A 50,921-nucleotide genomic window follows, 5' to 3' on the forward strand; every position below is an offset into this window, starting at 1 on the left:
TGCGCTCGGCGTTCCAAAATGGAAGGCATATGAGTGGGGTAATACCCGAAAGGGTTATTGGAGGATCGCACAAAGTCCAATACTACACAAAACCCTTGGCAATTCCTTCTGGAATCGCCAAGGGCTTCTAAGTCTTATCGTTAGGTATGAAAGTCTTCGTCAATCATCTTGATTGAACCGCCGTATACCGATCGGTACGTACGGTGGTGTGAGAGGTCGGGGATTAATCATCCCCTCCTACTCGATTTGGTACATCAAACTGCCACAAATCCTTCCCTACAAAAACGATCTTTTCACTTTTTCCCAGAACGAGTTATCCTTCAATTTCACCGTTTTGATGATTTTGTCACTCAGTTTCGCTTCGACTTTTTCCACGTGCTGAATGCTTAACGCTTCGTTGTCCATGCCCATGGCAGGGTAGTCGTTTCCGTCCTGGACGATCTTCAGAACCAAGCGGCGCTGTCCGCTTACGATGAAGGAAGATCCGAGTGTACGGTAGCGGTTATTATTGAGGGAAGCCATTTCGCTCACCTGGATGCAAGGGAGCATCGGATCGACGACGGCACCGTTGACTGATTTATTATAGGCGGTACTTCCCGTCGGGGTGGCGAAGATCATGCCGTCGCCCCGGAACGTTTCGAAATGTTTGTCGTCGATGAAGACGTCCATGACGAATGTCTTGATGATGCCGGAGCGGATGCTGAATTCATTCAGGCAGTGAAAGGACGTCTGATTGTCGACGGTCACTTCGATGGTCGGATATTTACGTACTTCGATCTGCTCTGTTGTCATGGCTTCAATCATCTTGGATGTGTCATCGATATGGAAGTCACAGTACATACTCAATGTGCCTCCAGTCGAGATCCCTGCATACAGGCAATCCTGTCTGAAACCGGTTTGACGGACGGCCTGAAGGAATGTTCCGTCGCCGCCGATACTGACGATGATATTGGCGGTTTTAGGAGATTCGACAATATTGAAATGATAGCGGGTCGCAAGTTCATATAAATGATCGAGCTTCGCCTGCATGCCTTCTTCGTGTAAAGCATAGAAATAGATATTTCGTCGGTTATTCATCGTATGTACCTCCCTGAAATATAAAATTAAGATAATTTTTCCCATTTCCATGAAATTTTGCTAGAATCTAACTTAGTGAATATTCTATCATGTTTCCACATGAGAATGATATTTATATCCTTACATAAGATAGGGTAAACGAGGGAGGAATATACAGATGAATGCAAAAAGATGGACAGCATTAGGAATCGCTGGCGCATTATTCTTTGTTTCAGTAATCGTCAACTTTGCGACCTCTGCTGTGACAAGTGATGTGAATAAGGCATTTGAAGACATGTTCGGAGGGACGGACACCCCATTCTCCGAAGAAATCATTGATGAAGGGAACGCAAACAAGCGGATCGCGGTCCTGGAAGTGGAAGGTGTCATCCAGGATACGGGTGGCGCAAGTTCCTTTTTTGAAAGCCCGGGCTATAACCACGAGCTCTTTATGGATAAGCTTGATGCCGTTGAAAAAGACAAATCTGTCAAAGGGATCATCCTGAAAGTGAACTCCCCAGGCGGCGGCGTTGTGGAAAGTGCCCAAATCCATTCGAAGCTTGTAGAGATTATGGAAAAAACAAAGAAACCGATTTATGTATCGATGGGCGGTACGGCAGCATCCGGCGGCTACTACATATCGGCTCCTGCTACAAAGATTTTCGCCAGCAAAGAAACGCTGACAGGTTCTCTTGGCGTTATCATGCATAGCATCAACTACTCGGAACTGGCTGATAAATACGGCGTCGATTTCGTCACGATCAAAAGTGGACCGTACAAAGACATTATGAGTCCATCCCGTAAAATGACCGATGAAGAACGGAAGATCATTCAATCGATGATCGATAATTCGTATGAAGGTTTCGTGGAGGTCATCGCCAAAGGCCGTAATATGTCTGAAGCGGAAGTGAAGAAGATCGCCGACGGACGTGTGTACGATGGAATCCAGGCGAAGGAAGTCAATCTGATTGATGAATTCGGCTATGTGGAAGATACGATTGCAGCGATGAAGAAGGATTATAAATTGAAAGGTGCACAAGTATTTGAATACACGGCGGGTGATCCTTTCTCCGAATTCTTCAGTATGGGTGCAAAGAAAATGATGGGTCAGGATATGGAAGCGGCGGCACTGATGAAGCTTCTGTCAAACCCAAGTTCTCCACGATTGATGTATCTCTATTCTGAATAAGGAAGGTGAATGAAGTGAGTGATCGCTATGAACATAATGAAACACGGGAGCATATCGAAGTCCAATCTTCTTCTCCTGACTTCACAAGGTCCAACCCGCATGACGGCTATTACCTGGCGGGATTCTGGATACGCTTCTGGGCTTATCTTGTCGATTTGATCGTCATCGGAAGCATCACGAGACTGATTGTGAACCCGATCTTTAAACTATTGGACATTTCTTTATCCGACGGTTCAATGTTTGCCCCGATCTCGATTCTGACAAGCATCGTTTTCTACGGGTATTTCATCTTAATGACGAAATACTTCAGCCAGACCATCGGCAAAATGGTATTCGGCATCCGGGTCATCGAGCTGAAAGGCACGAAGCCATCATGGGGAACCATCCTCTTCAGGGAGCTGATCGGCCGGTTCATCTCCACGACCGTCTTTATTTTATACGTGGTCGTGACCTTTACCCATAAGAAGCAGGGGATCCATGATTTGTTTGCGGATACGACTGTGGTTCAGGAAAAGAAGAAGCTGGAATTTACTCCGGCTGTGTAAAATGAGAGGCAAACCTGCTGGTGGGGCGGGTTTGTTTTTTTTGTTTTGTATAGGTTTACCATTTTACGGTAAAATACGCAATTACTCGGTTGAATGGCGTAATAAATGAAATTATGACGCAATCACCTGGCGAAATGACTTAATTAATCAAAAAACGACGCAATCACCACCCAAAATGACGCGAATCCCCATCAGGCCCCACTCCCCAAGAGCCTCTTTTCACCACGATTTCCATCAGCCCAAGTTTAATTCTCCCAATAAAGGCCATAATAACAGGTTGAAGGGTGTGAATTTATGAGCTGGTGGATCTGGACGTTAATCATTATCGCGGCACTTATTATTTTTCTATTATTCATTCTTATTATCACGAAGCTGACGATCACGATTTCCTTGTACCATGGAAATGACAATGATCATTTCAAGGTGAAGCTGAGGGCGTGGTTCGGTTTGATCAAATATACGATCGACATACCGCTCGTGAAGCTTGATGACGATGGTCCGAATGTCGTCGTCGAACAGGAAACGAAGAAAGGGAGCGAAAGCAATCCTTCCAAGAAAAAGGCCGATAAAAAGAAAATCACGCCTCACGATTTCATTGCCAGTTTAAATGATACGAAGGAAATTGTCCTTCACGTACAATCCATGCACAGGATCATCCGGGGGTTTCTTAAAAAAGTTAAAGTGGATCAGGTCCAGTGGAAGACACTATTTGGCAGCGGGGATGCGGCATCGACAGGAACATTGACCGGAGCGATATGGGGATTAAAAGGCAGTATCATCGGTATATTGAGCAGGTATATGAGGCTTCAATCCATGCCTGCCATCGAGGTGACCCCGACATTTAAGCACGCGGTGATTCAAACGCAATTTTCATGTATTATCCAGTTTCGCATAGGGAATGCTATCCTAGTAGGTTTCAAGATACTTCGGTACTGGAGAGGCGGTATGGGTAAGTTCAAGACAAAGCCCCTTTCCACCATTTCTGGAGAAAAACAATCAGTCTAATTAGGAGGTCTTCACATGTCAGAACATCCGATTGAAGGTCTGATGACCACGGCAATGGAAAATTTAAAAGAAATGATCGATGTGAATACGATTATCGGTGATCCCGTTGAAACTCCCGATGGAAGTGTCATCCTCACCGTTTCAAAGGTGGGCTTTGGGTTTGCTGCAGGAGGCAGTGAGTTCATCATCGACAGTAAGGGTAAAGACGATGGCGGTAAAGGCGGAGAAGGCGGCGGTGACAAGTCATCCCCTAAGCAGCAGCCGTTTGGCGGAGGTAGCGGGGGCGGTGTCTCCATTACGCCGATCGCATTCCTGATCGTCAGCTCTAAAGGAATCAAGATGCTTCATTTAGATGAAAGCACTCACCTGATCGATCGTTTGCTGGACCTCGCTCCTGGTGCCATCGAGAAGATTCAGGGCATGATGAAAAAGGACGGCAATAAAGAGGATCATAACGGACAGCACAATCAAAATCATAAGATGGAACTGTAAATGATTGAGAGCTTACTCGAATGAGTGAGCTCATCTTTTTTTTGAAAAGGACCCCTATGATTTGCTTTCCGCCTTCCTTTTTCTGTACTATGAAAGGGTACATACTATTTATAGAGGAGGAACAAATAATGGCAAATATTACGTTTAAGAATAACCCTGTCACTCTATTAGGTAATGAGGTTAAAGTAGGCGACAAAGCTCCCAACTTCACAGTATTAGCTAATGATCTATCGGAAGTCACACTGAATGATTCCAAGGGCAAGGTACGTTTAATCAGTGTCGTTCCTTCCATCGATACAGGAGTTTGTGATGCACAGACACGCAAATTCAATGAAGAAGCAACGAAATTTGATAACGTAGAAGTATTGACGATTTCAGTGGACCTTCCATTCGCACAAAAACGCTGGTGCGGAGCGAACGGAATCGAAAATGTCCAAACCCTTTCCGATCACCGCGACCTTTCTTTCGGGGAAGCATTCGGTGTACACATCCAGGAACTTCGTCTTCTGGCACGTGCTGTATTCGTTGTAAACAGCAATGATGAAGTAACGTATGTGGAATATGTGAGTGAAGCGACTGATCACCCGGATTATGATGCTGCCGTTGAAGCAGTGAAAAACGCGAAATAATCCTGTCCAACCAAATAGTTCTAAAAAGCATGCTGACCTGACTTATTGATGGTCAGCATTGTTTTTTTTACAAACGAGTGGGACAAAGGTACAATAGATGAATGAAAATGTGATAAAGGAATGAATGCCGATGATTAATTCGCCAGTCGAATCATTATTTGGAATAATCGATGAAACGGCCACCCTGCTGAAGGATGAACTTGCCTGCAGTTATTTGGAAGCCGTTGCCGAAACGGGGGAGAACCTTTTTCAAGGGGATGTCCTACAGGAAGAAGTCAGTGAGCTGACGAAGAAACGCCTGAATAAAAAGTACGATGAAGTGAACATTTCTCAATTAGAGAATGAAAATATCCGTAAAGCCTTTCAATTCGCAATACTAAAAGGAATGAAAGAAAACGTCCAGCCGAATCATCAAATGACGCCGGACTCACTCGGGTTATTCATCAGCTATCTGGTCAATAAATTCACAGCAGACATGAATAAGCTGACGGTTCTCGACCCTGCGATCGGAACAGGGAATCTCTTGACGACGGTATTGAACCAGATGCCGGGTAAAGAAACCGAGTCCATCGGGGTGGAAATCGATGAAGTGCTCATCAAGCTTGCCTACGTGGGAGCGGATCTTCAGAAGCATCCACTGCAGCTCTTTAACCAGGACTCACTCGAGCCGTTGTTCATCGATCCCGTCGATCTTGTGCTTTGTGACCTGCCGATCGGGTATTATCCGAACGACCTGCGAGCCCAGGATTATGAGCTGAAGGCGGATGAGGGACATTCCTATGCCCACCATCTCTTCATTGAACAAAGCCTGAAGCATACGAAAGACGGCGGATACCTGTTCTTTATCGTGCCGAACGGACTATTCGAATCGCCGCACAGCGCTCAGCTTCAAGGCTATTTGAAGGAGAAAGCAGACATCCAGGGCTTCCTGCAGCTGCCGTTTTCCCTGTTTAAAAATAAAAACTCGGCGAAAAGCATCCTGATCCTTCAGAAGAAAAAGACAGGAATCAAGCCTCCTAAAGAGGTACTGCTTTCGCAACTTCCAAGCCTATCCAACCAGAGAGCCCTTCAGGATATCCTGTCGAAGATCGATCAGTGGCTTGTACAGAATAAGTAAAGACTGCCTTTGGGCGGTCTTGTTTTTTTGGTTGTTTTATTGGACGCGTGTTGGGGGTATGCAGGTAATGAGGAGTTTATCGACCTTTTTCAAAAGATATCGACCGTTCTGCAAGAATCGACATAGTTTCGCAAAAATTGTGAAAACATTTAATTTAACATGAAAACGATGTCATTTCAAGCTTTTTCTTGAAATAGGGTGGAGTCAGTGATTTAATGGGGAATTGAGAGATAAAAAACGATTCAATGAACAGAATAATGGTAGAGTCGATAGATCGAAAACAAAAGGAGCGATACAACGTGGCAAAAAAAGTGATTGCAATTAATGCTGGAAGCTCTTCGTTAAAGTTTCAGCTTTTTGATATGCCTGAAGAAACAGTAATTACAAAAGGTCTAATTGAACGTATCGGATTGAACGATGCGGTCTTCAATATAACAGTGAATGATGAGAAACGTGAAGAAGTAACGGATATCCCGAACCATGAAGTAGCGGTTAAAATGCTGCTTGAGAAGCTGACAGGCTTTGGTATCATCAATTCACTTGATGAAATTGATGGAATCGGTCACCGTGTCGTACATGGCGGAGAGGTCTTCAATGATTCCGTTCTGATTACAGACGAAGTAGTAACGAAAATTGAGGAACTGTCTGATCTGGCTCCACTTCATAACCCTGCAAACTTAACAGGTATCAAAGCATTCCATAGCGTATTGCCGAATGTTCCTGCGGTTGCTGTGTTTGATACAGCGTTCCACCAAACGATGCCTGAAAGCTCATTCTTATACAGCCTTCCATATGAGTACTATGAAGATTTCGGAATCCGTAAATATGGTTTCCACGGAACTTCCCACAAGTATGTATCACAGCGTGCAGCTGAAATGCTTGGCCGTCCGGAAGAGCAAGTGCGCCTGATTTCTTGTCACCTAGGTAATGGTGCAAGTATCGCTGCCATCGAAGGCGGAAAATCAATCGATACATCCATGGGCTTCACACCACTTGCAGGGGTTGCCATGGGAACTCGTTCAGGTAATATTGACCCGGCCCTTATCCCGTTCATCATGGAGAAAACAGGATCAACGGCTGATGAAGTATTGAATATCCTGAACAAGAAATCCGGTATGCTTGGTGTATCTGGATTCTCAAGTGACCTTCGTGATATCGAGCTGCAGGCTTCAGAAGGTAACGAACGTGCGGAACTGGCTCTTGAAGTGTTCGCCAACCGTATCCATAAATACATCGGATCATATGCATCACGCATGTACGGTGTAGATGCGATTGTCTTCACGGCAGGTATCGGTGAAAACAGTACACTGATCCGTGAAAAAGTCCTTCAAGGCTTGGAATTCATGGGCGTATACTGGGATCCGGCACGCAATAAAGTACGTGGTAAAGAAGCATTCGTCAACTACCCGCATTCACCTGTCAAAGTCATGATCATTCCTACGAATGAAGAAGTCATGATCGCTCGTGATGTAGTGGAAAAAGGAAATATCTAATATAAATGAAACGGGACCGCTGGGACGGTCCTGTTTTTTTTATAAAATAGCATTTGCTTTCTGTATAAAATAACTGACTATTCCCACCACTCTCCCTGTCACAAAGGAATTCTCCTTCCCATATATGATATACTATACGTAATTTAAGGAATGTAAGGAGTGGGGAGAAGTGAACTGGTCAGAACGTGATAAGCAGGTATGGCAGTCGATCAAGACGTGGAGAGAAGAGTTGTATGAATATGAAGCGAATGATTTGGAGCATACATATGTGAAGTGGTTGGATTACGCCTTTGAATCGATTCCTGAAGATGTTCAGGATCAATTTTTCCAGCGGCTGGATGGCTGGTTGTTTCATATGCACTCTTTGATTCAAGGTTCACAGATGCAGAATGACGCACGGGAGCGGATCCTTGTGACGGCGCGGGCATTCAATCAGGATATTCAGACGGTCGAGGATCTTCATTATTTAACGATTGACCAGCTTCATTACATTGCGGAACAGCATGCAGGACGCCATCGCATCTACTCCCTGTTACAAGGTGGGGTGACGGGTACCGGGGGGCTTGTGGCTCTTGGGTCGGATCTGCCGGCGATGCTCGTCATCAATCTGCGTTCCGTGCAGCTCATCGCCATCACGTATGGATTCGATGTTCAGACGCCGTTTGAAATGATGACGTCATTGAAGGTGTTCCATGCAGCGACCCTGCCGGCAAGGCTCCGTGCCCTTGCATGGGAAGATTTGATGGAGGATCTGAACAAGAAGGATTCCAATTACTTCTACGACGGATCTGAGCAGCTGACGGATTATACGTGGCTTGAAGGGTCCATGAAGCAGGCACTGAAAGCGATGGCCATCACCATGTTCAAAGGGAAGAAGTGGTCGGGTCTGCCTCTTGTCAGCATCGCCATCGGAGCGGGATCCAATTATCAGCTTTCCAGGAAGATCACTGATTTTGCCGAAAAATATTATCAATACCGCTATTTGCGCGATAAGAAAAATGAACAATAACAGAAAGGGAATGATGTGCTCATCGCATCATTCCCTTTCTGTTATTTCCGGATTGGTCCGGTACCAGAGCCATAAATCATTGATTTCTGAAGCCCGTTCGGAGATTTCATGATTGATCATGCAGGATCGGTCAAAATCATCTTCCTGAGCCAGTTCCTCCTGAAGGCCCTCGATCTTCACATCAAGTTCCCCGATCCGGTCCGGAATCCTTCCCCGAATCCGTTCCCACTCCAGAAGAATCATTTCCTGTTCCTCCGAAGAATACATCGGCCATTCCTTCAGCTGCAATGGAAGATAAATGCCCAGTCTACAATCATATGAAAAATATTCGTTCCTCATCGTTTGGGATACTCCTCACATTTCATTCTCCTTTCATCCTACAATAAATTCTCCGTGAAGCCCAGTGCGAAGGCAATGTCACACTTTGCCCATAAAATATTTATACAAATTGATGAATAAGTATTGATGTATTCCTCGGAAACTGCTAATATAAATTCATCTTAAAGAATAAATATTCATTTTATATAAAATCAACAGGAGGAGATACGGATGAATAAAAAAGTGGTATTAGCCTACTCAGGTGGTTTGGATACGTCGGTTGCGGTTCAATGGTTAAAGGAGAAAGGATACGAAGTCATTGCATGCTGCCTGGATGTCGGGGAAGGAAAGGATCTTGATTTTGTACAAGAAAAAGCGTTGACGGTTGGAGCGTCGAAAAGCTATGTCATCGATGCAAAAGAAGAGTTCGCGAATGAATACGCACTTCTTGCCCTGCAAAGCCATGCCCTATATGAAGGGAAATACCCACTGGTGTCCGCTCTCTCAAGACCGTTGATTGCCAAAAAGCTTGTAGAGATCGCGGAACAGGAAGATGCAACGGCTGTTGCCCATGGTTGCACGGGGAAAGGAAATGACCAGGTGAGATTCGAAGTATCCATCGCGGCATTGAACCCGTCACTGGAAGTGATCGCACCGGTTCGTGAGTGGAAGTGGTCACGTGAAGAAGAAATCGAATATGCGAAGGATAAGGGGATTCCGATTCCCATCAATCTTGATTCACCATACAGCATCGATCAGAATCTTTGGGGCAGAAGCAATGAGTGCGGAGTGCTGGAAAATCCTTGGACTGCACCACCTGAAGATGCATACGATCTAACATCAAGCATCGAAGAATCGCCAAATGAAGCGGATGTGGTTGAAATCACGTTCTCCAAAGGGGTGCCTGTGGAACTGAATCACGTTGCATATCCTCTTGATGAAATCATTGCGAAACTGAATGTGTTGGCAGGCAAGCACGGAGTCGGCCGTATCGATCATGTGGAAAACCGCCTTGTCGGAATCAAGTCACGTGAAGTATACGAATGTCCTGCTGCCATGACCCTTTTAAAAGCGCATAAAGAACTGGAAGACCTTACACTGGTGAAAGAACTTGCCCATTTCAAACCGGTGATAGAGAAGAAAATGACAGAATTAATTTATGAGGGACTATGGTTCTCTCCATTAAATAAAGCGTTAAAGGCGTTCCTTGATCAAACACAGGTGTATGTGAACGGTGTCGTTCGCGTGAAATTATTCAAAGGTCATGCCATCGTCGAAGGTAGAAAATCACCGAACTCCCTATATGATGAAAATCTTGCAACGTACACAAAAGCGGATGAATTCGATCATGATGCTGCCATTGGATTCATTCAACTATGGGGTCTGCCTACAAAGGTGTCTTCCATGGTCAATGCTGAGAAGAAAGAGAAAGTCACTCTATGAGTAAGCTATGGGGAGGACGTTTCACCAAGAAGCCGGAAGAATGGGTGGATGAATTCAATGCATCCATCTCCTTCGACCAGGAGCTTGTACTGGAAGACATTGAAGGCAGCATCGCACATGTGAAAATGTTGAAAAAATGCGGGATCCTGACAGACAGTGATGCCGATCAGATCCTCGGTGGCCTCCAAGTTCTGTATGGCAAGGCAGAAAAAAATGAACTGGAATTTTCCGTTGAGTATGAAGATATTCATCTGAATCTGGAGAAGCATCTGATCGATTTAATCGGTGAGGTCGGCGGCAAGCTCCACACGGGCAGAAGCCGTAACGACCAGGTTGCGACAGACATGCATCTGTTTTTAAAAAGACGGGTGGAGGAGATCGTCAAGCTCGTTGAGGACCTTCAGGAAGCGATCATCGTCCAGGCGGAAGCGAATGTTGAAACGCTCATACCTGGCTACACTCATCTGCAGCGTGCCCAGCCTATCTCTTTTGCTCATCATTTGATGTGTTATTTCTGGATGCTGAACCGTGATAAGGAGCGACTCGCTGATTCCTTGAAAAGAATCGATATTTCCCCATTGGGAGCGGGGGCACTCGCCGGGACGACATTCCCCATCGACAGGGAATATTCAGCTGAGCTCCTTGGCTTCGATGCTTGTTATGAAAACAGCCTCGATGCCGTGAGTGATCGTGATTTCATCCTTGAATTCCTGAGCAATAGCTCGATCATGATGACCCATCTTTCCCGATTGGCGGAAGAGATGATCCTCTGGTCCACGGAAGAGTTCCGATTCATCGAACTTGATGACAGCTTCACGACAGGAAGCAGCATCATGCCACAGAAGAAGAATCCGGATATGGCGGAGCTTGTCAGAGGAAAGACGGGCAGGGTCAATGGAAATCTCATCTCACTCCTTACCGTTTTAAAAGGTCTTCCTCTTGCCTACAACAAGGATATGCAGGAAGACAAGGAAGGCATGTTCGATACGGTGAAAACCGTGGTGGGATCGCTTAAGATCTTTACCGGCATGATTTCAACGATGAAAGTGAATACGGCAGTAATGAAGGAAGCGGTCGGGAATGATTTTTCCAATGCGACAGAGCTTGCGGATTACCTGGCGACGAAGGGTATTCCGTTCAGACAGGCCCATGAAATTGTCGGGAAGCTTGTGTTGTATTGTATTGAGAAGGGCTGCTATCTGAAGGATGTATCGCTTGAAGAGTATGGTGAGTTTTCTTCGTTGATTGAGGAGGATATTTATTCGATTTTGACTCCTTATTCGGCTGTTGAGAGAAGGAAGTCGTATGGTGGTACGGGGTTTGAGCAGGTGAAGGTGCAGATTGGGAAGGGGAAGGCTCAGTTGGGGTCTTTTGTTGAACAATCTGTGTAGAAAAATGAGTGCTTATGAACCGCTGTCATAAGTGAGTGCTGGTTGATTTCCGCTGCAGGTGCTCGCTTTCCGCGGGGCGTGGGTTGAGCCTCCTCGGGCTGAAGCCCTGTGGGGTCTCAACTTCCACGCATTTCCCGCAGGAGTCGAGCACCTTCCGCTTCAATCAACTTATTAAGCTTTACACTCTTATTAAGTTGCTAAAGTAAAAAGAACGGTTGAGTAGGATCATTCTCCTTCAACCGCTCTTTTTATTTTTTGAATTAATTAGAGACAATAAATCAATCTTCCACTTCTTCCGTTCTTACAACCAGGACGTCGCAGTGGGCGGCTCTTGTGATGTGTTCGGAGACGCTGCCGATGAGGAAGCGTTCGACGGCGTTGAGGCCGGTGGCTCCGCATATGATGAGGTCTGCTTTGACGTTTTTGTTTGCTTCTCTTGGGATGATCACTTTCGGGGAGCCGTATTCGACATAAGTTTTGACTTTGGTCAATCCGGCTTTGGCCGCATCTTCTTTGTATTCGTTTAATAATTCTTCAGCATACTTGATGGCTCTTTCACCTACTGTGCGGTCGTAGGATTCGATGGCCGCGAAAGAGCGGGTGTCGATGACATGGATCAGGGAAAGAATGGCGTCGTTCCGTTTGGCGATGGCAATCGCTTTTTTGAAGGCCCATTCTGCCTCCCTTGATCCATCTACAGCTACTAATATGTTCTGATATTTTAAACTCATTGTGATCCCCTCCTTACATACATCATACTATATTTTCCCACTTATATCTGTAGCCAATTTTCGAACAATAAAGGAGAATAGATTATTTATTTTTAAGGGGGAATCACCATGAAGAAGAGGGATCCGAAAGAGCAGTTCACGTATGACGAGAATGCGAACCAAGAGGTAAGCCAGCAGATTATGGATTCGTATACGAGCGGTGTCATCGATACGGAGAATGGTCAGTATGGGACGTATGAAAACGAAGAGTATGATAAGTAAGTAGAGGAAAGAGCTTGTGGAAACGGTCATGTTTCTACAAGCTTTTTTATTTGTTGAAGTTCCTCTGAATGAAAAAGTCCGTCCCTTCTGCTACACTACTCTATATTATAAAGAGAATGGGAGGTTACAGCATGAAGAAACCTGTGATCATTGTCGGAGCGGGCCTGAGCGGTCTCAGGGCCGCTTCCCTGCTCCACTCGAAAGGCGTCGAGTGTGTGGTCCTTGAAGCCCGGGGGAGGATCGGAGGAAGAGTGGTAAGCGAGACCATCGGAGGGACGGACCTTGCGAAATTCGACCTCGGACCGACGTGGTTCTGGCCGGACTATGAGCAGGTCATCACTCGTCTTGTAAAGGAACTAGGTTTACAGACGTTCCTTCAGCATACGGAGGGAGCCATTCTCTATGAGCAGTCAGAAAACGCTATCCCGCAACGTCATGTGTTGCCGGAAGGGGCAGTGCAAAGATCTTTCAGGCTGAATGGCGGTGTGAAGTCACTCATTGATGCCGTCTATGATACTCTTCCTTTCGGGACTGTTCAGTTGAATACAACTGTAGAGGAGATCCGAATGGATAACGTAGGGGAAATTACGGTCGAAGCATATGAGCAAGGCGGGAAGAAGGAATGGAAGGCAGAAGCTGTGATTCTTGCAATGCCACCACGGCTTGTGGCCCGACGTCTTGCATTCACACCTTCTCTTCCCGAAGAACTCATGAAAAGTCTGCTTGAAAAACCGACTTGGATGGCGGGACAAGCGAAGGCAGTGGCTGTTTATGAAAGCCCATTCTGGCGTGAAGAGGGGCTTTCCGGTCAGGTCACGAGCTGGGCAGGTCCGCTTCAGGAAATACATGACGCCTCACCATATAATGGGGCAGGTGCTCTATTTGGATTCTTCGGAATACCGGCTGCCACGCGCAGGGAGCTGGGGGAGGACAAAATATTAGATCTTGTAACGGAACAGCTGATCCGTCTGTTCGGTAAGCAGGCAAGTAAGCCAATCTCACTCCTATACAAAGATTGGGCGACTGAGGAACATACTGCGGTGGCCGAAGATGGCGCCACGCTGAAAAGTTTTCCTGAATATGGCCCACCGGGGAATACTGGCATATGGGAAGAGAAGATCCTATTTTCCGCGACCGAAACCGCGGCAGAAAACGGCGGTCATCTTGAAGGTGCGCTCTTATCAGCTGAGCGTGCAGTTTCGCAATTCTTCGCCAATGCTTACAAATGAAAGAGCCATCACCCCGCACGGTGATGGCTTTTATCTGTCACGCTTCTTAGTACACAACCTCAAGGGCCCCTTTAATCTGCATATCGAATAAAGCTGTCTCGAAGCTGATTCCTTTACCGGCTCCAATAATCACAATCGTTTTATTCATCATGAATTCCTTCAATAGTTTTATATTTGTATATGCAAATGAAGGGGTAAAAAAAGAGCGATTTAACTCTATCACTCTTTTTCAAGCTTCAAACTTGCCTCATGGAGCATCCGGCTCAAATCCAGACTGAAATCCTTCCCGAGCGTTTGGGAATAGTCATCGAACAGCTCCTTGATTGATACGCGGAACTCCCGATACAATTCTTCGCCTTCATCGGTTAAAGAAATGAACGTTTGCTTGCCAGACATTTTGCGCAGGACGATATTTCTCTTTTCCAATTTATCGATGAAACGTGTACTGGTGGAAGGGGCAATGGCCAGCTTGTGGCACAGTTCCTTCTGTGTGATCCCTGGCTTGAAGTGAATGACCATTATCATATAAAAATACGATGGAGCAAGTCCGCCGGCATCCAGGTATTTTTCAGCAAGCTTCGTGATGCTCCGGGAAAAACGGCTCGCCGTGAAGTATAAGCAGTGCATCAGAACGTCGTCTTGTTCTTCGTTCATTAGATCAACACCCTTTCATTTGCATATACAAATTAACACAGGGAGGAATAGATTGTCAACATAAGCAACGTAGAATGCGTAGAATGAGGACGGTTCTAGCTCTACTTTTCTCATTTTATTAGGTGCTTGTGGTACACACACGGATAAAGAAAATTCGACACTTCGGCATGATTATCAAATTTCTCGCTTGATTTCATAAAAACTCGCACGATTACTAGGAAAGCTGCATGATACTCCTAAATCCTGCACGATAATTTTAAATCTCGCATGATTCCTGCTCTATACCCTTTTTCAAAGTTATGAGATGGAGGTTAGAGTAGTTAAAAAGAGAGAATATGTGGAGGGATTGCTAGTACGGTAAGGTGAAATGCGCTTGTATATTCCAATAAAGGGGGTCATTAATCTAAGCAGGATTAACGGCCCTTTTTGTTGAATTCCTTATTGAACCAACAGGATAGGTTGATGGTAGAGGACTAATTAGTACAATCAAAGGATCGCTTTCTTGAGGATAGAACCAATTTCACCATTCAAGGAGATGAAATCATGAAATTACTGCTCACATCCGCAGGCGTCAATAACAAAAGCATATACGGGGCGTTGGTTACGATGCTCGACAAACCGATCGAGGATTCCACCGCACTATGCATCCCCACCGCGATGTACGGACACCCTTGGGTAGGGCCAGGCGTCAGAACATGGGAGTTCATCAGCGGGAATTCTGAGAATCCAATGGTGGATCTGGGATGGAAGTCTGTTGGTGTGCTGGAGCTCACGGCACTGCCAAGCATTAATAGAGACCGATGGGTACCGCTTGTAAAGGAAACAGACGTGTTTCTTGTGTCGGGCGGCGATGCTCTCTACTTGGCTCACTGGATGCGGCAATCCGGCTTTACGGATCTCTTGCCGTCGCTGAACGCAGTCTATGTAGGAATGAGTGCAGGGAGCATGGTGATGGCGCCTAACATTGGAGAAGCCTTCGTTGGCTGGAATCCTCCGAACGGCGGGGATGCAGCCCTCGGGATGGTTGATTTTTCAATATTCCCGCATCTGGATCACGAGATGCTGCCGGAAAACACGATGGCTGATGCAGAGAGATGGGCTGGAGGCATGAAGGGTCCTGCGTATGCAATCGATAATCAGACTGCCATTAAAGTTGTGGATGGAGAAGTCGAAGTGGTTTCGGAGGGGAATTGGAGACTGTTTTCATAAGAGTTGATACCTCTTCAAAAAAATAAATATGATAGGTGGGTCAATGATTAACAGGATAGGATTACTCAACGCAACTAAACGGAAAATAATATTCACTGCCATATTATTTGCTTCAATAATCACGATCATATTTGTCTGGTCAGAGCTACGTGGCAGGATGTACGATCTACATTACACTCCAAAGGCAAGCCAAATGACATTTGAATTCAAGACGCCAACTCAGGTTCCATTTGCTGAAATGAAGGTCACGGATTTTTCAGTTGGAGGGGATCAACAGGAAGCAGAAATGTCGTTATTAAACGCTGATATAAATATGATGGATATCCGAATTTCTTCATCAAAACCAGAGTATGCAAAAGACAAAATCGAAAGAGTGAAAATTGGTAGTGATTTTTATGGAGAATTCATTCCGAATGACTCGGGTAGAAGAGTCCTTACCTGGAAAGATGAAATGTACTACGAAGTAATCTATTATCCTAAATTAACCCCAAATGAAGTTAGTAAAACACAGTTGATTCAAATGGCAGAGTCTTTTCAATAAAATTTCAGTTGGTAAGGACTACTCGCTATGAAAAGCACCGAAGTATATGAAAATCCCCTTAAATAAACAAGTCAAAAGCTGAAGATATAACAATCCATCTTCAGCTTTTATAAATTGGGTTGACACCATCCACTACTTCGTCATACTATATAGTGGTAGTTAGTATTACTTAGTACGGAGTATAAATACGGGGGGTGAATGTTTGGAAAACTTCACAGAACTGCTGAAAGGGGTTCTTGAAGGCTGTGTGCTTGAAATCATCGGCCGTGGTGAAACGTATGGCTATGAGATCACGCAGCAGCTGAGGGAACTTGGCTTCACGGATGTGGTGGAGGGCACCGTGTACACCATTACCATGCGCCTTGAAAAAAACGATCTGGTAAATATCGAAAAGAAGAAATCCACTGTAGGGCCACCGAGGAAATTTTACACCCTGAATGAAGCAGGGCAGGAGAAGCTCAAGATTTTTTGGGGGAAATGGGAATTCCTTTCAAGCAAAATGAACGAACTTAAAACAAAAGACATCATAAGGAGAGGATAAAATGAAATTTATTGAAAAGATTACTGGAAGTATGGCCGACAAGCGTGAATGGAGAGCGATGGAAGCCCGTGCGAAGACATTGCCAAGTGAGTACCTCAATGCCTACAAGGCGATCCAGAAATATATGTGGACTGCTGGTGGTCTTACCGACTGGAAGGACACGAGTCGAATTTTTAATGGAATTCTCGATTTATTCGAGGAGGGTGCTGCAGACGGGAAGAAAGTCACTGACCTCACAGGTGAGAACGTAGCCGCTTTCTGTGATGACTTAGTGAAGGGATCGGAAACTTGGACCGACAAGCATAGAGCTAAGTTGAACGATACGATTAGCCGAGAACAACGGTGATATTCGATCGATAAATAGCTTTCTTTTCATGTATTCCTTCTTTTTTTACCACAGTAGTAAGTGGTACTTATTACTGGTTTGAATGGTGAGGAAAACCGTAGAAGGGATAAGGGGGCTGTGACGGAGTATTTACGTAAGTGCTGTAATACAAATAGACGCAAAAGGGCATGGTATTACTTTTTAGTAGCCAATCGGACTTTTGTGTCTTTTTTGTCGTTAGAATGAATGAGTTAATGTTCAAATAGTATTTTGCACAAATAGAAGGAAGAATTGGAAGGGGAATGGAATACATTTAGTATGATAATTGACTTAGATCCCGGTCCTGTTTCTATAAAAAGACTATTATGGGAGGAATGTGTATGGCATTCGTTTCAATTTATACTGTTGGCAGGTTAGCTCACCCGTATGACCATCCGGCATCTCGTGAATTTTATGACGTGGGATTTAGAGTGATGCGTCAGGCTTATGTAGCAGGACATCTTATCGAAGAGTTTTCATCAGGCGGTGTTTCGTTACCTGAAGAAGGAGATGGAAGTGGTTACCCCGTCCTGACATTAACGGTATGGAATAGCCTGCAATCCTTATATCGCTTTACATATGCGGGGAAGCACAGTCAGGCACTGAGGAACAGGAACAAATGGATGGAGCCTGATGATGGGAAACATTCTTCGTATGTAGTCTGGTGGACAGAGAAGGTCAAGGATGTCTCGTGGGAGGAAGCTTTTACGAGATACCATTATTATCTTGAACATCAAGCTACTCCTTTTGCGTTTGATTTAAAGAAAGCATTTGATGAGAGTGGAAAACTGTGTATTCTGAAGAAAAACAGAAAGAAGGTTTTTTACATGCTTAACTTGCAAACCCGCTATAATGCCTTTACCAAAATGCACGATGATTTTATCAAGGATTGGAGTCATGCGATGAGTTCGGGTGACACCTCTTCAGTTGAAAGAATGGCAGAGGATTACTATGTAGCATTTTTTAATAGTGGAAATGATAAACCCATTTTTTTTAACAAATTAGAAGCTATGGATGGTATGAAACAATCGGTCAGCCATTTTTCAGGGGCAGAAAAAAGGTTTGAAAATAGAGTCATTCGATTAAGGAATAGCGAGAACGCAGTAGTTTTCTATGAACAATTAATTGTAAAAGAAGAGGAAGTAGTAGCACGATTATTTACAATTGAAAATTGGAGAATAATGAATGGAAAATGGATGGTTATAAGAGAAATTGAAGAACCGATAAAATAAAGTAGAAAACAAAAGGGAGCGATTTTAGATGATAAAAGGATTCGGAGGAATCTTCTGGAGAACGAAAAACCTGGATGCTTTAAAGAAATGGTACGGTGAAGTGTTGAAGATTGAAATGGGGGACTGGAACGGAACCATGATTAAACCTGATCCGGAAAATGAGACGATTTTTTCTTTCTTCAAAGAAGACGACCCATATTTCCCGACAGAACAGCAGGTAATGTTGAATTTTCAAGTACATGATCTTAACGAAACGATGGAACATCTTGAACGGGTGGGTGTACCCCTTGCAAAGGATAAAGAAGTGAGTGAATTTGGTCAGTTTATTTGGATTAAAGATCCTGATGGCAGACTGATCGAGCTTTGGGAGAAATAATGGTGGAAGTCATACGGTTAGGAGAGTCGGATCTTTATGGGGTTAACTTCGTCACAGCGTCAGGCAATCGATTATTTTACGGCCTATGCCCGTAAGCATAAAGCGGATGCGAAGGCTACCATTCAACATATTTTGAACATGTCCAATATTTCAGGTGAGGTGTTTGAACAGGCAGTTCATCATATTAAAAGTCATGCTCAGATCGGTTTGCACTTCCATCCGGATCGACCGACTTCCACGATGAAGACCGTTGCACAGGCCCTTCTTGAACATGGGGAATACAAGAGTCAGTTCGAAACATTCATATCGAATGGGAAGGTGTCCCCCCATACAGGTGGTGACCGGGATAGGTGGGAAGAGAGTATGTTTGGAGGAGCTTACCACTCGAACGGTACATTGATGAGCGAACGGCCAAAGTACGGGGCATTGAATCTGATGTTACATCCGGATGGTCCTTCTCCGCGGTTTGGGTCATGCTATTTTTTGCTGAGCCCTAACGTATCATCCCGTTCAACCTTTACATATCTGGACTCCCATCAAAACCTATTTGAGAAGGGGACGTATCAAGAGTTTAATATGATTATGGCTGCTCTTTTGGAAGAAATATTTTTAAGAGATTTTGCGCTTGGAGAAAAGAATTTGACTCCGACGAAGTTCATTCATCATGTATTGAATCATCTGGAACATGGCAGGATAGGACACGAGGCCAATCGAAACCTGAATCATTACATAGAATCACAGATTCATGGTGCGATTTCTCTGAAAGAAAATGTGGATGTGTTGGTTGCCGATCCATCCTTTAAGGATACGACTGTTGGTGAAACTCTGGAGCAAATGTGCTCCAAGTATTCCATCGATTTTAAATGGCATATGGGTTTTGTCCTTCATGTAAAGGATATCCCTTCTGATTTCAGGGGATCGTCTATGCCCTCCCTGGCAAAGCGGATCGCTTATAAAGATAGGATTGATGCCCACACAATCGGGTCAGCCGTCATGAGTTTGAAACGAAATCCAGATTCCTGGAGTGATCGGGGTACTTATGAAGACGTGCTGCAGGAATTGAAGCTGTTGTGGCATGTCCTGGTGAAGTACGGAAGACCAAAGGAGAAGTAATTGAGGTGGTTCTGAGGTGAAAAAAACATACGTGACTGCTATCGCCTTAAGTATGATTTTGATCTGTGTACTATTAAATGAATACTCTTTTCATCACGCCGAGCAGTCTTGTATCAAAAATGATAAAACCCCAATCGTAGAAAAGACCTTTCTATCTTTTCATTGGAGTGTATCCTGTAAATAAAACAGATCTGGCCCAAAATCCAGGGGACAGATCTGTTTTCATGTTACTTTACATGTCTCTCCGATGTATTCCCTTTATACACGAAATAAAGGGCCAGCATCATGCTCACCAAAGCGAGCCATCGCTTCGGGTCCATTGAAATTTCTACGCCGCCGAACCAGCCAAAGTGATCAATGACCATGCCGGCAATGAGCTGTCCGATCACGGTTGAAATGTTGGCTGCCGTCACTCCGATGATCGGTATTTACGCCATGAATACAATCGATTTATTCAAAGCATTATCCAATGAAACACGCTTGAATATTTTGCAGTGGCTGAAAGAACCGCATAAACATTTTGATAAGCCGTCCGCTCACTTATCAAAAAATATGAGCGAAAAAGGTGGTGATACTAATCGGTTTTTCTCGATATGTCAATGTAGGTGATTGAGCTATTATCTGCATTTTTTTAAAAAAGCCCGAGCACACTTCTTTGCCGGACAGGTGATAAAGGTCCACTGAGATGGATGATCCTGTAAGTATCACGTTCTTTCAGTTATCCCTATACTGTTTTGTTTACTTCGCTTTAACCAACCGTATTTCATCTGCTTTCGCCAACACACATTGCTTCTCTTCCGAACTCAATTCCACGTATTCAGAATCATAGATCCAGAATATCGTGTACAACTCATCTTCATATTCTACAATATCCCCGAGGTTATATTTCATTTTCTCTCCTTGAAGAAGATCGATCCATGCTCAGTGAACAGAGTATATTTTACCGTTACTTTTTTACTATAAAACATTTAATATGCTATTCATAAGCGATTGAGATGGAATTTGTTTATAAAACCACTCGTCTTCGTTGAAATTCACCATAAATTATTCTTCTAAGAATGGAAGGGGCAAACCCCGCCAAATTTCCAAACCGGTCCATTTGGTAGGGAGCAAACGCATGTTTGCCTGTGGTATAATGGAAGGACACAACATAATACGGAAGATGGGGTAGCGGCTCACACTCCCAAGTGAAGGGAGGTGATACGCTAATGATTGCTGTAGGAGATGTATTACAAATCATGATTGCCTTTGGAACATTGATTGTAGCAATTGTCGCGGTTACACAAAAAAAGAAGTAACCATCGTCCCCACCGCTCATGAGGATCATTGATGATTACTTCTGTTTCGATTGACTCTAAAGTGAGCCGCTGCACTTTTCATGCAGTTTATGTTGTGGAGGAGTCCTGATTGCCGTCAGGGCTCCTTTTTTAGTGTACTTAACTACTTTTATTATATACATAACTCCATTCGTTAGTAAAGAATAGTGAATAAATGGACCATTTTCAGTCAAAAATAAAATAAAGTATTGACAAATTTAACCTGTTTCGTATAGATTATTTGTAACATAACACTTACATTCCATGACGAGAACAAGTAGGTATGGAGTCTGTTCTACAGAGAGTTGGCGATTTGGTGGAAGTCAACGTTCAGATCATATTGAATATCCTCTCCGAGAAGCAAAGCTGAAGGTACTTTAAGCTTTGACGGGTTTCCGCCGTTAAAAGGAACGCGTATGATTGTACGTTGCATGAGCGCTGTCAACTAAACCGATGAATGGTTTATAGACAGAATCAGGGTGGTATCGCGGGTTCAAACTCGTCCCTAACTTAGGTTAGGGGCGAGTTTTTTTTATAAAAAATGAGGGTGTGATGACATGGAGAAGGTAAATGTAAACGAAAAGTCGGTAGATAGGGAGCAGCGGATCCAGGATTTCTGGAATTCGAATCATATTTTTGAAAAGTCAGTGGCCAACCGTGAAGGGGAAAGAACATTTGTGTTCTACGAAGGTCCCCCGACAGCCAATGGTCTGCCGCACGCCGGTCATGTCCTTGGGCGTGTGATCAAAGATTTCGTCGCCAGGTATCAAACGATGCGCGGATATCAAGTGAAACGAAAGGCGGGCTGGGATACACACGGACTGCCGGTTGAACTGGGCGTGGAAAAGAAAATCGGCGTCTCCGGTAAACAGGAAATCGAAGAATACGGCGTTGAGAAATTCATTGATGAATGTAAAAAAAGTGTGTTCGACTATGAAAGACAGTGGCGTACGTTTACTGAAGCAATCGGATACTGGGTGGATATGGATGACCCTTATGTGACCCTTGAAAATGACTATATCGAAAGCGTTTGGCACATCCTTTCAAAGATCCATGAGAAAGAATTGCTCTATCAAGGGCACCGGGTCGTCCCTTACTGCCCGAGCTGCCAAACGTCCCTCAGTTCCCATGAGGTAGCCCAAGGGTATAAGGATGTAAAAGATCTTTCTGCGACGGCTAAATTCAAGGTAGCAGGAAAAGAACATGAGTACTTTCTTGGCTGGACGACGACACCGTGGACGCTTCCGTCAAACGTCGCCCTTGCCGTCCATGAAGACGTCGATTACGTGAAAGCGAGACGAGGGGAAGAGACGTATATCCTGGCGAAAAACCTTGTGAAAACTGTGCTAGGGGACGACTTTGAATTGGTCAGTGAACATAAAGGACGCGAATTTGTAGGGGTCTCGTATCATCCGCCTTTCAACAATCTCTCGCTAGAGCGTGGCCATGAAGTGATTTCAGCAGGGTTTGTAACGGACGACAGCGGAACCGGCCTCGTTCATCTGGCTCCCGCTCACGGGGAAGATGATTACAATGCCATCAAAGAAAGCGGATTGGATTTCGTCAATATTGTTGATGAAAAAGGCTGTTACACCAGTGATTTCAAGCCTCTCCAAGGGGAATTCACAAAGGACAGCGACGTGAAGATCATCAAGATGCTGGCGGACAGCAATCTTCTTTTTTCCAAGGAGAAGTACGAACACAGCTATCCACACTGCTGGCGTTGTGACTCACCGCTCATCTACTACGCGATGGAAGGCTGGTTCATCAAGACGACGGCCATGAAAGACACGATCATCAAGAACAACCAATCCGTCGAGTGGTATCCGGATCATATGAAAGATGGCCGCTTCGGCAAATTCCTCGAAAATATGGTCGATTGGAACCTGGGCAGGAACCGTTACTGGGGAACACCTCTGAACGTCTGGGTTTGCGGGGATTGTGACCATCAATTTGTGCCGGGAAGCGTTGCCGAGCTGAAAGAACATGCGAAAAGCGGGTGGAGAGAGGGGCTTGAGCTTCATAAACCGTATGTCGACGAAGTGACCGTAGAATGTCCTTCCTGCTCACATGAAATGAAGAGGACGAAAGAAGTGATCGATGTCTGGTTTGACAGCGGTTCGATGCCGTTTGCCCAATATCACTATCCATTCGAGAATGAAGAGTTATTCCAACAACAATTCCCGGCAGATGTGATCGCAGAAGGAGTGGACCAGACGAGGGGATGGTTCTATAGCCTGTTGACGGTTTCATCACTCTTCACAGGTAAAGCTCCTTATAAGCGGGTCTTGTCACTCGGACACATCCTCGATGAAGACGGACGGAAAATGTCCAAGAGTAAAGGGAATGTCATGAATCCAATGGAGCTTGTCGATAAGTTTGGGGCCGATGCTCTCAGATGGGCATTGCTCGCAGACAGTGCTCCTTGGAATAATAAACGCTTCTCGGAGAACGTCGTCAGTCAGGCAAAATCGAAGCTTGTGGACACGCTGAATAACGTGCATTCCTTTTATACCCTGTATGCTGTGATCGATGGTTTCGATCCTAAAAAACACGAAGCCGGAACTCCTTCTCTGCTTGACCAGTGGATGTTATCACGGCTGAATTCCGTGATCAAAAGCGTAACGGAACATTTAGATGAATATGACTTTACTGCCGGAGCCAGGGAGTTAACCGTCCTGGTTGATCAGGTGAGTAACTGGTATATCCGCCGGTCACGTGAACGCTTCTGGAGCGAAGGATTGAATGACGATAAGCTTGCGGCGTACCACACGTTAAATAGAGTATTGGTAAGTGTAAGCCGGTTGCTGGCACCATTCACGCCGTTCATCGCAGAAGATATCCATATGAACCTGACGGGTGAAAGCGTCCATCTGGCCGATTTTCCTAAAGCAAATCTAGATGAGATCAACTCAGCGCTTGAAATGGAAATGGATCATGTACTACAAGTCGTCGAACTTGCCCGGTCCGCCCGGAATATGACAAGCATCAAAACGAAGCAGCCCCTATCAGAGCTTACGGTGGTTGGTAGCAAACAAGATACAGAGCGACTTCAGAAGTATGAGTACATCATAAAAGAAGAAATCAATGTAAAGAATGTTCAATTGCAGGACAATGCAGGAGATTCCGTGCAGTATGAAGTGAAACTGAATTTCCCGACTGCCGGTCCGAAACTTGGGAAGCTGGTAGGAGTGGTGCAGAAGCATTTACAAACCTTATCGTCCGAAGAAGCGAAGAAGGTTGTAGAGCAAGGGTTTGTTGAATTTAAGTCTTCTGATGGGGAGAAGGTTTCGGTTGTGAAGGATGACCTGATCGTTCACCAAAAAACGCATCAAGGCTTGGAAATGGCTTCAAACTCTCAGTTCAGCGTATTCCTGGATACAACCATCACAGAAGACCTGCGAAAAGAAGGCAAAGCCCGGGAACTGGTTCGTGCCGTTCAGCAATACCGGAAAGAGTTAAATCTGCCGGTGGAACAGCGTGTAGATCTTGTGTTGGATGTGGATGATTTGATGAAAGAGGTAGTGAAGCAATTTGAAGATTTACTGCAAGGCAGTCTCCTAATCAAGAGCATGACGTTTGAGAAAAGAGAAAACATGAAGACAGTCGATTTGGATGGAGATCGATTAGGGATCTTTGTAGGAGAGTAATGCAACGAAGGGCTTACCCAGACCAGGGTGAGCCCTCTTCTATATAAAATTATCTTGAGTAACTGGATATAATTTGAAATAATTGGTAGTGAGGAGGGGATAGATATGAAGGAGTACAAAGCTATGCTGTTTGATTTAGATGATACTTTACTCGATCGAAATCAGGCAGTGGATAACATATTCCATATCATGTTGGAAAAGTGTTATGGAAATGTAGAGCATACGTTGAAAGCGGAAATGCTGCGTAAGTTCAAGATGTATGACAATAAAGACTACGGCGTCAGTGATAAAACAGCTGTATTTGAAGCGTTTTTTGATGAATTTCCACCGTTATACCGGTTGCCGCAGCCTCAAGAATTCTGGAATCAACAATTTCCTCAATGTTTTTCGATCAGTGAGCATACCGTGAATCTTGTGAAGAGGGTACAAGAGCATATGAAAGTGGCCATCATCACAAACGGCACCACACATCGACAAAGAGAGAAAATCATGACTACCCGATTACATGAGTGTTTTGACGTCATTTTGATTTCTGAGGAAGTCGGATTGGAGAAGCCCAATCAACGCATATACCAATTGGCGCTGAATAAGCTTCAAGTCCAGCCGGAAGACGCATTATTCGTTGGGGATGATCTGGAGAAGGATGTTAAAGGGCCTCAAGGGTATATGGTTCAATCCAGATGGAATGGAAAACGATTCTGATATAAAGCCAGATGAAGAGATTCAATCGTTGGATGAACTGTTACAATATCTTACTCCTAAACAATTATCTTGATGAGGAGGCAACGCCTTGAGTATTCATTACAATCAGTTTCGTTCATTACCCGAAGACCCTATCGTGAATGGAATGGTGACATTACATCAATCTATATTTGGAACTTCGCACAACCTGATCACAAAAATGGCCAATAAGCCTGAAATATTAATAGATATAGCGATGGACGATTCCATAGTCATGGGATATAAAATAGGCTATGAACTGGACCGCTACATCTTTTACAGTTGGTTGGGCGGCGTGGATCCGGAATATCGAAAACAGGGCATCGCGGAAGAGCTGATGAAACGGCAGCATCAAACCTTGAAAGAACATGGCTATACGGTGGTGCAAACGAAAACCATGAATAGATGGCGCAGTATGCTGATTCTCAATATAAAGAATGGTTTTGATGTCATTGATACGTATACAGATGCGAAAGGCTTGCATAAGATCATTCTGGAAAAGAAGTTATAGTAGAGGGGAAGAATTCAATGCTAAACAGTTTACCTGCACAGGAACCAATACCTGTTACAGAAGATGCATCGACCATTAAGGTTAAAACGCTATTGATCTATTTGGCCATGCTGGCTCTCCCAGGTTATTTCATCAATCAACTGCCTCTTCAGAACTATGACGGATTGAAAGGACTCATTTGGTTTTTATATTTTATGGCCGTCACGCTGGGTTATAAGGATATCAGGACGTTCATCGCGTCCCTCATGAAAGTGGAACTCTTCAAGAAACCAGGAACCTACATATGGATTTTTTTCACCTTTATGCTTCCTTACGTATTATTACACCTATGTCTCCATTTCGAAGTACTGCTCGACAAATATTATATTTTTTACTTCAACAATCATATGCTCCATGCAAGCAGCTGGCGAGAGACGGTCGATGTGGCTGTCCTGACACCGATCTCAGAAGAAATTGTATTCAGGGGCAGTTTGTTGACAGTTCTTTTAAAATTCGTAAAGCCGTTTTGGGCAGTCGGCATTACATCGATCTTATTTGGACTTATCCACCCATCGGATATTTGGCTGTTTACTGTACTCGCAGGTTTCCTTTTAACTCTGACTGCGTATAAAACCAAGTCGATCCTGCCCGCGATGGTCGCTCATTCACTCTGGAATTTGTATATGGTGCAGCTGTTTCTATATTTTTAAAAACAGGAGGGGAGTGAATCGGTGAAAAAAATAAGTATTGTACTGGGCGTGATCCTGCTAGTCCCATACTGGCCAATCTCCATACGATCATCGCTTCAGCCAAGTGGTATTCGTTCGAGCATAACAAGAACGTTTCAACCAAAACCAAAACCATAACATCCCGTGACATATTTGAGAGGTTGTACCAACAAAGAGAATTGGCAGCAGAATTGGAAGACACGATTGTTTATTCAAGGATAGGGGATGAAGTACGACAAAGGGGCTGATGAGGCTTCGACTTATGAAATATTGTTTATGGATAACGATCAAATCACCTCTTTAAAAGTGGAGCTGCCAATCACCACATATGACGATGGGGATAAGTCCATTGAATTTATTTCAGGAAAAGGTGAAGTGCTAGAGGTATGTGAGGACGGTCAATGGGAAGAGTTTAATGGTTCTTTACAGGAGTTAATGAAAAAAGCCCATTAAAAAACGCTCAGAAAAAATGACACTGAGCGTTCTTTGTGATCATCATGCCTGCTTCTGATTATATCCCCGTTCCCCATAAGGCTGCATTTTCTCCAACCAGTTTTCCTCCAACTCAGCCAGAGCTTCTTTCTCCGTAACAAATGGATCATCATTCTTTTTCAATTTCTCCAGCACCTCAAAGGTAAAAGCGTCTTTGCCAAACTGGTTCCATTCAGTTTGTAACGCTTTACTGGTCGTGAATCCTTTGTTATCAAGCATAAACTTGATCCCGTTCAGGGTCTTCAAGTTCTTCGTACTTCCGATATAAATTTTACTGTTTTGATTGTTTGTAATTTGAAAGACACCTGCTTCAACCGGTGTTTCTTTATACTGTTGTTTTAACTCTCTTTTTCGATCCATGGTTGAGACCTCCAGTTTATTTTTTTACCCAATACTTGCTTCCGTCAGATTTCCGGTCCAGTAAGCCGTATTCAATCATGTATCTTCTGATGAGGGCATAATCTTCAAAAAAGCCTTTTAGTACCCCGTTTAATTCTTTTTCATCGTACACATGGTCTTTCTTCAACTGTTTTGAAATCTCACGAAGGACGACCAGCCTTTGTTTTTCTTTAGGCGGAAATTTCGTCAATGCCCCGTCGGAGAAGTATTTCTTCAGTATTTTATCCTGTTCGTCCTGAGTGACATTGTACCGTTCGTCTACCATGGTGGCTGTTTTATGAACCGGTACAAACGTCGGGGCGTTCTCATCTTTTTCTTTCAGTAATTCCATCATCGTCAGGAAGGTCTTCGCCTGTCGCTCCTTTTCTTTTAAAGCAAAGCGGTGATGACGGATGGTGGAGGCACTGCCAATATCCAGTTCTTCCTGAATGTCCTTATCGTTTTTCCCTTGGTAAAAAAGGGTCAGTAAACGTTTCTGATGATCGGTAAGCCCCGTTAGCTTTTTATCCATCCCGATCAAATAATCAAATACAGATGTGTGCGCCTGTTCAATATGAACAGCCATATATTTTTCAGCCAGGTAAAATTGATTTTCATATGGGTAAACCATGCCTTTTTCAATGGTCTCTCCGCACATAAGACAAATACATGCATCTTCTTCTTCAATATAGCCTCTCTTCATTTCTTCCAAAGTGGCATTCCAAAACAGGTTGGAAAGTTCCATTTCTTAACACGCCCAACTTAAACTTAATTTAATTTTGTTTGTTTATTTGTAAATATATTATAATTTTGTTTGTTAAATGTCAAACGAAATTCAGAATCTAACATACATCTTCCCTCTATATAAAGGAGATTGATCGATAAGAATAGAATCTAAACTTACAAGGTTCATCCACTGGAGGTCATAAACATGAAAGAGCATATCGTCGAGGTCATCCATCAAATCGAAATCGATCACGATGTGAAAATTTTATTTGCCTGCGAATCCGGCAGCAGGGCATGGGGGTTCCCTTCTAAAGACAGCGACTATGATGTCCGCTTCATTTATATCCATAAGCCAGACTGGTATTTGTCCATTGATCAGAAGAGGGATGTGATTGAAATTCCGGGTGGGGATTCCGTCTCGATTCCGATTGATCTGTTGTTGGATATGAGCGGATGGGAGCTGACGAAGGCACTGAGGCTATTCCGGAAATCGAATCCGCCTCTTCTCGAGTGGCTCCGATCAAACATTGTCTACTACCAGTCTTATTCCACGATTGATCAAATGAAGGAACTGGAGCAGAAGATATTTTCCCCCGTTTCCTGTATGCATCATTATTTGAGCATGGCGAAGGGCAATTTCCGGGATGATGTTCAGGGAGAGGAAGTAAGGATCAAGAAGTATTTGAATGTGCTCCGTCCCGTACTGGCTGCCAAATGGATCGAGAAATATGATTCGATCCCGCCGATTGAATTTCAAGAGCTGGTGGAAGAACTGGTGTCAGAGGGTGAATGGAAAGATTCGATCGCAAACTTGTTAGAACGGAAGAGAGCGGGAGAAGAGATTTATCTTGAAACGAGGATCGATAACATCAATGAGTATCTTCATGAAGAAATCGAACATTTAGAAACCTATGCGAAGTTATTAAATAAGGACATTCCTGATCCAACGGAAGAATTGGACATGTTGTTAAGGGGGGCATTGAGAGAAGTTTGGGATGAGGAGTTGGGGGAATTGGGAAAACGGAGATAGGGGATGATTATACTAGTCACTGGTCAAGAACTGTGGTTTGTTGAAAATGGTATAAAATCATAGAATAAAAGGGCAAAAAGGTTAAGGATTACGTTCCGCTCAAAGAGTTCCAACCGTGGTCATAGGGGTGGAGCTCTTATTTGGTTATATCTTTCTTGAAGAGAAGAAGGGATAGAGATTAATTGCGTCATTTTTGACCATGATTGCGTCATTTTAAGAATATTTGCGTCATTATTTCGTTAATTGCGTCTTTTTCAAATTAATTGCGTCCTTTTCCAAATAATCCCTCTTCGGTTCAGCACCACGCCCAGCTATTTCCCCCCGCTCCCTCATCACTTCTCCGATTAAACCAGTACATAAGAAAAAAGCCCAGTGTAAATCCACCGCTCAATGTGAGGATGAATGTCATTATCGGATCAACTTCAACAATTCCTCATTGCACTTTTCTTTCTCATCATAAACCAGTCTGTGTCCGCTTTCCTCGTATGGAATCAATGAAGAATCCTTAATGTGTTTGTGGAGTTCGACAGAGAAATTAAAATCACACGTCTGATCATGTTTGCCATGCATGAGAAGCGTTGGGACGCCAATGTCACTTAGCTCATTTCGAAGGTCTTCATCCCTCAAGGATTTGGCGCAAGCGATGGTTGCGTGGGCAGAGGCTTCGAGAGCGAGTCCATCAAACCACGCGGAGAGTTCATCAGAAACGTCAGAGTGGAAGGAGTTAGTGCCAATATCAGCTATTGTTGCCGGTCGGTCATTTTCAAGGTCTCGAATCAGCATGTCTACTTCTTCTTTTTTTATTCCATAGGGGAAATCGTCCCTCTGAGTGAAAAGCGGTGCAGCTGGTCCCATTAAGATCAATCTTTTTAAGCTGTCGGTCGCAAATTTCGTTGCGTAACGGATGGCAATTGGTCCACCCATCGAGAAGCCTGCAAGAAAAAAGCTTTGCAAATTCAGTTCTTTGACGACTGCGTCTATATCCTTTGCAAGAGTAGTATAATCATATCCATGAACAGGTTTGTCTGATTGACCGTGCCCTCTCAAGTCCACTCCAATAAAACGGTAACCTTTTTGAGGTAATTCGTTCATTTGATATTCAAACATTTTATGATTGAGCGGCCATCCGTGGAGAAACACAATCGGCTGCCCTATTCCGATATCTTCTACAAATAATGAAACGTGCGGCTCTACTTCAACGTATCGACCCATTTATCTTGCACTCCTTTGAATATGAGATACACACTATTTACCCTATGGCAAAAAGGGAAAACGTAACATTTAGAAGAAGGTCCATGCATTTCATTCCCGCCTTACCAAACCACCCAAATAAGATTATAATGGAAATATCTTCTACCTGTAGAAGATAAATTACAGACTAGAGGTGATCTGTGTGAAACTGACATTCTTAAGCAGTCTCCGTCTGGTCATGTTCATCATGATCAGTTACATTTACTATACTTCTGTTGGTACACATACCACCGCCCAACTCATCTTTGTGATCATAGCCGGAATAGGGTTTATCCTTAATCATCTATTATTGGCATCAACACGTGAAAATACATATTACCCACTACCCATTGCATTGGATTTTATTTTGATTACAGGGTTTGTGTTTTTTTATCCCGGCTCTGCCCTTTATTTGATCCTATTCGGTGTGAATGCGGTCACCCTCTTCTTAGTCGTGGAAGACAAAAAAGTTCTTTGGGGGTTCTCCCTTACCTTTTTCATTATTTGGGGAGGAAGCATGTACTATATTTACCGGGCAACAGGCAGCATCTCTGTGATGGAAAACACCATCAATTTCAGCTTTATTGTGTTTGAGGCGGTCGTCGGACGACTTATACATAAACTTCTTCATGCACAGGCCAAAATTGAAACCCAGTACGGTGAACTGCAGGAGACCCATTCAGCGTTAACCTCGGCTCACGAGCAGCTTCATCACTACTCTAAGCAGGTGGAGGAGTTGACCCTGATCCGGGAACGGAACCGGATTTCAGGGGAAATCCATGACACGGTCGGTCACAAAATGACGGCCCTCCTCATTCAGCTTCAGGTAGCGAAAGAGCTTATGGAACCCCGACCTGACATGAGCAAAGAGAAGATTGTACTCTGTGAGGACCTTGCGAGGGAGACCCTTCAGGAAATCCGCCTGTCGGTCAGGACATTGAAGGATCACGACCAGCCGCAATCCTTTGTCACGACAGTGCGCAAACTGTTGGAGGATTATCAGATGATGACGGGTCTCACGGCAAGCTTCACGGTCAAAGGGGATGTCACGAGAATCCCGATTTCCGTTCAACTCGATCTGACCAGGGTCATACAGGAATCGATCACCAATGCCGTTCGGCACGGTCAGGCAAAAGCATGCAGTGTCTTCCTCGATGTATCCGAGTCCATGGTGGAAATCAGGATTCAAGATGACGGACAAGGAGCGGCGGAAATCAATCCCGGATTCGGCTTGAAGCATATGAGGGACAGAATCCATGAACATGGGGGAACGACTTTGTTTGAAAGCGGAACAGAAGGGTTCCTTGTGAAAGCAACCGTACCGCTTATCGAGATGAAATGGGAAATGGGGGGAACGTAAATGGTCAGAATCGTAATCGTCGATGATCAGGAATTAATGAGGGACGGACTTGCCACGATATTGGATTTGAGACAGGAAATCGAGGTGGCAGGGGTTGCGTCTAACGGGCAGGAAGCATTTGAGAAGGCCGGGGAACTCCGCCCGGACATCGTGCTGATGGATATTCGGATGCCAATTGCGAGCGGGGTGGAAGGAACGAAGCTCATCACAGCCGCCTATCCGTACATCAAGGTCCTGATGCTCACGACGTTCAATGACAGTGAACTCATCTTTGAAGCATTGGAAGAGGGGGCAAGCGGTTATTTATTGAAGGATATGCCGACGGATGCCATCGTCCAGGCGATCATGACCGTTCAATCCGGCGGCATGGTGCTACCGAAAGAGCTGACGGCGGATATCGTGAGGGAAATGAGGCGAAATCAGCCGGCAGAACAAATCAACACAGTGCCGGAAATCGTAAAGGAACTGACGGAACGGGAACGGGAGGTTCTTCAACACCTCGGTCTCGGACTGAACAACAAAGAAATTGCAGGAAAGCTTTATATATCCGAAGGCACCGTTAAGAATCATGTGTCCAATCTCATCAGCAAACTTCAGTTAAGGGACCGGACTCAGGCTGCGATTTTTGCCGTCCGTTACCACATCACGCATTATTGACCCATGACTTTCAGCATAGTACTCCTATGAAATACAGCTATCACAGCTGTATTTTTTTACGTTCAAATTCTATCGCTGGGGGGATTTGGAAAGAGGGGATCCCCGCTATACTTTAAGTATAGTCAAAGAAAAAAAGGGTGTGGAGATATGTTAGAGGTAAAAGAGCTGAAGAAGAGCTATGGAAAAAAAGAGGTTGTGAAGAACGTATCCTTTATGATCGAAAAAGGGGAGTCGTTCGGATTGCTTGGACCGAACGGAGCTGGAAAATCCACGACGATTTCGATGATTTGCGGCCTCGTGCCGTATGATCATGGGGATGTGTTCGTTGCCAGTCAATCGGTGAAACAATTTCCCGTACTCATCAAAAAGAAAATCGGGGTGGTTCCCCAGGAAATTGCCCTGTATCCAACGATGTCAGCAAGAGATAACCTGCTGTTCTGGGGGAAGATGTACGGACTGACCGGAGCACAGGCAAAGAAACGGGTGGATGAAGTACTCGAAATCGTCGGACTGAAGGAACGGGGAAAAGAGCGGATTGAAACCTTCTCAGGAGGAATGAAGCGGAGGATCAACATCGGAGCCGCCCTGATGCACGAACCGGAGCTGTTGATCATGGATGAGCCGACGGTGGGAATCGATCCACAGTCGCGCAATCACATCTTAGAGACCGTCAAAGCACTGAATGAAAAAGGCATGACGATCATTTATACGAGTCATTACATGGAGGAAGTAGAATTCCTTTGTAACCGCGTCGGCATCATGGATCATGGGGAAGTAATCGCCCTTGGGACGAAGTCGGAACTGTGCAGCCGCCTTGCGGGAAGCAGCTTCATCCAGATAAAGGTGGAAAACCTATCGTATGAGGCGATGCGGGAGTTGAAAAAGGCAGAAGGGATGGTTCAAATCGCTTTTCAACAAGAAGCGGGCATCATCGAAGTATTTGCACCGAACCCGCAGGAAGCCGTGGCCTCTGTCATCACGTCAGCCGTCCACGCCGGATTGAAGATCGAATCCGTTGAAATCAAAGAATCGAATCTGGAAACACTTTTCCTGCAGCTGACAGGACGAACGTTACGGGATTAGGAGGAGAAAGAAATGAGCATGTTCACCATTGCATGGAAAGATATCAGGATCCGCCTCAATGATCGAAAGTCCTTTATCACCCTATTACTGATGCCGATCATCCTGACAGCCATCCTCGGATCTGCCTTAAGCGGCGCTTTCAGTGAAAACGGATCGCTACCGGAACTGACTGCAGGAGTCGTCGTGAACAAACAAGATGACTTGGCAGACCGATTCCTTCACGACACCCTGCAGGGAAAAGAATTGAAGGACAGCATCATCTTAAAGAAGTATAAAACAGAAGCCGCTTTGCGGAACGCCATCGAGGAGGGAAAAGTGGATGCCGGCCTCGTCATTCCCGACGGTTGGGGAGAAGGGATAATGAAGGGGGGAACCGTACCGGTCAAACTTTTTAAAGATCCTGGTAAAGACATTCAGTACTCCATCCTTTCCACTATCACAGAATCCTTCACAAAACGTGTGACAACGGTATCGGCGGCTACACGGACCGTGGGTCAGGAGTTGAGCTCGGCTGTGCCGGTGTCCAGTCAGAATATCGACCTTTCCGCTACAATGAAGGATCTTTCAGAAAAACTTACTGATATTGCAGATTCAAAGGAAAACGGGGTCACCACTCAAAAAGGCGGCAAAGAACCCCTTTCTGGCATGCAGTATTACGCTGCCGCCATGGGAGCCATGTTCATCCTGTTCAACACGACCATGGGAGCCAAAATGGTCATTCAGGAGCGGAACACGGACACATTGGCGAGACTCATGATCAGTCCCATCCGCCACTCTTCCATCATAGGTGGGAAATTCCTTGGCACCTTTTCGTTCACCGTCCTTCAGTTCACAGTGTTCGTCATGACCACTCATTATATTTTTGGAGTGAACTGGGGCAGTAATATCGCGCAGCTTATCCTCGTGGGAGTCGCATACTCCGTTTCGGTGTCGGGGCTTGCCATGATGCTTGCCGGTTTCATGACTGAAGAAAAGACCGTCGACTCCATCGGTGGAATTGGTGTTCAGGTTCTCGCGCTTCTTGGGGGTTCGATGATTCCGTTGGCCTCGTTTCCAGAGTCCATGCAGCAATTCGCCTCCATCGCCCCCAATAAATGGGCCCTCGGTGGCTTTCTCGATATCATGAACGGGGCATCGTGGGATACCCTCATCCTGCCAGTAACAGTACTCGTACTGATCGGCCTTGCCTCATTGTGGATCGGTTCATTGAAATTAAAGCTTAGATAAGGAGAGAAATAGGATGGGAAAAATCATCAGCATAGCCGTATTTGAAGTGAAACGACTTTTTAAAAATCGCCGTGCCTTTCTGCTGCTGTTCGGAATGCCCCTTTTATTCACCTTCATCTTCGGTGGAGTCATAACCGGGGGTGGGGAGAATAAGCCGGAGATTGCCGTGGTAGATGAAGATCAGACGGAGGCGTCACAGGCCCTGGTCAATGAAATGAAAGCAAGCGATTCCTTCACATTTACTAAAGGAAATGCCAAGAGAGTTGCCGAACAGTTCGACAACCAGGAAATAACGGGATATATTTCTGTGGAAAAAGGATTCGAATCAATGCTTCAAAATGCGGAACCGCCGGAAGTCGTATTTGTTTCAGCTCCTTCCTTCGAAGGGGCAGCCCTTGTGAAGCAGCTTCTCAATGACAGCATTGTGAAACAGAAGGTAAGTGTTGCTGCTGCCAAGCTTTATCAAGAGACAACGGGTGAAAATCCGGCCGTCATCAAGGAAAAAATCTCAGCTGAACTCACGTCTGTACCGGCTGCCTTTGAAACCGTCTCCGTTACGAAAAATGAAAACGTGCAATCGATGAACAATCTGACTGCTCGTTCAGCTGGCTTCACGATCATGTTCGTCATGATCGCCATTCTATCAAGCACCGGAATCCTTCTCGAAGCGCGTCAAAACGGGGTCTGGTACAGAATGATGTCCACTCCTGCCACCAAAGTGGAAGTATTATGTGGATACATGCTGGCATTCTTCGTCATCGGCTGGATCCAGTTTGGAATCCTGATGACTCTGTCAGAGAAGATTTTTCACATCGAATGGGGAAATCCGTTTGCCAATATGATTCTCGTTTCAAGTCTGCTTCTCTGCAGCATCGGCCTCGGCCTCTTCCTTGCCGGGTTCGTTAAAACGTCAGAACAGCAATCCGTCTTCGGGAACCTGATTATCATTTCTACCTGCATGATCGCCGGTGTCTACTGGCCGGTTGACATCATGCCGGACTCCATTCAAAATATCTCCAGATTTCTTCCGCAGTATTGGGGGATGGAAGGGTTTACGGAGCTGACGGCAAGGGGCGGAGATATCACGGATATCGTTACCCCAGTAGGGATCCTCCTTGGGTTTGCGGTTATGTTTTTGATGGTGGGTTTGAGAAGGGTGAGGTTTGAGTAAAAGAAAGTGAATCGAGAACCAACAAGAAAAGGCCATGGACCTCCATGGCTTTTTTCATATCCTGATGACCAAATAATCCCCGTTCGTCATCTGGACAACGTCGGCTTTCAATCCTTTTGCGATATCAACAGTCATCTCTTTTAATTCCTCAAGATCCTCACTGTATAGTAGAAGCGGTCCACCGTTGATCACTCTGTCCCGGTTTGAGGTTAGGTAGGCTAATATTTGATAAGGTGGTTTCATTGAATTTTCCCTGCCCAAGAAGAATCACCCTTTCAAGTTGGTTTTCATGACAGCATGAGATTTTTTTGTGCTTTCGAGTAATGGACATTTTTTAACGGCCTCGATGAAAGCATCGATGTCCCGTTTGATCGGCACGAGGGTGATCATGACCTTGCCGTCCTCATAATCTTTTCTTGTAAACTGATACCGTTTGACCCCCAATGCCCTGCATGCTTCAAATAAGGCGGCCTGACGCTGACCGAAGTTATCGAGGTTGATCCTGAAGTGATTTTCTTTCGGGTAGATGACAACGGCCATACCTTCTTCAGAAAACAGCTTTTCAGCGTTGTCCGTACCAAGGAGGTTGCTGACATACATGTCATCCACATACAAGGAGGAGTGTTTGACGACCACTTTTCCTTCTTTGACTTCTGCAATGTCGCCAATCGTTTTACCCTTGGTGAATCTCTGCAAATAGTAAAGAAGAGCAAATCCTATCAAAGCACCCCCGGCAATACAGATCCATAGATTATCCAGATTGAGAGCATTGTGGAGGATGGATATCGTAAGGGACGTGACGAGTGCCACGATAAAGGCAAGATAATTTCTGGCTTCGAATGTTTTGGCGATCCCATCTATGTACGCTTTCCCCCGGTAGGTGAATTCCGTTTCCTCCAAGTCGCTCAGGCTTTCTTTTTCCATCTTCCGGACATCCCTGAATTGTTGAAGGGCCAGGGTGAGGAACGTCACAGCCACGAAGTTTTTGCTTAATAAAGCGGGAATGGCTACGGCTCCCAGGGCCGCAGCTACAAAACCCGTGATGATTTGAATGAAATATCCATTTGGGTAGCTCGGATACTGTCTGAAGTCTTCTTTGATCGTCAGGATCCTGGCCATTGTTCCAATGATGATCGCACTTGTTATGGTATATAGTTCGTTTGCAGTCAAACCAGTTGATTCCATGGGATGTCACCTCAATTCAATGAGTCAATCTGGAATAGTATGGGGAAATGGCAGTTGAATTATGCGGTGTGGGGATGCGAAGACACAAGAAAGCCAGGCAATTCATTCTGCCTGGCTTACTTCTTTTGATTAAAATAACTGACTGCCGTCATCCTGCTCAATAGAGCGACGGTAAGGATGGACAGGATCATGTGTACGGACGATGTGACAGGGCTCAGTTCCTCTGTTTTTACAACAAATCCGCCAAAGGTTGTCAGGATGGATAAGAGGATCAAGAGTAAGGCGGATTTCCTCATGACGTTAAACCTTAACGCAAGGAAGACGGCATATCCTATGAAGAATAAAGCAATCATACCGAGCAATCCGTGTATCGCATAAGTGAAGTTGGCCAGTTCCACATCCGTGTTCTTGACTTCAAATAGTAATTGGCTGAGTTGAAAATGTTTAAACAAGGCACCGATTAACACCTCGAGCATAAGTGCTGAAAACCCGATCAATAAAGGCTTTTTCACTTCATTCAACTTCAGGTTTCCAGTTCCTCTTTGTAATCCTTCATGAAGGAAAATAAGAGAGATTAATAGAAAGAGGCTGAACATGACATCGAGTGTCGTGAAACCGGTTGGTGTCCCGAGCAGTACATTCATTCCGCCAATCATCGCCTGAGTGAGCAAGAGAACCAGTGAAAGTAAGGAAATGACTTTCACTGCTTTATCGGTTGTCTTTCTCCACGCAACGATGGCGTTGATCAGGATGACAAGGCCGAGCAGTGTCGTGAATAACCGGTGAGAGTATTCAATTACGATGCGATAATTGGTGATATCCGGGATGACTTTCCCGTTACAAATCGGCCAATCACTCCCGCAGGCATCACCAGAATGTGTCGCTACGACCAGGTTGCCGAGCACCAATGCAGCAATGGTAACGATGATCGTAAAGAACGAAAATTTATTTTTCATATCATTGTAGTCCTTTCGTGTTAGAATCAATCATATATTGATATCTGTTCATATACTAACAGGATTGTGAGAAGGAACACAATCGATTGACGTCAATGTCACATAACGTTCATCTATGGATAGAAATGATTGGAAGGCTTGTTCGAAAAAAACATTACAGGGTGAGATTTCGTCCGGATATCTCATCTGTTTGACAGGAACACGTTCTTTTTTTATCATATAAATAAGAATACATGAACACATTGTCATATATTGAAATAGAATAGGAGTGTCGACATGCGAAAGAATAATAATGAGGAAGAAAATGTAGTGGGGCATAAACAGGATGAAAAAATAGATGAACCGTGTGTGGAGATTGATGAAGAAACGTTATTTATCGTCACTCAGACGTTTAAAGCACTGTCCGAGCCAACTCGTGTAAAGATTCTTCATCTACTTGCGCAAAAAGAACACTCTGTTAATGATATTGCTGAAAAGCTGTCGCTGCTTCAAACGACCGTATCTCATCAGTTACGATTTTTGAAAAATTTACGACTGGTCAAGTATAGACGTGAAGGCACGACACTGTATTATTCTGCCGATGATGATCATGTCATGAATATGCTTCAGCAAACGATGCACCATGCGAGACACCACTAAGGAACATTGGGGGAGTTCAAGATGGACGAATATAAGCTTCAAGGACTCACGTGCGGAAACTGCGCGAGAGAAATGGAAGAGGAAATCAATAAGCTTGAAAATGGAGAAGGCTCGAGAATTCTTTATAACAGCAGCAAATTAATCCTGTCTGAAGGCGTGGATATGCAAAAAGTGGAGAAGATCCTTTCATCGGATGGAGCTGTCCTTGTGAAGGATCACGGCGATGAACATGCCCATGACCACTCCCACGAGCATACGAACAGCAGTCACATGAAAATCCTGCTTGGAATTTCAGCCATCATCTTTTTTTCAGCGATCTATGTAGATTCACAATTGGATAACCTGGTACCGGTCATCATGTATTTGACGGCTGCTACGACGAGCGGATATCCGACCTTCATCAAGGGAGCAAAGAATGTATTGAAATTCAAATTCAACATCGACACGCTTATGACCATTGCCTTGATAGGGGCGTTTTCCATAGGAGAATGGAAAGAAGGGACGCTTGTAGCCATTCTATTCGGCGTCAACGAATTGCTTGAAGGAATGGGCATGGAAAAGGCGAGGAAGTCCATGGAGGAATTATTGAAGGTCGCACCGAAAGAAGCGATTCTGATCGAAGGGGACCAGGAAAGGATTGTACCGATCAGTTCGTTGAAAACAGGGGACCTCGTCCTTGTGAAATCAGGTCAGAAAATCCCGTCAGACGGGATCGTCGAATCGGGTAAGAGTTCCGTAAACGAAGCGGCCATCACCGGTGAAGCCATGCCGGTGGAAAAAGAAAAGGATGAGAAAGTGTTCGGGGGAAGCATCAACAATGAAGGGGTCCTCAAGGTAAGGATTTCGAAAGAATACAAAGATTCTTCCCTTGCGAAAATCCTGCATTTAGTTGAAGAGGCGCAGGAAACCAAAACTCCGACAGAACAATTCATCAATCGGTTTGCACGGTATTATACACCGATCATCATGATCGTGTCCGCATTGGTAATACTCGTTCCGCCCCTTCTATTCAATGGTGATTGGGGAGATTGGTTTTATCAAGGGCTGGCCGTACTCATTGTTGGCTGTCCGTGTGCACTGATCCTGTCGTCTCCGATAGCCATCGTCTCAGGGATTGCCCGCAATGCGAAAAACGGGATCCTGGTAAAAGGCGGCGTGTTCCTTGAGCAACTAGGAAAAATTGATACTGTTGCATTTGATAAAACGGGTACGCTGACCAAAGGGCATCCGTATGTAGAAGAAATGACCGTCTTCGATCAAGAAAACTTTTTCCGGATTGCCGGTTCAATTGAAAAATCATCTTCACATCCGATTGCAAAGGCCGTCATGAAAAAGATCAGCGAAGACGCAATAAACCAGGCATTCTCGGAACCTGAAGACATCAACACCATCTCGGGGCAAGGGGTATCCGCCGTGATCGAAGGGAAAACCTACAGAGTCGGAAACGAGAAAAGCCTCGAATGCTCTGTTTCTCCTGAAGTCGAGCAAAGAATCCAAGCGTTGAAAGCGAATGGGTATACCCTTGTGATCGTCTCAAGCGATACAGACGTTCTTGGATTATTCGGCATCACGGATGAAATCAGGGAAGAAAGTAAGGAAATCATCCAAGACCTTTATGCTGCCGGTATCAAACAGGCAGTGATGCTGACGGGAGACCATGACAAGACGGCAGAAAAAGTGGCACAGCAAGTAGGGTTGACCAATTATTATGCAGGTCTCCTGCCAGACGAAAAAGTCGCTAAAGTAAAAGAGCTCACAAGTCAGGGGAAAGTGGCCATGGTCGGTGACGGAATCAACGATGCCCCAGCACTGGCAACAGCTGACCTGGGAATCGCCATGGGTAAAGGAACCGACAGTGCCATTGAAACAGCCGATATCGTGCTGATGCAGGATCATCTCGGCAAACTCCCTTCCGCCATCAAGATTGCCAAAAGGGTCAATAACATCATTAAGATCAACATTTCCCTGGCATTGGGGTTAAAATTGATAGCATTACTTCTGACCATTCCGGGACTACTGACATTATGGATTGCCATCCTGTCTGATATGGGTGCAACCATATTGGTTACGTTGATTAGTTTGACGGTGATGGTTGGGGAGAAGTCGAAGGCGTGAAATTAATTGAAAGGAGCGGGACGATCCCTGCTCCTTTCATTTTTTTATTGGGCATAACAGGGGTTTTCACTGCTGTTAGGAAGATCAGGCTAGGTACCAGAGCTGATAAATAGCCGGAAAAATTCCGCTTAATTAGTTATTACTATTAAAAATGGCAGAAATAGCCGGAAGATTGAGACCGTCGATTAATTCAAGAAAATTTCGTTTTTCACATACTTTTCTACATTTTAAAAATTCTTCATCACTTCACTCCAATGTTCGGTAAAATAAAGATATATCTAACGTATGGAGTGATTGTAATGGCGCACATTCAATATAAAACATTTGGCCAACTAACTTTATCAGATTATGAAGTTTTTTCTTCTGTTCCTGCCCATCCTTTCTGGAGCCGGGTAGAAGAGGTGGTTGACTTTTCCTTTGCCGATCAACTCTGTGCTCCCCTGTATTCCACAAAGGGACAACGCCCTTATGCTCCCTCCTTAAAATTAAAAATCCATTTTGTGCAACGCTATCACAATTACTCTGACCGTGAAATGGAAGAGGCCATACTTTATCATCTACATTTAAAACGTTTTTTGGGAGTGCCCGTTTCTTTCAATGGTTTCGATCACAGTACCTTGGGTCTCGATCGGGACCGCATGGGTTCGGACCTTTTTGATGCGTGCCATCACCATATCCTTTCCCAGGCTTTGGCGAAAGGGCTATGGGGAAAGGAAGATGACCGCTGGCTTATCGATTCCTTCCATACTTACGCCAATATTGCGAAGGTGGGTTCCTACCGTCTTATTCAACAGGGAATCCTCCAGATCATCCAACATATCAAACGGACATATTCGAAGTTATATACCCACCTTTCCCAGGGCTGTCCCCTCAAAAGCTTCCTGAAACGGCTCTCCGACCAAGCCCCTGAAGGGGATCGGCTGGTATTATTCAGCCGCCTGGCAGTGGAAGGGTACAGCCTGTTACATTGGCTGGAAAGTGAGAGGGCGAAGCCTTTATTCTGGGCATGGGAGAACGATAAACAACAGCTTCGCTGTTTAGAACTTCAAGGGATTCTTTATCAGATCCTGCAAGAGAACACCAAACCAGTTAATCCTTACGGCGATGGACAGGCACAACCCCAATACAAGGAATTGCCAAAAAAAGAAAAGCCAACGGATCGCATTCGGAGCGCCTATGACCCGGAAGTCAGAGGTGGGCACAAAACGAAATCTATGACGTTTACTGGAGATAAAATACAGGTCCTGGAGTCGAGGCAGAATGGATTAATCCTGAATACCGAACCCATTCCGGGTAACGAATGGGATGGAGACCGTCTGGTTCCAATGGTTGAGGAAATGGTCAGTCGCTACCATGTATTGCCGAAGCAAGTCATCGGGGATACGGCTTATGGCACGGGGGGGAATCGCCAGAAAATAAAAGAGATGCAGATTTTACTGAGCGCCCCTATACAAAGAAGTACAAATCCGACAGGATTATTAGAAAGCAATTGGTTTGTTTATGATCCAAGCATGGATGAGGTTACCTGCCCTCTTGGATACTCGACTTCTAAAAAAGTACGCAATAACAAAAATCAGGGCTATCAATTTAAATTTCAAGGTGAAACGTGTCAAGCTTGCCCCTTGTTTGACCAATGCACGACCAATGAAAAAGGGCGGACCGTCTTTATCAGTGATTTTTATGAAATCATGGAACAAGGAAAGTCCTATAATCAAACCGATGAAGGAAAAAACGCATTGAGGGCCAGGTACGATGTGGAGAGAACGAATCATGAAGCTGCCAACCATCACGGGCTTAGAAAACCAAGAACTAGAGGGAGAGAATCATTAAGGATTACGTCCAAGTTGACGGCCATGGTCATCAATGTGAAAATCATGGTTAAAAAATTAGCTGAATCCATCCAGCCCTTTTACCGCTACAAAAATTGCGAAAATCGGGTAAAGGCCCCCGTCTGCCCAAATTAGGGAAATGATAACAAATAGAGGGCCCCTACAAGAGGGAAAACCAATTATATAATGAAAGTTTGTGAAAAATCCCGATAAAATTCACAAAGTCTGTAAAATAAGGTGTAGAAGAGAATTAAACTACAACTTAATCGACGGTCTCAGATTTCCGTCTATTCACCTGAAAACACAAAAATGGTTGGATTTTTCTGTGCATAAGCGGAACTCGTCCGCCTATCTATACCCAAAACGAGGTCCGAGCTGATTATAACCGGAAAATCTCCGTTTATAACCTCGACTAATTTACTAAAGCTGTTTCGATCCAATCGGGAATGTTCTACTTACCATGTGGAGAAGTCAAAACAACCAATTCTCTTAAATGGAATAATCCTTATTGTATAAGAGCTTATCCTTGATGGTGAGATTTTTTACAATTTTTACTAATAGCGGACGGTTACTATGCTAAACTTACATATAATGAATCTAGTGTTTATTTTTTTAAGAGTAAACCAAAAACAGTTGAAGTATATCATCCTGCATCAACTGAAAGGAATCTTTCATCTCGGTTCGGTTGACATGATGACACAGGCTCAATTCGTTGAGGAATTAGTGGGCAATCTTACGAATAAAGATGTTATGTTTCAGTGATTGCCTGCTTGAAGATAACCCGGAGACATTTCACTTTGGGTTGAAGAGCATTCGAAAGAATCTTCCGGAACGTTTGATGAAAACGAATAGGGCATTGATAAGCGATTTAGTTTAAGCAGATCCTGTTGAAGTGGGGGCTTACAAATGTTTGATACGTTTAATTTTGACCTGATCTACCGTGAACGAAATGATGTAACCCCATTAGTGGTCATGATGTGTGGTGTGGCGGGTTCCGGTAAAACGACTTTTTCAAAAGTTTTAGAGCAGGAAGGATTTGTGCGCCTTTCAATTGATGAAGAAATATGGGCAACTAATGGACGGTGGGGAATTGATTTCCCAATGGAAAAGTTTGAGAAGTATAGAAAAGATGCAGAAGTAAAATTACGCAATCGTCTTATAAAATTAATCCACGATAAACAGCAGGTGGTAATAGATTTTAGTTTTTGGGACCGTGGGAGAAGGAATCAATATAAAAAACTGATCGAGGATTCAGGCGGTAAATGGATACTGGTTTATTTGAAGGTTCAAGAACATGATTTGCGTGAACGCCTTACGTTACGTAACCAGCGTTTTGATGCGAATTCCTTCCCTATTTCAGAAGAGCTTTTAGCGTCATATCTGAAGGGTTTCGAGATCCCCAAAGGCGAAGGGGAGATGGTAATAGATAACTAGAATGAAAAGATTGAAAGTACAGGAAAAATTGGAGTAAGGATTGAAGTTGAATATGAAGATGGAAAATGGCATTTAAAAGAGTCGGAATTAAGCTGGATAAGCTAAGTGGAAAACATATGAGTTTCGCATTAATGTAGATTAATTTTTAAATAAAGTAACCCCGTTTCCCCGCCATTTTCTTATCCGGATTGATACAAAAGCAGGATTTCCCCTCCCCATCTCAGAATACATAGTGAAAAAGGAATGAAAGGAGAATAGATATGAATGTTGAAAAACAGATCTTAGATTGGTTCACTCATTTCCACACTCACCCGGAAGTGAGCTGGAAGGAATATGAAACGACGAATAAGATTGCAGCAATTTTGGATGAACTGAATGTGAGCTACAGGAGATTTTCTGATGTGACAGGTTTGATTGCTGAAATAGGTGAAGGAGATGAAGTGACGGCTGTGCGAGCGGATATCGATGCCCTGTGGCAAGAGGTGGACGGGGGGATGCAGGCGAATCATTCCTGTGGACATGATGCCAATATGTCGATGGTTCTCGGAGCGCTTCTTTATTGCCTTCAGGATCCTCCAAAGGATAAGCGGATTCGTTTCATTTTTCAGCCTGCGGAGGAGAAGGGGAATGGATCGCTGACCATGATTGAGAAAGGGGCCCTTCTGGATGTCGGTTATTTATTCGGGGTTCATCTGAGACCGAAAGAAGAATTGGATCACGGGGCCTTTTCGCCTTCGGTTCATCATGGGGCAGGCATTTACATGGAAGGGAAAATTAGAGGGGTAGATGCCCATGGTGCTAGACCTCATCAAGGGAAGAATAGCATTGATGTGTTGGCGGCCATTCATTCCTTTTTAAAAACGATTTATTTGTCCCCATTTGAATCGTATTCTGCCAAAATGACCAAGCTCGCTGCAGGAGGGGAGAATCTAAACATCATTCCTGGAAATGCGGAGTTTGCAATCGATGTACGTGCCCAGAAGAATGAGGTGCTGGAGGAAATACAGCGCCGTCTCGAGGATGGGGTCGATGCTATTGCCAAGCTGTACGGAGTCCCCATTGATTACGCATGGACAGACTATACACCTGGAGCGGAAGTGTCTGCTGATGCTGAGAGCATCACGAGGGAAGCGATTCGATCCATCGCCGGTGAAGAAGCATTGGCTCCGCCGGTCATTACATCGGGCAGTGATGATTTTCATTTTTACACGATCAAGCATCCGGAAGTGAAGGCGGCGATGATCGGGGTCGGGGCGGATTTGACTCCCGGGCTGCATCATCCGGACATGACGTTTAATACTTCAGCGTTGAATCAAGCGGCAAAAATAATAGCGGAGACGTTAAAAAAGGCATAAATCTGATTGGAAACGGTACCAAAAACCGATTGACTACTCCAAATTCTGCCCTTATGATACTCATATAGCGACTATTTAACGACAATTAGGAATAGTCAAAAAACTGAGTGCTTTCAAGGGGGAATTTGGATGAAGAAAGAAATGTCTTTTTGGCTGGCAATCATACCATTGCTCGTCATGATCACCGTAATGGCTATTACAATCGTGGTTTTGGAGCAGGGGCCGCACATTCCTCTGATCATCGGTACAGTCACGGCTGCACTTGTCGCCTGGTTTTCAGGGTTCAAGTGGAAGGATATAGAGGAGGCGATGTATAAGGGGATTCGTCTTGCTTTACCTGCCGTCGTCATCATCATGCTTGTCGGATTGACGATCGGTGCGTGGATCGGCGGGGGAGTCGTGGCGACGATGATCTATTATGGTCTGAAGATGATCACACCTTCGCTTTTCCTATTATCGATTGCTGTTATCTGTGCGGTTGTGTCGCTTGCGATCGGAAGTTCCTGGTCGACGATGGGGACAATCGGGGTTGCGGGTATGGGAATCGGCATTAGTATGGGGATTCCGGCTCCGATGATTGCAGGTGCCATTATCTCAGGGGCTTATTTCGGTGATAAGATGTCACCGCTGTCAGATACAACGAACCTCGCTTCGGGACTGACCAACACGGATCTTTTTGTACATATCCGCCATATGCTTTACACGACGATCCCGGGCTTTGTGATTGCCCTGGCTGTATATGCTTATTTAGGAAGGAACTTTGGAAAAAGCGGGGTCAATACGGAGGACATTGAAAAAACAATTGGTGTTCTGCAGGACAGCTTTGTCGTTTCACCGTTTTTACTGATTGTACCGCTGCTTGTCATTGTGCTCGTTGCCCGAAAGGTTCCGGCCATCCCTGCTCTGATCGTGGGGATCATTCTTGGATTTGGAGCACAGGTATTCATTCAGCATGATTCGTTTGCGGATGCTGTTTCGGCTCTTCAAAGCGGATACGTGATCGAGACAGGGAATACGATGGTCGATGACCTGTTTTCCCGCGGGGGTCTCGATTCCATGATGTATACGGTCTCGATGACGATTGTCGCGATGACCTTCGGAGGGATCTTGGAGCACACAGGTATGCTTCGTGCCATCGTCAACCAGATCCTTAAGGTGACCAAAACATCGAAAGGCTTGGTGGCTTCAACCGTTGTTTCTTGTTTTGCCACGAATGCTTCATGCTCTGAACAGTATATTTCGGTCGTGGTGCCTTCAAGGATGTATGCGAATGCCTATAAGGAAAAGGGACTGCATTCAAAGAATCTGTCGCGTGCCCTTGAGGACGGGGGGACGTTGACATCCGTCTTCATCCCATGGAATACATGCGGGGTGTTTATTTTAGGAACGCTCGGGGTCCATGCATTTGATTATGCTCCATATGCGGTGTTGAATTTTATCGTGCCGATCATTTCCATCATTTATGCCTTCACGGGCTTCAGCATCACGAAGTTGAGTGAAACTGAAATGAAGGCAATGGAGCAGGAGGATGCCACCCTTTCCTCCTGACCCGGTCAATAGATGGGGAAGGTCAGTTCATAAATGGCCCGGGGCCTTCCTTGTGCATACGTCATTTCTTCTCCAATAATCTTCGCAGAACCGTTGTCGACCAGCTTCTTCAAGATCCGTTCCGTAGAGCGCCGTGTGATTTGCATATAGTCAGAAAGCTCTGCCGCAGTGAAATCACGGGACGAGCGGGATTTGTAGAATTGAATGATTTTGGACAAGTTTGACGGACTTAGTTTTAATTGTTTGGCAAGGGACAGCATTTCGGGAGTATTATTTTTCAGATGCTGTTTCTTGTTTTTATCAGGATAAGGTCCTGACATTTCTTTATCCTCATTTAAAATAAAGGCGCAGCCATCAGGATGAACCTTTCTGGCAAATGACAACGCGGTCTCTGCGTTTGCCTCTGCCTCCGCCGCCGTATGACCGTATCCGAACCCTGCAAGTACGGGGTTTTCAAGGGAGTCGGTACTTTCCAGGAAATGTTCGATGCTTCCCCTATTGCTGTAAATCGTGTAGGAAGGTGCATCCTTATTTTCTTGGAGTGTTCCCTTCATCAAGCGGGCGAGTTCATGAAGACGTTCATGTTCACCCTCCCAATCTTGAACGGAAAGTCGGACAGCAGCGATCGTGCCTGCTTTTCGTTTAGAAAGAAGAGATTGGGATTGAGCTTCATCGATGGTCCTTATCAGAGATTTGGAAGGGTCGATCATTCTCATGCAAGGGATGTGCAATTCGCTGAGCCGGTCATAAACAGCATGGATGCTCGTTAAGGCCAACTCCGTTTTACCCTCCTGAAATAACTGCTGGTGGAAGTCTGTATAGTCGTTGATGTTAAAGTTATGGGGCAGGCACTCTTTATAATCCTTCACATATCGGGGCGGGTTCTTGAGGTGTAAGTCTGACTGGACGTGATCGATGTAAGAACGATCCATTAAATCGATGGACACGCGGTCTGGTGCAATCTTATGATGGTACAGGATATAAAGCAGTGATGTCACAACCGCCGTTTCGTCCTGTTCAAGATAAAGGACCGGGACAGATAGTGTGCGGCAGGCTTGTTCTGAAAAAAAGTAAGGCAGTGCCCCGGAAAACAAAACAGCATCACAGGGTGTGATATCTTTCATCAGCTTACTTGCTTCCTGGGGTTCATCGTAAATATAGGGGACCAGTTCAATACTGTTTAAATCAAGTGCAATGGACGACTGAGCATGTTCTATGAACTCCCTGGACCCGATCAGGGCGATTTTCGTTTTCATGACAATCTCCTTTCTGAATTAACGACTATATAACGACATTATACCAAGGGGAAAGAAAATTTGTTAGTTTAAGGAGTGTTTATCTTATGATTATAAAAAAAATAAATCTGTATGCCATTCGATTACCACTGAAGCAGCCTTTTATCATCAGTTACCATACATATGACGATATGCCTTCTATCATTTTGGAAATGGAGACGGACGAAGGAATCATTGGATATGGTGAAGCGGTGGCTGATGAACATGTGACAGGTGAAACGTGGGAAAGCACATTTCAAGTGCTTCATCATACCCTCGCCCGGAAACTGATCGGGGAGAATCCGTTTCATATTGAAAGAATTCATGAGCTGATGGATAAAGCCATTTACAATGCCCCCACGGCAAAGGCGGCCATCGATATCGCTTGCTATGATGCCATTGGGAAAAAAGTGAATCAGCCTGTCTATCAGCTCATCGGTGGCCGGTATCATGACGAATTCAAAATCACCCATGTACTGAGCATAACAGACCCGGATACGATGGCAGAAGAAGCAGCCGGTATGATCGAGAAAGGATTTCAATCTTTTAAAATGAAGGTTGGAACCGATATCGATCAGGATATTGAAAGAATACGAAAGGTCAGGGAACGCGTCGGGTTGGATGTGCCGATCCGGGTGGATGTGAATCAGGGCTGGAAGAACAGTAGTCAGACGCTTAAGGCACTTCGGCAACTTCAAGGCATGAACATCGATTGGCTTGAGCAGCCTGTGTTGGCAGATGATATAGATGGGATGGTCCGGATCAAATCGAAGACAGATATCCCCCTCATGATCGATGAAGGGCTGAAAGGCGTACGTGACATGCGTGAGATCATCGGGAAGCAGGCAGCGGACAAAGTGAATATCAAATTGATGAAAAGCGGTGGGATTTATCCTGCAGTCAAACTTGCCCACATGGCTGAGATGGCAGGGATGGAATGCCAGGTCGGTTCGATGGTCGAGTCATCGATCGCGTCAGCTGCCGGATTCCATGTGGCTTTTTCCAAAAAGGTCATTACTAGTGTAGAATTGACGGGACCGATTAAATTTTCACAGGACATCGGGGACCTGCATTATGACGTCCCCTATATCCGCCTGTCGGATAAAGCGGGTCTCGGTGTGAAAGTAGATAAAGATATTCTGGAAGAGCTGACTGAGTTCAAGAGTATCGTAGAGTAAGGAGCATGGGATCATGGATTATCTATTTGAAGGATTTCTTGACAAAAACAATGCATCATACAATGTCCGTTTGTTAACAAAAGAGCATATGAGCCAATTACAGCAGCTGCAGGAGCTGGTCGTGGAGACATTGACAGAAAAAAAGAACCTGCAGCCCCTGACGTATGAGGAATTGGATTATATATTAACTGGAAACGGGCTTATGATCGGAGCCTTTACAGAGAAGGGATTAATCGCATTCCGCGCCTTATTGATCCCCCCTATTGATGAAGAACATCTGGGGCTGGATGTTGGATTGGAAACTGAAGAACTGCCACAGGTCATCTATCAGGAAATTTCGAACGTACACCCAAATTACAGAGGCAACCGGCTTCAGCAAACACTCGCTCATCTGATCATGCAAGAACAGGCGAAGCTGGATCAAGGATTCACCTATGTGGCGTGCACGGTCGCTCCTTTTAATATTCCCAGTTTAAAAGATAAGTTCAAGCAGGGAATGGAGATTGCTGCCCTCAAGATCAAATACGTCGATCAATTGCGCTATATCTTCCTTAAGCGCCTTGAGGGAGATGGCGGAGGAGGAGAAATTTCCGAGATTTTAAGAGTTCCGATGGAGGATGTCGAGTGTCAGCAGGCGTTATTACATGAAGGCTGGCGCGGGATTTCGCTGGAGGAAGATGATGGTGGGTACAGGGTGTTGTATGTGAGAAGAGAGTCAATGGGATAAAGCTCCGTCTATTAAAATAGCGGACTTGGAGTGAAAGGCAGCCTTCATTGTGAGGCTCCCCTGATTAATAAGCGGAGTTTTTCCGGTTATCGTACAAAATATGGAAAGGTTCGGGGGAGATAAGCGGAATTTTTCCGTTTAAGGCAAGTCAAGATGGTCCATTTTAAAGCTTTTAGAGTAAATAGGCGGAATATTTCCGTCTATTCCTCGATATTTCGTGCAGAATTCCTCAATAAGTGATTAAGTCTATATAATTGTGTAAATAAAAAAGGGCCATTTTAATTCCCATGATACAATGTTTTCGACCAAGAAAATCTGTACATGGAGGAATTAAAAATGACCCAACTTAATCTTACTTTAAATATTGAAGATTTAAAAGACCAGGTGGCTAACTCTGATCTCGATGCCCTTGTTAAATCTTCCCTCGTCTTAGTGCTTAATGAGTTTATGGAAAAAGAACGTAATGACTACTTAAATGCTAAGGC

At 44.7% G+C, this 50,921-nt stretch carries 50 protein-coding genes, 5 pseudogenes and 1 other annotated feature; of the genes and pseudogenes, 42 read left to right on the forward strand and 13 right to left on the reverse strand.

Translation table 11 applies throughout. The annotated features are described in order from the left end of the window. Positions 1 to 172, forward strand: a pseudogene (locus tag AM506_RS23205) (group II intron reverse transcriptase/maturase); the annotation flags it as partial. 104 nt (positions 173 to 276) lie between these two features. Here the strand turns inward: AM506_RS23205 and AM506_RS19150 are convergent. Then, the gene (locus tag AM506_RS19150; protein WP_060674374.1) at positions 277 to 1,077 is read right to left on the reverse strand and encodes an NAD kinase; all 801 of its coding nucleotides are present in this window, start codon (positions 1,075 to 1,077) and stop codon (positions 277 to 279) included. 157 nt (positions 1,078 to 1,234) lie between these two features. Between AM506_RS19150 and sppA the strand changes: the two genes are divergently transcribed. The 8 genes from sppA (at position 1,235) to AM506_RS19190 (ending at position 8,535) form a co-directional block, all read left to right on the forward strand. Beyond that, entirely contained in the window at positions 1,235 to 2,245 is a 1,011-nt protein-coding gene (gene sppA / locus AM506_RS19155) for a signal peptide peptidase SppA (RefSeq protein WP_060674376.1), read from the forward strand. Positions 2,246 to 2,358: 113 nt separating this feature from the next. After that, positions 2,359 to 2,790: an RDD family protein gene (locus tag AM506_RS19160; RefSeq protein WP_235576161.1), complete on the forward strand. Its 432-nt coding sequence runs from the start codon at positions 2,359 to 2,361 to the stop codon at positions 2,788 to 2,790. Positions 2,791 to 3,084: 294 nt separating this feature from the next. Beyond that, on the forward strand, positions 3,085 to 3,795 hold the full coding sequence (locus AM506_RS19165) for a DUF2953 domain-containing protein (protein WP_060674378.1): 711 nt from the start codon (positions 3,085 to 3,087) through the stop codon (positions 3,793 to 3,795). A 15-nt stretch (positions 3,796 to 3,810) separates the two neighbouring features. Continuing rightward, a complete protein-coding gene (gene ytfJ, locus AM506_RS19170; RefSeq protein ID WP_060674380.1) occupies positions 3,811 to 4,287 on the forward strand; it encodes a GerW family sporulation protein in 477 nt (158 codons plus the stop codon). 128 nt (positions 4,288 to 4,415) lie between these two features. Then, the gene (gene tpx / locus AM506_RS19175; RefSeq protein WP_034756208.1) at positions 4,416 to 4,916 is read left to right on the forward strand and encodes a thiol peroxidase; all 501 of its coding nucleotides are present in this window, start codon (positions 4,416 to 4,418) and stop codon (positions 4,914 to 4,916) included. A 133-nt stretch (positions 4,917 to 5,049) separates the two neighbouring features. Next, positions 5,050 to 6,033 carry a class I SAM-dependent methyltransferase gene (locus tag AM506_RS19180; protein WP_060674459.1) on the forward strand — a complete coding sequence of 328 codons (984 nt, stop codon included), beginning with the start codon at positions 5,050 to 5,052 and terminating at the stop codon, positions 6,031 to 6,033. Positions 6,034 to 6,332: 299 nt separating this feature from the next. Continuing rightward, positions 6,333 to 7,526, forward strand: coding sequence for an acetate kinase (locus AM506_RS19185; RefSeq protein WP_268788413.1), 1,194 nt, complete (start codon positions 6,333 to 6,335; stop codon positions 7,524 to 7,526). A 169-nt stretch (positions 7,527 to 7,695) separates the two neighbouring features. Then, entirely contained in the window at positions 7,696 to 8,535 is an 840-nt protein-coding gene (locus AM506_RS19190; protein ID WP_060674384.1) for an EcsC family protein, read from the forward strand. 27 nt (positions 8,536 to 8,562) lie between these two features. On the opposite strand, the gene AM506_RS19195 is transcribed toward AM506_RS19190, so the two are convergent. After that, complete coding sequence (locus AM506_RS19195) at positions 8,563 to 8,874, reverse strand: hypothetical protein (protein ID WP_060674386.1); 312 nt, start codon at positions 8,872 to 8,874, stop codon at positions 8,563 to 8,565. Positions 8,875 to 9,084: 210 nt separating this feature from the next. Between AM506_RS19195 and AM506_RS19200 the strand changes: the two genes are divergently transcribed. After that, complete coding sequence (locus tag AM506_RS19200; RefSeq protein ID WP_060674388.1) at positions 9,085 to 10,296, forward strand: argininosuccinate synthase; 1,212 nt, start codon at positions 9,085 to 9,087, stop codon at positions 10,294 to 10,296. After that, positions 10,293 to 11,687, forward strand: a complete 1,395-nt coding sequence (argH, locus tag AM506_RS19205) for an argininosuccinate lyase (protein WP_060674390.1) — start codon at positions 10,293 to 10,295, stop codon at positions 11,685 to 11,687. Before AM506_RS19200 ends, argH begins: the two co-directional genes overlap by 4 nt. A gap of 278 nt (positions 11,688 to 11,965) precedes the next feature. On the opposite strand, the gene AM506_RS19210 is transcribed toward argH, so the two are convergent. Continuing rightward, on the reverse strand, positions 11,966 to 12,418 hold the full coding sequence (locus AM506_RS19210; RefSeq protein ID WP_060674392.1) for a universal stress protein: 453 nt from the start codon (positions 12,416 to 12,418) through the stop codon (positions 11,966 to 11,968). Positions 12,419 to 12,526: 108 nt separating this feature from the next. Between AM506_RS19210 and AM506_RS23015 the strand changes: the two genes are divergently transcribed. Together AM506_RS23015 and AM506_RS19215 are read left to right on the forward strand one after the other, a co-directional pair. Further along, positions 12,527 to 12,679 carry a hypothetical protein gene (locus AM506_RS23015; RefSeq protein ID WP_200908470.1) on the forward strand — a complete coding sequence of 51 codons (153 nt, stop codon included), beginning with the start codon at positions 12,527 to 12,529 and terminating at the stop codon, positions 12,677 to 12,679. A 131-nt stretch (positions 12,680 to 12,810) separates the two neighbouring features. Further along, positions 12,811 to 13,908, forward strand: a complete 1,098-nt coding sequence (locus tag AM506_RS19215; protein WP_060674394.1) for a flavin monoamine oxidase family protein — start codon at positions 12,811 to 12,813, stop codon at positions 13,906 to 13,908. 219 nt (positions 13,909 to 14,127) lie between these two features. Here the strand turns inward: AM506_RS19215 and AM506_RS19220 are convergent, their stop codons facing one another. Then, complete coding sequence (locus tag AM506_RS19220; protein WP_060674396.1) at positions 14,128 to 14,562, reverse strand: MarR family winged helix-turn-helix transcriptional regulator; 435 nt, start codon at positions 14,560 to 14,562, stop codon at positions 14,128 to 14,130. A 543-nt stretch (positions 14,563 to 15,105) separates the two neighbouring features. Here AM506_RS19220 and AM506_RS19225 point away from each other — a divergent pair. The 7 genes from AM506_RS19225 (at position 15,106) to AM506_RS19260 (ending at position 19,938) form a co-directional block, all read left to right on the forward strand. Next, complete coding sequence (locus tag AM506_RS19225) at positions 15,106 to 15,771, forward strand: Type 1 glutamine amidotransferase-like domain-containing protein (protein WP_060674398.1); 666 nt, start codon at positions 15,106 to 15,108, stop codon at positions 15,769 to 15,771. A 43-nt stretch (positions 15,772 to 15,814) separates the two neighbouring features. Further along, positions 15,815 to 16,312: a hypothetical protein gene (locus AM506_RS19230; protein ID WP_060674400.1), complete on the forward strand. Its 498-nt coding sequence runs from the start codon at positions 15,815 to 15,817 to the stop codon at positions 16,310 to 16,312. A 202-nt stretch (positions 16,313 to 16,514) separates the two neighbouring features. Beyond that, positions 16,515 to 16,853: a PadR family transcriptional regulator gene (locus tag AM506_RS19235; protein ID WP_060674402.1), complete on the forward strand. Its 339-nt coding sequence runs from the start codon at positions 16,515 to 16,517 to the stop codon at positions 16,851 to 16,853. 1 nt (position 16,854) lies between these two features. Then, positions 16,855 to 17,199: a DUF1048 domain-containing protein gene (locus AM506_RS19240; protein WP_060674404.1), complete on the forward strand. Its 345-nt coding sequence runs from the start codon at positions 16,855 to 16,857 to the stop codon at positions 17,197 to 17,199. 359 nt (positions 17,200 to 17,558) lie between these two features. Beyond that, positions 17,559 to 18,449: a DUF3291 domain-containing protein gene (locus AM506_RS23210; protein ID WP_235576158.1), complete on the forward strand. Its 891-nt coding sequence runs from the start codon at positions 17,559 to 17,561 to the stop codon at positions 18,447 to 18,449. Between the two features lie 28 nt (positions 18,450 to 18,477). Continuing rightward, positions 18,478 to 18,825, forward strand: coding sequence for a VOC family protein (locus tag AM506_RS19255; RefSeq protein WP_060674406.1), 348 nt, complete (start codon positions 18,478 to 18,480; stop codon positions 18,823 to 18,825). A gap of 36 nt (positions 18,826 to 18,861) precedes the next feature. Continuing rightward, positions 18,862 to 19,938, forward strand: a complete 1,077-nt coding sequence (locus AM506_RS19260) for a DUF3626 domain-containing protein (RefSeq protein WP_060674407.1) — start codon at positions 18,862 to 18,864, stop codon at positions 19,936 to 19,938. 227 nt (positions 19,939 to 20,165) lie between these two features. Here the strand turns inward: AM506_RS19260 and AM506_RS22300 are convergent, their stop codons facing one another. After that, complete coding sequence (locus AM506_RS22300) at positions 20,166 to 20,351, reverse strand: DMT family transporter (RefSeq protein ID WP_235576159.1); 186 nt, start codon at positions 20,349 to 20,351, stop codon at positions 20,166 to 20,168. Between the two features lie 22 nt (positions 20,352 to 20,373). On the opposite strand from AM506_RS22300, the pseudogene AM506_RS23215 reads away from it, so the two are divergent. After that, positions 20,374 to 20,508, forward strand: a pseudogene (locus AM506_RS23215) (transcriptional regulator); the annotation flags it as partial. Positions 20,509 to 20,676: 168 nt separating this feature from the next. On the opposite strand, the gene AM506_RS22855 reads toward AM506_RS23215, so the two are convergent. Beyond that, positions 20,677 to 20,829, reverse strand: coding sequence for a hypothetical protein (locus tag AM506_RS22855; RefSeq protein ID WP_160316898.1), 153 nt, complete (start codon positions 20,827 to 20,829; stop codon positions 20,677 to 20,679). Between the two features lie 317 nt (positions 20,830 to 21,146). Here AM506_RS22855 and AM506_RS23220 point away from each other — a divergent pair, with 317 nt between their 5' ends. The 6 genes and pseudogenes from AM506_RS23220 to AM506_RS19290 all read left to right on the forward strand — a co-directional run bounded on the left by AM506_RS23220 (position 21,147) and on the right by AM506_RS19290 (position 27,295). Further along, positions 21,147 to 21,236: a putative holin-like toxin gene (locus AM506_RS23220; protein WP_219927342.1), complete on the forward strand. Its 90-nt coding sequence runs from the start codon at positions 21,147 to 21,149 to the stop codon at positions 21,234 to 21,236. Positions 21,237 to 21,509: 273 nt separating this feature from the next. After that, positions 21,510 to 21,764: a binding site (T-box leader), on the forward strand. Between the two features lie 47 nt (positions 21,765 to 21,811). Beyond that, complete coding sequence (gene ileS / locus AM506_RS19270) at positions 21,812 to 24,904, forward strand: isoleucine--tRNA ligase (protein ID WP_060674409.1); 3,093 nt, start codon at positions 21,812 to 21,814, stop codon at positions 24,902 to 24,904. A gap of 105 nt (positions 24,905 to 25,009) precedes the next feature. Continuing rightward, positions 25,010 to 25,679: pseudogene (locus tag AM506_RS19275) on the forward strand (HAD family hydrolase). Between the two features lie 15 nt (positions 25,680 to 25,694). Then, a complete protein-coding gene (locus AM506_RS19280; RefSeq protein ID WP_235576160.1) occupies positions 25,695 to 26,135 on the forward strand; it encodes a GNAT family N-acetyltransferase in 441 nt (146 codons plus the stop codon). A gap of 17 nt (positions 26,136 to 26,152) precedes the next feature. Then, positions 26,153 to 26,824, forward strand: a complete 672-nt coding sequence (locus AM506_RS19285; protein ID WP_060674411.1) for a CPBP family intramembrane glutamic endopeptidase — start codon at positions 26,153 to 26,155, stop codon at positions 26,822 to 26,824. 243 nt (positions 26,825 to 27,067) lie between these two features. Beyond that, a complete protein-coding gene (locus tag AM506_RS19290) occupies positions 27,068 to 27,295 on the forward strand; it encodes a hypothetical protein (protein WP_060674413.1) in 228 nt (75 codons plus the stop codon). A gap of 42 nt (positions 27,296 to 27,337) precedes the next feature. On the opposite strand, the gene AM506_RS19295 is transcribed toward AM506_RS19290, so the two are convergent. Both AM506_RS19295 and AM506_RS19300 read right to left on the reverse strand, forming a co-directional pair. Then, a complete protein-coding gene (locus AM506_RS19295; RefSeq protein WP_060674415.1) occupies positions 27,338 to 27,694 on the reverse strand; it encodes a GIY-YIG nuclease family protein in 357 nt (118 codons plus the stop codon). A gap of 16 nt (positions 27,695 to 27,710) precedes the next feature. After that, positions 27,711 to 28,457, reverse strand: coding sequence for a DUF2087 domain-containing protein (locus tag AM506_RS19300; protein WP_060674417.1), 747 nt, complete (start codon positions 28,455 to 28,457; stop codon positions 27,711 to 27,713). Between the two features lie 186 nt (positions 28,458 to 28,643). On the opposite strand from AM506_RS19300, the gene AM506_RS19305 reads away from it, so the two are divergent. After that, complete coding sequence (locus AM506_RS19305) at positions 28,644 to 29,468, forward strand: nucleotidyltransferase domain-containing protein (RefSeq protein ID WP_060674419.1); 825 nt, start codon at positions 28,644 to 28,646, stop codon at positions 29,466 to 29,468. Positions 29,469 to 29,876: 408 nt separating this feature from the next. Here the strand turns inward: AM506_RS19305 and AM506_RS19310 are convergent, their stop codons facing one another. Continuing rightward, complete coding sequence (locus AM506_RS19310; RefSeq protein ID WP_060674421.1) at positions 29,877 to 30,680, reverse strand: alpha/beta fold hydrolase; 804 nt, start codon at positions 30,678 to 30,680, stop codon at positions 29,877 to 29,879. Between the two features lie 181 nt (positions 30,681 to 30,861). On the opposite strand from AM506_RS19310, the gene AM506_RS19315 reads away from it, so the two are divergent. The 5 genes and pseudogenes from AM506_RS19315 (at position 30,862) to AM506_RS19335 (ending at position 36,196) form a co-directional block, all read left to right on the forward strand. Further along, positions 30,862 to 32,058, forward strand: a complete 1,197-nt coding sequence (locus tag AM506_RS19315) for a sensor histidine kinase (protein ID WP_060674423.1) — start codon at positions 30,862 to 30,864, stop codon at positions 32,056 to 32,058. Continuing rightward, a complete protein-coding gene (locus tag AM506_RS19320; RefSeq protein WP_060674425.1) occupies positions 32,059 to 32,715 on the forward strand; it encodes a response regulator in 657 nt (218 codons plus the stop codon). A 147-nt stretch (positions 32,716 to 32,862) separates the two neighbouring features. Next, positions 32,863 to 33,538 (forward strand): annotated as a pseudogene (locus AM506_RS19325) (ABC transporter ATP-binding protein); the annotation flags it as partial. Between the two features lie 272 nt (positions 33,539 to 33,810). Continuing rightward, positions 33,811 to 35,025 (forward strand): ABC transporter permease, encoded by a 1,215-nt coding sequence (locus tag AM506_RS19330; RefSeq protein ID WP_060674428.1) that lies wholly within the window; start codon positions 33,811 to 33,813, stop codon positions 35,023 to 35,025. Between the two features lie 13 nt (positions 35,026 to 35,038). Further along, positions 35,039 to 36,196 carry an ABC transporter permease gene (locus AM506_RS19335; protein WP_060674430.1) on the forward strand — a complete coding sequence of 386 codons (1,158 nt, stop codon included), beginning with the start codon at positions 35,039 to 35,041 and terminating at the stop codon, positions 36,194 to 36,196. Positions 36,197 to 36,250: 54 nt separating this feature from the next. Here the strand turns inward: AM506_RS19335 and AM506_RS19340 are convergent, their stop codons facing one another. The 3 genes from AM506_RS19340 to AM506_RS19350 form a co-directional block, all read right to left on the reverse strand. Next, positions 36,251 to 36,439 (reverse strand): capping complex subunit for YIEGIA, encoded by a 189-nt coding sequence (locus AM506_RS19340; protein WP_034760392.1) that lies wholly within the window; start codon positions 36,437 to 36,439, stop codon positions 36,251 to 36,253. A gap of 24 nt (positions 36,440 to 36,463) precedes the next feature. Beyond that, the gene (locus AM506_RS19345; RefSeq protein WP_060674432.1) at positions 36,464 to 37,381 is read right to left on the reverse strand and encodes a YIEGIA family protein; all 918 of its coding nucleotides are present in this window, start codon (positions 37,379 to 37,381) and stop codon (positions 36,464 to 36,466) included. A 116-nt stretch (positions 37,382 to 37,497) separates the two neighbouring features. Then, the gene (locus AM506_RS19350; protein WP_060674434.1) at positions 37,498 to 38,337 is read right to left on the reverse strand and encodes a COX15/CtaA family protein; all 840 of its coding nucleotides are present in this window, start codon (positions 38,335 to 38,337) and stop codon (positions 37,498 to 37,500) included. Between the two features lie 276 nt (positions 38,338 to 38,613). Here AM506_RS19350 and AM506_RS19355 point away from each other — a divergent pair, with 276 nt between their 5' ends. The 6 genes from AM506_RS19355 (at position 38,614) to nhaC (ending at position 47,257) form a co-directional block, all read left to right on the forward strand. Further along, positions 38,614 to 38,976 carry an ArsR/SmtB family transcription factor gene (locus AM506_RS19355; protein WP_060674437.1) on the forward strand — a complete coding sequence of 121 codons (363 nt, stop codon included), beginning with the start codon at positions 38,614 to 38,616 and terminating at the stop codon, positions 38,974 to 38,976. A gap of 21 nt (positions 38,977 to 38,997) precedes the next feature. After that, complete coding sequence (locus AM506_RS19360) at positions 38,998 to 41,091, forward strand: heavy metal translocating P-type ATPase (protein ID WP_060674439.1); 2,094 nt, start codon at positions 38,998 to 39,000, stop codon at positions 41,089 to 41,091. A 299-nt stretch (positions 41,092 to 41,390) separates the two neighbouring features. Continuing rightward, positions 41,391 to 43,055, forward strand: a complete 1,665-nt coding sequence (locus AM506_RS19365) for a transposase (RefSeq protein ID WP_060674441.1) — start codon at positions 41,391 to 41,393, stop codon at positions 43,053 to 43,055. Positions 43,056 to 43,826: 771 nt separating this feature from the next. After that, complete coding sequence (locus tag AM506_RS19375; RefSeq protein ID WP_060674445.1) at positions 43,827 to 44,354, forward strand: AAA family ATPase; 528 nt, start codon at positions 43,827 to 43,829, stop codon at positions 44,352 to 44,354. A 260-nt stretch (positions 44,355 to 44,614) separates the two neighbouring features. Next, entirely contained in the window at positions 44,615 to 45,709 is a 1,095-nt protein-coding gene (locus AM506_RS19380) for an amidohydrolase (RefSeq protein ID WP_060674446.1), read from the forward strand. A 129-nt stretch (positions 45,710 to 45,838) separates the two neighbouring features. Next, entirely contained in the window at positions 45,839 to 47,257 is a 1,419-nt protein-coding gene (gene nhaC, locus AM506_RS19385; protein ID WP_060674448.1) for a Na+/H+ antiporter NhaC, read from the forward strand. Positions 47,258 to 47,262: 5 nt separating this feature from the next. Here the strand turns inward: nhaC and AM506_RS19390 are convergent, their stop codons facing one another. Then, positions 47,263 to 48,513, reverse strand: coding sequence for a hypothetical protein (locus AM506_RS19390; protein WP_060674450.1), 1,251 nt, complete (start codon positions 48,511 to 48,513; stop codon positions 47,263 to 47,265). Between the two features lie 86 nt (positions 48,514 to 48,599). Here AM506_RS19390 and AM506_RS19395 point away from each other — a divergent pair, with 86 nt between their 5' ends. The 3 genes and pseudogenes from AM506_RS19395 to AM506_RS23670 all read left to right on the forward strand — a co-directional run. Further along, positions 48,600 to 49,709, forward strand: a complete 1,110-nt coding sequence (locus AM506_RS19395) for a mandelate racemase/muconate lactonizing enzyme family protein (protein ID WP_060674453.1) — start codon at positions 48,600 to 48,602, stop codon at positions 49,707 to 49,709. A gap of 13 nt (positions 49,710 to 49,722) precedes the next feature. Next, positions 49,723 to 50,436, forward strand: coding sequence for a hypothetical protein (locus AM506_RS19400; protein WP_060674455.1), 714 nt, complete (start codon positions 49,723 to 49,725; stop codon positions 50,434 to 50,436). 336 nt (positions 50,437 to 50,772) lie between these two features. After that, positions 50,773 to 50,921, forward strand: a pseudogene (locus AM506_RS23670) (IS256 family transposase); the annotation flags it as partial.

It is taken from the genome of Rossellomorea vietnamensis (genome assembly GCF_001305855.1).
GTDB lineage: Bacteria > Bacillota > Bacilli > Bacillales > Bacillaceae_B > Rossellomorea > Rossellomorea vietnamensis_A.

Bases quoted from the DNA above. Each gene is read 5' to 3' on its own strand.
- AM506_RS19150 (WP_060674374.1), bottom strand. From the start codon at position 1,077: ATGAATAACCGACGAAATATCTATTTCTATGCTTTACACGAAGAAGGC.
- sppA (WP_060674376.1), top strand. From the start codon at position 1,235: ATGAATGCAAAAAGATGGACAGCATTAGGAATCGCTGGCGCATTATTC.
- AM506_RS19165 (WP_060674378.1), top strand. From the start codon at position 3,085: ATGAGCTGGTGGATCTGGACGTTAATCATTATCGCGGCACTTATTATT.
- ytfJ (WP_060674380.1), top strand. From the start codon at position 3,811: ATGTCAGAACATCCGATTGAAGGTCTGATGACCACGGCAATGGAAAAT.
- tpx (WP_034756208.1), top strand. From the start codon at position 4,416: ATGGCAAATATTACGTTTAAGAATAACCCTGTCACTCTATTAGGTAAT.
- AM506_RS19195 (WP_060674386.1), bottom strand. From the start codon at position 8,874: ATGAGGAACGAATATTTTTCATATGATTGTAGACTGGGCATTTATCTT.
- AM506_RS19200 (WP_060674388.1), top strand. From the start codon at position 9,085: ATGAATAAAAAAGTGGTATTAGCCTACTCAGGTGGTTTGGATACGTCG.
- argH (WP_060674390.1), top strand. From the start codon at position 10,293: ATGAGTAAGCTATGGGGAGGACGTTTCACCAAGAAGCCGGAAGAATGG.
- AM506_RS19210 (WP_060674392.1), bottom strand. From the start codon at position 12,418: ATGAGTTTAAAATATCAGAACATATTAGTAGCTGTAGATGGATCAAGG.
- AM506_RS23015 (WP_200908470.1), top strand. From the start codon at position 12,527: ATGAAGAAGAGGGATCCGAAAGAGCAGTTCACGTATGACGAGAATGCG.
- AM506_RS19215 (WP_060674394.1), top strand. From the start codon at position 12,811: ATGAAGAAACCTGTGATCATTGTCGGAGCGGGCCTGAGCGGTCTCAGG.
- AM506_RS19220 (WP_060674396.1), bottom strand. From the start codon at position 14,562: ATGAACGAAGAACAAGACGACGTTCTGATGCACTGCTTATACTTCACG.
- AM506_RS19225 (WP_060674398.1), top strand. From the start codon at position 15,106: ATGAAATTACTGCTCACATCCGCAGGCGTCAATAACAAAAGCATATAC.
- AM506_RS19230 (WP_060674400.1), top strand. From the start codon at position 15,815: ATGATTAACAGGATAGGATTACTCAACGCAACTAAACGGAAAATAATA.
- AM506_RS19240 (WP_060674404.1), top strand. From the start codon at position 16,855: ATGAAATTTATTGAAAAGATTACTGGAAGTATGGCCGACAAGCGTGAA.
- AM506_RS23210 (WP_235576158.1), top strand. From the start codon at position 17,559: ATGGCATTCGTTTCAATTTATACTGTTGGCAGGTTAGCTCACCCGTAT.
- AM506_RS19255 (WP_060674406.1), top strand. From the start codon at position 18,478: ATGATAAAAGGATTCGGAGGAATCTTCTGGAGAACGAAAAACCTGGAT.
- AM506_RS19260 (WP_060674407.1), top strand. From the start codon at position 18,862: ATGGGGTTAACTTCGTCACAGCGTCAGGCAATCGATTATTTTACGGCC.
- AM506_RS22855 (WP_160316898.1), bottom strand. From the start codon at position 20,829: ATGAAATATAACCTCGGGGATATTGTAGAATATGAAGATGAGTTGTAC.
- AM506_RS23220 (WP_219927342.1), top strand. From the start codon at position 21,147: ATGATTGCTGTAGGAGATGTATTACAAATCATGATTGCCTTTGGAACA.
- ileS (WP_060674409.1), top strand. From the start codon at position 21,812: ATGGAGAAGGTAAATGTAAACGAAAAGTCGGTAGATAGGGAGCAGCGG.
- AM506_RS19285 (WP_060674411.1), top strand. From the start codon at position 26,153: ATGCTAAACAGTTTACCTGCACAGGAACCAATACCTGTTACAGAAGAT.
- AM506_RS19290 (WP_060674413.1), top strand. From the start codon at position 27,068: ATGAAGTACGACAAAGGGGCTGATGAGGCTTCGACTTATGAAATATTG.
- AM506_RS19295 (WP_060674415.1), bottom strand. From the start codon at position 27,694: ATGGATCGAAAAAGAGAGTTAAAACAACAGTATAAAGAAACACCGGTT.
- AM506_RS19300 (WP_060674417.1), bottom strand. From the start codon at position 28,457: ATGGAACTTTCCAACCTGTTTTGGAATGCCACTTTGGAAGAAATGAAG.
- AM506_RS19305 (WP_060674419.1), top strand. From the start codon at position 28,644: ATGAAAGAGCATATCGTCGAGGTCATCCATCAAATCGAAATCGATCAC.
- AM506_RS19310 (WP_060674421.1), bottom strand. From the start codon at position 30,680: ATGGGTCGATACGTTGAAGTAGAGCCGCACGTTTCATTATTTGTAGAA.
- AM506_RS19320 (WP_060674425.1), top strand. From the start codon at position 32,059: ATGGTCAGAATCGTAATCGTCGATGATCAGGAATTAATGAGGGACGGA.
- AM506_RS19330 (WP_060674428.1), top strand. From the start codon at position 33,811: ATGAGCATGTTCACCATTGCATGGAAAGATATCAGGATCCGCCTCAAT.
- AM506_RS19335 (WP_060674430.1), top strand. From the start codon at position 35,039: ATGGGAAAAATCATCAGCATAGCCGTATTTGAAGTGAAACGACTTTTT.
- AM506_RS19340 (WP_034760392.1), bottom strand. From the start codon at position 36,439: ATGAAACCACCTTATCAAATATTAGCCTACCTAACCTCAAACCGGGAC.
- AM506_RS19345 (WP_060674432.1), bottom strand. From the start codon at position 37,381: ATGGAATCAACTGGTTTGACTGCAAACGAACTATATACCATAACAAGT.
- AM506_RS19350 (WP_060674434.1), bottom strand. From the start codon at position 38,337: ATGAAAAATAAATTTTCGTTCTTTACGATCATCGTTACCATTGCTGCA.
- AM506_RS19355 (WP_060674437.1), top strand. From the start codon at position 38,614: ATGCGAAAGAATAATAATGAGGAAGAAAATGTAGTGGGGCATAAACAG.
- AM506_RS19360 (WP_060674439.1), top strand. From the start codon at position 38,998: ATGGACGAATATAAGCTTCAAGGACTCACGTGCGGAAACTGCGCGAGA.
- AM506_RS19365 (WP_060674441.1), top strand. From the start codon at position 41,391: ATGGCGCACATTCAATATAAAACATTTGGCCAACTAACTTTATCAGAT.
- AM506_RS19375 (WP_060674445.1), top strand. From the start codon at position 43,827: ATGTTTGATACGTTTAATTTTGACCTGATCTACCGTGAACGAAATGAT.
- AM506_RS19380 (WP_060674446.1), top strand. From the start codon at position 44,615: ATGAATGTTGAAAAACAGATCTTAGATTGGTTCACTCATTTCCACACT.
- nhaC (WP_060674448.1), top strand. From the start codon at position 45,839: ATGAAGAAAGAAATGTCTTTTTGGCTGGCAATCATACCATTGCTCGTC.
- AM506_RS19390 (WP_060674450.1), bottom strand. From the start codon at position 48,513: ATGAAAACGAAAATCGCCCTGATCGGGTCCAGGGAGTTCATAGAACAT.
- AM506_RS19395 (WP_060674453.1), top strand. From the start codon at position 48,600: ATGATTATAAAAAAAATAAATCTGTATGCCATTCGATTACCACTGAAG.
- AM506_RS19400 (WP_060674455.1), top strand. From the start codon at position 49,723: ATGGATTATCTATTTGAAGGATTTCTTGACAAAAACAATGCATCATAC.